This window comes from Streptomyces sp. NPDC054765 (assembly GCF_053612065.1).
The window spans coordinates 1-42441 of record NZ_JBSHBP010000068.1; the positions used below are offsets into that span (position 1 = coordinate 1).

Below are 42441 nucleotides of genomic sequence, written 5' to 3' on the forward strand. Positions count from 1 at the left end.
GGTGTGTGGGACTGCTTCGCTTTACGTCCCACACACCGGCCCCTCCGGCCCGTCACCTCCCGTGGGTGGATAAGTGAACGTGGGTGGGGGCGGGCCACTGACAGGGCCCCTTCCATGTGATCCACGAGGAGCACCGGACCACCCACGCCCGCCCCCAACCAGCCGTAGGCCTCCGCCGGCGCCTGGACAGCCGTGCGTGGCTCGGTCGTTATCGGCCCTCCCGTTCCGGGTGGGGGTGGCGGCGCATCTCGACGTTGCAGTCGATCACCGTCGTCTTGTCGCCGATGGCGTCCGCCGCCGCGCGCTGACCGGCCAAAGCGGTGCACACGTCGCACCCGGCAACCGGCTCGGGCTCCGGTACCGGCAGAGGGTCCATCAGGTGGACGGTGCGGCAGTTGCGAGGCATCAGCCCACCACCTCCACACCGTGAATCCAGCGCGGCCCCGCGTCGTACCCGTGCACCGCGAGCCACAGCGTCCGCCGCCGTCCGCGCTGCAACCGCCGTTCCTGCCGCTCCTCGGGCGTGAGGACGTACGGGCGGATCAGGGCAACATCCTCACCCCGCAGCAGCCCCGGCTGCTGGACAGGGACGCGGAGAAGCGCGAGCGTCGGCGCGTCCTCATGGCCCGCTGCGGGCGGTGCGCCGGTGGACCGGTGACGCCCTCGCGTGGGCAGTAACCAGTGCAACAGAAGTTCGAAGATCCAGGCGCTATGTTTGCGCATGTCGTCAACCTCCAGGGGGTTGGTGGCCATGCCCCCGGGCCGCAGCCACGGTCGCGGGGGTCCTTCATCTCTCGTGCCAGGCCCGGCACTTACGACCGGGCGGCTGATGTGCTCTCGCTTTAGGCAACCGCTCCGCTATAGGCAGCGGTACTGTTGCACCAGCAGCAGGACTTAAGAGCTTTAAGTGCGCTACCTGCCGAGGGAGTTGAAGGCGAGTGAGGACGCCGGAGCCAAATAGGGGCCTAGGGCAGCTGTTTCGCGAGACGGGCTGGACGCTGCGTCAGTTCGCCCGGGAGGTCAACCGCATCGGCACCGAGCGTGGGACTCCGCTGAAGTACCGGGAACCGTCCGTTCATCAATGGCTTAGGGGTCATATCCCGAAGCCCGCGGTGCGCCCCTTGATTGTTGAAGCACTGTCGCGGCAGCTCTTGCGTCCGATCACGCATGCGGAGGCGGGATTCCCGTCGCCCGCCGTTAAGGCCGACGCTGCCCCGGGTGCGGTGGAAGGGCTCATCGACCTTGGCAGGCAAGACATGGACCCGTCACGGCGAAGCGTGATAGGTGCCGGCCTGTTTTCCGTTGCGCTCGCTGTGCCTAATTGGCCGGACGTGGCGGGCAGGATGGAAGGCATTCAGACTGGAGCCACACGGCGCATAGGAATTTCCGAAGTCGATATGGTCATTGCCGTGACCGAGCGAATCTCGGACTTGGACGACCAGTTCGGTGGGCGTCATGCGCGGCCGATGGCTGCGACTTTCCTGGTGAATAGCGTGGCCCCGTATCTTCATGCTGACGCTACGGATCACGTTCGAAAAGCGATGATGTCGGCCGCCTCCGACTTGTGTTATCTCGCCGGCTATATGGCGGTAGATGAGGGTTTGCATGGCTTGGCTCAGCAGTACTACATGAAGGCATTGGAGCTTGCCGGAGCTTCAGAGGACCATTTGACGTACTGTACGACGCTGCGTGGAATGAGTGTTCAGGCGGTCGACCTAGGGCATGGAATGAAGGCCGTGCGGTTGGCTGACGCAGCTGCGGCCGCGTCCCCGCAAGCAGGTCCACGAATGCGTGCATTCCTCGCTGGGCAGCAGGCGCACGCTGCTGCGCAAATTGGCGAGCGGAGTAATGCGCTGATGCACCTTCAGGAAGCCGAGGTTGCCATGGAGAAGGCTGAATCAAGAGGGAAGGCATTCGGCTCCTATGACCCGGCAGCGCTCAATTACCACATCAGCCAAGTGCGTTACGAACTGGGTGACATTCACGGAGCCGTCAAGGCGATGCAGCAGTCGGATAAAGTCCGCTTCAGCGTCTACCGCCGCGCTCGCGTACGGCACAGGGCTACGCTCGCGGAACGGCAACTGGAAGTCGGCCACCTGGAAGCCGCCTGCACTACCTGGCACCAGGCCCTGGACGACTACCCCATGGTGCAGTCCGGCCGCGCCGACGACCGGATCAGGATCATGTTCAGCCGACTTCGTCCGCACCTGAAGAACGTCACCGCGCGGGCTCTGTATGAGCGGGCGCGTGGCGTCGTTCCGCCAAGGCTCCTCACCTGATCAAGCACAGACGGCCCTCCCGGCACGCCGCCCCAGTTCCAAGATGCACGCCCGGTGGCGGCGGACGGCGCCTACGCCCGCCTGTATGCGGCCCAGTTCGCGGAGGCGGTGGCGGAGACGGAGTAGGGCCGGGGGGCCCGGCGGGAAGGCCGCGGGGCGGCCAGGAGCTGCCGGTCTCCCCGGCGGTGCGCTACGCCGGGGAGCGGTCCGTGACCCACTCCCCGATGCGCCCCAGCAGCTCCGGCCCCGCCGCGTTCTCCGCGTGCCCGAAGCCCCGCTCGATCCACAGTTCCGTGGTGGCCGGGTCGGCGGCCGCCATCAGCATCCGCGGATGGTCGAGCGGGAAGTACGGGTCCTGGTCGCCGTGCACCAGCAGGAGCGGGGTGGGGGCGATCAGCGGGACGGCGCCGGTGGGGGAGAGCGGGACCGGGTCCCAGCCCTCGGGGTGGATACGGGTGCGCAGCCCGAGGCGGGAGACGAGGCGGCCGGTGGGGCGGGTGACGACCCAGTGGAGGCGGCGCATCGACGCGGTGCCACGGTAGTACCAGCGGGCGGGCGCGCTGATCGAGACGACCGTGTCGGAGTGCGCACCCGTGCGCTCCCCGTGCTCCCCCCGGCCGTGCAGCGCCGCGTGCCGCAGCACCACCGAGCCGCCCATGGAGAAGCCGACGGTGGCGACCCGGCGGTGGCCCAGGGCGCGGGCCCAGCGGACCGCGGCGGCCAGATCCTCGACCTCGCGGTCGCCGACCGTGGACCGCCCGCCCGAACCGCCATGTCCACGGAAAGAAAACGTGATCACGTCCGCATGCTGGGAAAATACCGCGGCCGCGCGAGAAAATGCGGGGCGGTCCAGCGCGCCGGAGAAGCCGTGCGCGAGGACGATGACGGGAGTGCCGGCCCGGGTGCCGGCAGCGGCTCCAAATGGGGCCCGACGGGGGGTGTGGGCGGCCTCGATCCGGACCCCGTCCGCGGTCAACAGGGACACCCGTCGGCCACTCGAAGTGATCGAAGGAACACAAGAAGCTGCAAAATCGGCCTCGGGTCCGGAAGTCATGTGAGCTATTCTGCTGGGCAAGAAGGATCCGGGCAGCGTTGCCCCCGGGTCCTTTTGTGCTTTCCGCCACGCGGTGCGCGGCGGAAGGGACCGTACGAAGCAGTGCCGCAGACTCCCCCGGCCGCGGCCGGGGGGTGCCCCCGTCGCAGGGACCGAGGAGGAACCAGACGTCATGGGCGAGCGAAGCAGGCAGGACCGCACGCAGCAGCAGAGGATGGAATACCCGGAGATGCGGGTAGGTGGTCGGAAGTGAGTTCTCTTCTGCTGCTGACCAATGCACTCCAGCCGTCGACGGAGGTGCTCCCGGCGCTCGGCCTGCTGCTGCACAGCGTGCGAGTGGCTCCCGCCGAGGGCCCGGCCCTCATCGACACCCCGGGGGCCGACGTCATACTGATCGACGGCCGTCGCGACCTTCCGCACGTACGGTCGCTGTGCCAGCTGCTGCGGTCCACGGGACCCGGCTGCCCGCTGGTCCTGGTGGTGACGGAGGGCGGACTCGCCGCCGTCACCGCGGACTGGGGCATTGACGACGTCCTGCTGGACACCGCGGGCCCCGCCGAGGTCGAGGCGCGGCTGCGGCTGGCGATGGGCCGCCAGCAGATCACGACCGACGACAGCCCGATGGAGATCCGCAACGGCGATCTGTCGGTGGACGAGGCGACCTACAGCGCGAAGCTGAAGGGGCGGGTCCTGGACCTGACCTTCAAGGAGTTCGAGCTGCTGAAGTATCTGGCGCAGCACCCGGGCCGGGTCTTCACCCGCGCCCAGCTCCTGCAGGAGGTGTGGGGCTACGACTACTTCGGCGGTACGCGGACGGTCGACGTCCATGTCCGCCGGCTGCGCGCCAAGCTCGGCCCCGAGCACGAGTCGCTGATCGGCACGGTCCGCAACGTCGGCTACCGCTTCGTGACGCCGGAGAAGGCGGAGCGGGCGGCGGAGGCCAAGGCCAAGGCCAAGGAGGATGCGGCGAAGGCGGCGAAGTCCTCCTCCGGCCCGGAGCCGGCCGAGCGCCGCGCCCCCGGAAGCGGTGACGGCTCCGGGAAGGCGGTCACCGCGGACACGGACACCGACACGGACGCGCACGGCGTACGGGCCGTACGCCGGTAGGGGCAGGTGCGGCAGGCCCGTGAACCCACGGAGAACTGCCGCACACCCCCTTGCACCACCCGCGTAGACTGCCGCGCGTGGCCAAGGTGACGCGGGATGATGTGGCAAGACTGGCGGGTACGTCCACCGCCGTTGTCAGTTACGTCATCAACAACGGACCACGGCCGGTTGCCCCGGCCACGCGCGAGCGGGTGCTCGCCGCCATCAAGGAGCTCGGCTACCGGCCGGACCGCGTCGCGCAGGCGATGGCCTCCCGCCGTACCGACCTCATAGGCCTGATCGTGCCGGACACCCGGCAGCCGTTCTTCGCGGAGATGGCGCACGCCGTCGAACAGGCCGCCGCCGAGCGCGGAAAGATGGTCCTGGTCGGCAACGCCAACTACCTCGACGAGCGCGAGGTGCACTATCTGCGCGCGTTCCTCGGCATGCGGGTCTCCGGGCTGATCCTGATCAGCCAGGGGCCCAGCGAGCACGCCGCCGCCGAGATCGACGCCTGGGACGCCCGGGTGGTGCTGCTGCACCGCCGGCCGGACGCCATCGACGACGTCGCGGTGATGACGGACGACATCTGGGGCGCACAGCTGGCCACGAGGCATCTGCTGGAGCACGGCCATCCGTACGTCGCCTTCCTCGGCGGTACGGAGGAGACCCCGAAGTCCGGCGACCCGGTCACCGACCACGTCGAGGGCTGGCGGCGGGCCATGCTGGAGTCCGGGAAGCCCACCGACGGGCGCTACTTCCAGGCGCCGTACAACCGTTACGACGCCTACCAGGTCGCGTTGAAGCTGCTGGCGGGCCCGGACCGGCCGCCGGCCATCATGTGCGCGACGGACGACCAGGCGATCGGTGTGCTGCGGGCCGCCCGCGAGCTGCGCATCGATGTGCCGGGCGGGTTGGCGGTCGCGGGCTTCGACGATGTGAAGGAAGCCGCGCTGACCGATCCGCCGCTGACCACGGTCGCCTCGGACCGCCAGGCGATGGCGCGGGCGGCGGTGGACCTGGTGCTGGACGACGGGCTGCGGGTGGTCGGCTCCCGGCGGGAGCGGCTGCGGCTGTTCCCGTCGCGGCTGGTGGTGCGGCAGTCCTGTGGCTGCGGCGGCTGAGGGAGCCGGGCCGCGCCCCTGATCCCGGCGCCCTTATTTAGGGCATACCAGGTTCTGTTGGGTCTCTCAGGGCATTCTCAGACCGTTCTCATGGACCGGCGGCAGCATCATCTGCATGACCGAGAGCTACCGCCGAAGCGGCGATGAGATGCCACAGCACGGGCCGTACGGATACGGCGACGACTACGGCCGGCACCACGGCCACGAGGCGGGCCAGGGTGCGCAAGGCGTCCCGGGCGCCGGGGCGCAGGCGTTCCCGCCGCCTCCGTACGCACCCGAGCCACGGCGCCGGGCCCGCCGTCCGGTCGCGCTGATCGCGGCAGTGGCACTCGCCTCCGGTCTCATCGGCGGTGGCAGCGCGGCACTGATCGCCGGTGCCACCTCCCCGTCGCAGCAGAACGGCCCCACCACCCCGCTCGTCAACGCGGGCAAGACCAGCGGCAGCGGCGTCTCGGGGGTCGCCAAGGCGGTCAGCCCGGCGATCGTGGAGATCAAGGCGCGGACCGGCAGCGGTGAGTCCACCGGCTCCGGTGTGGTCGTCACCAGCGGCGGCGAGATCGTGACCAACAATCACGTGGTGGCCGGCGCGAACACGGTGACCGTGACCTTCAGCGACGGCAGCCGGAAGACGGCCAAGGTCACCGGCACCGACCCCGGCAAGGACCTGGCGCTGGTCAAGGTGCGCGGTGCCAAGGGCCTGACCGCGGCCTCGCTCGGCGACTCGGACAAGATCGCGGTCGGCGACCAGGTGGTGGCGATCGGCTCGCCCGAGGGCCTCACCGGCTCCGTGACCAGCGGAATCGTCTCCGCGCTCAACCGGGACGTCACCGTCCCCAAGGAGCAGGGCCAGGGCCAGGGCCAGGGTCAGGGCCAGGATCAGGGTCAGGGGCAGGATCAGGGCCAGGGCGGCCCGGACGGCGGTGGCTGGCCCTTCGAGTTCGGCGGCAACCACTACAACGGCGACACCGGCTCGTCGAAGACCTCGTACAAGGCCATACAGACCGATGCCTCGCTCAACCCGGGCAACTCCGGGGGCGCCCTGATCGATATGCAGGGACGGATCATCGGCATCAACTCCGCGATGTACTCACCGAGTTCGGCATCGAGCAGCTCGGCGGGCAGCGTCGGCCTCGGCTTCGCCATCCCGATCAACACCGTCAAGGCCGACCTCGACTCGCTGCGCGGCGGCGGGAGCGGTGGCAGCAACAGCGGCGTCTGACCGCCCGCACGGCTCCTGCCGTGCAAGGCTGAGGACCGGCCGTTCCGTATCCCACCCGAGGTAGTCACGCATGAGCCCCGCCGAGCACGGTGACCATCCTGCCCGCATCCTGATCGTCGACGACGAGCCCGCGGTCCGTGAGGCCCTGCAACGCTCGCTGGTCTTCGAGGGGTACCGGACCGAGCAGGCGGTCGACGGTCTGGACGCGGTCGAGAAGGTCGCGTCCTACGACCCCGAACTGATCGTGCTGGATGTCCTGATGCCCCGGATGGACGGGCTGACCGCGGCCCGCAGGCTGCGGGCGAGCGGGGTGCGGGTGCCGATCCTGATGCTGACCGCCCGTGACACGGTCGGCGACCGTGTCACGGGGCTGGACGCCGGCGCCGACGACTACCTCGTCAAGCCCTTCGAGCTGGACGAGCTGCTCGCCCGGATCCGCGCGCTGCTGCGCCGCAGCTCCTACCCCGCGGTGGCCGGTGCACAGCCCGAGGAGGGCGAGACGCTGAGCTTCGCCGATCTGCGGATGGACCTGGCGACCCGCGAGGTGACCCGGGGCAGCCGGCAGGTCGAGCTGACCCGTACCGAATTCACCCTGCTGGAGATGTTCCTCGCCCATCCGCGGCAGGTCCTCACCCGCGAGCAGATCCTGAAGGCCGTATGGGGCTTCGACTTCGAACCCACCTCCAACTCCCTGGACGTGTACGTGATGTATCTGCGCCGCAAGACGGAGGCGGGCGGCGAACCGCGGCTGGTGCACACCGTGCGGGGGGTCGGCTACGTCCTGCGGGCGGACGGCGGCGCGGAGTGACCGCGACGGCCCCGGTGCGCACAACGGACGGCGCGGGCGTCGCGCAGAGCCGGCCCGGCACCTGGATCGCGCGGCTGCCGTTGCGCTCGCGGCTGACCCTGCTCACCGCGGCCGCGGTGGCGGTGGCGGTGGCGGTCTCCGCGCTGGCCTGCTGGCTGCTCACCCGGGCCCAGCTGCGCGAGGAGGTGGACAACTCGCTGCAGAACGTCAGCGTCCCCGCGGACTATCTGCAGCTGACCTACGAGAACTGCCGGCCCACCGCACCGACCGAGAGCAAGAACGCCCCGCCCTCGTACTACAACGTCCAGATCGTCCAGGTCGACGGCTCGCGGTGCACCGGGCCCAGCTCCCGGCCCGTGCAGGTGCAGCGCGCGGATGTCGCGGTGGCGCAGGGCCTGGAGCGCGACACCCTGCACGACGCCGTCACCACCGACGGCACGGACGTCCGGGTGCTGACCAAGCACCTCGGCATCCAGGGCGAACAGTTCGCAGTGTCCGTCTCGCGCCCGCTGACCGAGGTCAACAGCGCGCTGAACCGCCTCGCGCTGCTGCTGGCGGCCGTCGCGGGGCTGGGCGTCATCGGCGCGGGCACGACCGGCCTGGTCATCGCGCGCTCCGGCCTCAAGCCGGTGGACCGCCTCACCGACGCCGTCGAACATGTCGCCCGCACCCAGGACCTCACCATCCGCATCCCGGCCGACGGCGAGGACGAGATCGCCCGGCTGTCCCGCTCCTTCAACTCCATGACCGCGGCGCTGGCCGCCTCCCGGGATCTGCAGCAGCAGCTGATCGCGGATGCGGGCCATGAGCTGCGTACGCCGCTGACCTCGCTGCGTACCAACATCGACCTGCTGGTGCGCAGCGAGCGGTCCGGCCGGTCGATCCCGGCCGCCGACAAGGAGGCGCTGCTGACCTCGGTGAAGGCGCAGATGGGGGAGCTGGCGGCGCTGATCGGCGATCTGCAGGAGCTGTCGCGGCCCCCGGCGCCGGGGCAGAGCGCCGTCGAGGTCGTGGCGCTGCACGAGATCGTCGGCTCGGCGCTGGAGCGGGCCCGGCTGCGCGGCCCGTCGCTGACCATCGCGGCGGACCTCGCGCCCTGGTACGTACGGGCCGAGCGGGCCGCGCTGGAGCGGGCGGTGGTGAATCTGCTGGACAACGCGGTGAAGTTCAGCCCGGCCGGCGGCACCGTCGAGGTCCGGCTGACGCGCGGCGAGCTGACCGTACGCGATCACGGCCCGGGTATTCCGCAGGACGAACTGCCGCATGTCTTCGAGCGGTTCTGGCGCTCGCCGTCCGCCCGCAGTCTGCCGGGCAGTGGTCTGGGGCTGTCGATCGTGGCGCGTACGGCGGAGCAGGCGGGCGGTGCCGTACGGCTGCGGTCCGCGGACGTCGGCGGCACGGAGGCGGTGCTGACGCTGCCGGGTGCGGCGACGCCGCCGCCGGGGATGCCGCCGGGGACGCCGGAGCCGCCGAGGCCCCAGGAACCGCCCCTGGGGCCGCAGTAGCGGCGGCGTCCCCACGCCGCCGCCGCCCCGCTGCGGGCCTTGCTTCTCGGTGTCTCGCTTCTCCGCGGCCTACGTCACTTGCCGGTCTGCTTCTTCGCCGCGTCCCCGAACGGCAGGTTCGACCCCGACAGGTCGGCGCGGATGCCGTCCCGCTCGACGGAGATATGGCGCAGCCGTACGTTTCCGGGTGTCTTGGGGAGCTGGAAGGACAGCGACAGCCGGTCGGCGAGCTGCGGCTTGGTGAGCCCGGTCAGCGTGCCGAGGATCTTCGGGTCGATGCCGACCTTCTGCAGCAGCCAGGGGTGGTCCGCCACCACGTCGACGAGATTGACCTTCATCAGCTTCTGGACGAAGCGCGGCGACCCGGTCAGCTGGTGCAGCTTCTCCTCGTTGCGCAGCGCGTCCTGGATGTACGCATGGGGGATGCCGATCCGGTCCGCGATCGCCGGGATGCTCAGCATCGCCTTGACCTTGGCGGCCTGGCGGCTCAGCTCGGCGGCGGTCTTGCGGGTCAGCCGCAGGCCCTCTTCCGTGCCGGTGCCGGGGCGGTAGACGGCGATATCACCGATGTCCAGCCGCATCTGGCTGATGTCGGTGGAGACACCGCGGTCGCCGGCCCGCCGGATGTGTGCCTCGGCCCGTACCCGCAAATCATGGCCGGCGACCGGCAGTTGGCCGACCGCGCGGACCGCGTTGGATCCCATTTCGCTGAATTTCACCTGGGAGGCGCCCAGTTCGCGATTCATGTCGTCGAAGGCGAGCAGCACGCTGCCGTGCATAGTGCGGATCGTGGCGCCCTTGATGGAGCTGGGCAGATCGCCGTCGAGGCGGACGTCGTTGGCGGTGGCCTCGAATTTCGCCAGGGAAACCCGGTTGGCAGCCAGGTCGGGAATCGTGACTTTCACCTGGTCGATGCGCTTGTTCATGACCTGGGTGAGGAACGGGAATCCCTGGATGTCGACTTCCGGGGTGGCGTTCAGATGCAGGGCATCCTTCACCTTTTCCGCGGCCTTGTTCTGTGCGTAGAGCACCGCGAACCGGTCGAAGAGCGTGAGGAAAGCCGTCCCGACGAGGACGGCGACCAGCAGCTTCAGGGTGATCGGTATCGCGGCGAAGCGGCCGATGCCGCGCTTCTTGCGACGGTGGTTCGGCGGCGTCCAGGCCTCGCCGTCCGCTTCGTCGTCCGAGCGCAGCCCCAGGCCCAGCGGGTCGTCGCTGTCGTCGCGTTCGTTGAGGTAGGAGCGGCGGCGGGGCGCCCCGGTGGCGTCGAACGAGCCGGGTTCCGGCTCGGGTTCGGGCTCCGGCTCGGGGTCGGCGAGGGCTGCCAGGTCGGCGTACGGATTGACGGTGTCGAGCTTTCTGGTGTCGCCGGTGGAGTCGTCCGCGGAGCCCGTCACGGCGGTGGCGGAGTGGGGCCGGATGACGGGCGAGGGTGACGGTGTAGATATGCGTGTGGGGATTCGCATTCGTCCATCCCACCACGGGCGGGACCCTCGAACGCAAGTTGTACCGGCAGTAAGTCGGATACGCGAAGGTTGTCCCGCCGGTCTTGAGGAAAAATTGCCGCGCTTGTGGGGAGAGCTGAACTACCGTCACACCTCTTGGTGACCTGAGCGACAGTGCGCGCCTTGTCAGGGCCCGTCTACCGCTGTCCGCCCTGTCCGCCGTATCCGCGCTGTCCGTCTTACCGCACTTACTCGTTCCATTCCCCTCATCCCCCCATTCCCTTTATTCAGCTCATTCAACTCATTCGGCCCGGCATACGGAAAGACGGTGGTCATCCCACCTCGGGCCGCTCAGGTCGGGAAGAAGGGTGGCGAGGGGCTCAGCGGGGTGCGACGTCACTGTAGGTGGCGGGGGCTTGGGCGATCCGGATGTCGTCGTCGTATACCGTGATCGGCCGGGTCGCAGCGGTGTCTTGGTGGTAAGAGCTGGCCTTGAACGACTTCCAGCCGGGGTGGTAGATGCCGATCTTGAAGTATGGGCCCACTTTGTCGTTGTACTCGTCCGGTCCGGTGTAGTTCACCACCTGGTGTCCGTTCTGCCAGAGTTGGACGAGTCCGTCGCTGCTGTGGGACCACTTGGCGTGCATCACGAAGTCGTTCCAGACGCCGGTCTCGATGTGCCCGAGTTTGATGGTCCGGTGGCCGGATCCTGGGCCCTGGGAAGTGTTGCCCTGGGTGTTCCAGTGCATTTTGACCTCCCAGTTACCGTCGTGGACGGACAGTGCGACCGGGGGGCTGCCCTGTCCGTCGCCTTTGGTCTTGTTGGCCTGACCGAGAATCGCGTGCCACTGCGCGAGGATGTTGCCCTGCTTGTCTACCTGCCAGTTGGGCGGCAGGTAGATGCTGAAGCCGTACCAGTATTCCGAGCCCATCGGTACCGTGGGTCGGGCGATCTCGGAGCGGAAGCTGCCCAGCGCGTGCGGCACCGTGGCTTGCAATGCGTGGCTGCCGTCCCGTACCGGCGAGGTCACTTGCCGGAGCGGGCCGTTCGACTGCTGTTCAATCTTGGACAGGGAGTTCTTGCGTTGCGGGTCGGTCGTGTCATTGATGCCGGACCTCCAGCCGTTGTCGCCGACGTGCTCGAACCCGTCGTAAAACACGTTCGACGCCTTGCCCGCGCCTGATGTGCTGCCGCTCGCGGCGGACGAGGGCGCGGAGGCGGACGAACTCGGCGCCGACTGCCCGTGCCGGCTGCCACTTGCTGACCCCCCGCATGCCGAAGCGGTCAGTGCCACGGCTGCGACGATCCCCACCGGCCACGCCTTGCGGCGATTCCACGCCATCAGTCTCATCTCTTCGCCTCCCAATTGACCTACCGGCCGCCAACCCCGTGACGCGACGCGTTGTGATCACAACGGATGTCCGCCAGGTGCCTTTGTTCGTGTGTGACCGTAGAGGGGGACTTTGTGTTTTCTTTGTGAGGCGACAGCGGCCCGGCGCGATGCCTGACAAACGGAGATGCTTCGAGCGATGCGATGACTCACAGGCCCGCTATCCAGTCCAGTTCAGTCCAGTCCAGTCCAATTCCCGTTCCGTTCGGCCGGGAATTCCTCGATCTCCTCGAAGGAGGTCCTGGACGCGACGTGGGAGCAGATGGCATCTCCGCGCCAGCGCCTGTTGTGAAAGTGGAGCTTGGTCATGGTCGCTGGGTTCCCGCCTGGTGACGTGGTGTCAGTGCGGCACGCCGAGGCCGTCGAGGACAATTCCCACGGCCCGGTCGAGAGCCTCACCCTGGTCAGGAGTCGCCACGTGGGCGAGGGCGCGGAGCAGCAGGGACACTTCGTCGACGGTGGTGTCCGGGCGGGCGGCCCCGGCGGTCTGGGCGCGTGCGAGTGCCAGCCCGACGGTGCCATGGAAGTCGTCGACCGCCGCGGTGACCGGCTGGGACAGCCCATGGCCGTCGTGGCTGTGGGGAGGCAGCAGATCCATGAGGGTCATCTTGGTGGCTCCGGTCGACACAAGGGTGCGCACCAACGACGCGAATGCCTTCCCGGGGTCGGTGTCGTCGCTCAGCCGGCGTGCCTCGTCCGCCAGCTTTTCGAGGTAGCGCACGGCGGTGGCTTCGATCAGGTCCTGCTTGGTGGGGAAGTGCCGGAACACGGTGGCGATGCTGACCTGGGCCTGCCGGGCGATCTCCTCGGTGGAGGCGGCCGCTCCCTTCGCGCCGAACACCTGCTCGGCGGCGAGCAGGACGCGCTCTCGGTTTGCGGCACCGTCTCGGCGCATATCGGTTTCCCCTTGCGATCCGTAGTGGCCACTACGTATTATGCGTAGCGTCGACTTCGTTTCAGGGTATCGGGGCGCCCCTGCTGCGCGCACCGGCCGACCGGGTCGGCGGCAACCAAGCCCGAAGCCGTCACCGTGCCACGGAAGTTCGATGCCTTCGAGCGCCGAGCGCCGAGGGCGTGCGCCGGATACCGGATGCCGGATACCGAAAAGTCGTGGCGTTGGCGCGACCATAGAGCACAGCAAGGAGTTCCCCCATGTCCTTAGCGGACGAAAACACCACGGTAGTGATCGTGGGATCGGGAGTTGCCGGACTCACGCTCGGTAATTTCCTGCTGCGCAACGGGATCGATTGCGTCGTCCTGGAGAAGCGCAGTCGTGAGTACGTTGAGCAGCGGCAGCGAGCAGGCGTCATCGACACCCGTGCGGCACGGATGTTCCGGGAGTGGGGACTCGAAGAAAGGGTGCTCGGCGGTGTCCCCTTCGAGCCGGTGGTGAACTTCAGGATCGACGGCGAGACGCGTCCTCTCACGTTCCAGGCGGACGATAACGGTGACGGACGTTTCTGCCCTCAGCAGGTACTTGTCCGAAACCTCATCGACGTTTTCACGAGCGACGGCGGAGACCTTCGTTTCGACGTCGAGGTCTCATTGGAGAACCTCGCCGGCGAGGAACAACCTTTCGTCCGTTACCGCGACAGTGCCGGCACGACGAGGACGATCAGCTGCGCATTCATCGCCGGCTGTGACGGCGACCGCGGTATCAGCAGGGCTGCCATCCCCAGCGGGCACCTCACGCGTTACACCCACGAGTACGGGTACGCGTGGCTGACTGTCCTTGCGGACGTTCCCGCCAACCATCAGTCCATGATGGCGATCCATTCCCGTGGGTTCGCGGGACAGTTCGCGCGTGGTCCGCGGGCGAGCCGCTTCTACCTGCAGTGCCGGCTCGACAGTTCCCTCCCGGAGTGGACGGACGAGCGTATCTGGGATGAGATCGAGGCTCGCTTCCAAGAACCTGTGGCCGTGCGGGGGCAGATATCCAGCAAGCAGCTGGTGCCGCTTCGCAGCGTGGTCTACGACCCGATGAGCTACGGCCGGCTGTACCTGCTCGGAGACGCCGCGCATATCGTCCCCCCGATGAGCGCGAAGGGAATGAACCTGGCTCTGCACGATGCCGACGTGTTCGCGAAGGCTGTCGTTCACCACCAGGCCAAGGACCACGATGCGAGTCTGCTCGACAGCTACTCGTCGGATTGCCTGCGGCACGTGTGGAATTACCAGGCATTCGCGGCATGGTTCACCGACTTGGTGCACAACGCCGGGGACGCTTCGTACCAGGGTGAGTTCCGACGCCACCTCGCCCGAGCGGAGTTTGAGCGCCTGTTCGCGTCCGACTCGGCGAACCTCCTGTTCGGCGAGTTCCTCACCGGACTGAACTAGGAAGTGCAGGGAAGGCACCGGTCACAGCCACTCACCACTCACAGCCACTCACAGCCCCCCGGAGTCGGCAACGGCCCGGAGGGGAGACCCCGCCGGGCCGTTGCCGTCGCTGCCAGGTCACGACCGGCCCGCTCGCACCGTCGGCCGGGCCTACTTCACGACCGTGATCCGGTCTGCCTTCGGCGGGGTGAGCGGGGCGGACGCCGAGGCGCTTGTATGTGGTGGGGGCGTTCGGTCCAGGCGCAATGCCACTGACTTTGCGGACGTACTGAGCCGGACAACGGCGGCATCGTTGCAGGTCGACGGTGTGCGAGCGTCGTTAAGTCAGTGGCATGAGGTCTAGGCGGACAGGGGCCATGTCCAGTCGCCGAGGCTGAGTTCGTGGTGTCCGTCCGGGTGGACGGTGAGGCTGTAGGCATCGGCACTCGGCCGGCCGGTCTCGGCCCATTTACCGAGCAAGGGCGCGCGCTCCGTCCACAGATCACGGGGGCCGTCGGCGTCGAGACGTGCCGTGCCGTCAGTGCCGGGCGTGATGCGCGCCCACGATTCCGACGCGGGGTGTACGAGGCCGTACACCTTCTGTCCCTCGACGACGAGGGAGAGCTCGGCTACGTCGGGCTGTGCCAGAGAGCCAAGGAAACGCGGCATTTCCTCGTCGAGGCCGACCGGCAGCTCGATCTCTTGCGTGGTGCCGGTGGCGGTGGCGAGTTTGCCGGCGTGGGCGCGCGCGGGGGCGGGCGCGTTGTCCGGAGTGGCGCGGGCGGTCATGAATGCGGCGATGGTGGGCAGGAAGCGGCCGGCGGCGAGGCCGCGGTCGCGGAGCGTCAGAGAGATAAGGCCGTTGCCGACGTTGGCGACGATGTTGCCGCCGCGAGCGACCTGAACGCGCCATGCGTTCGGGATGCGCCCGGTTCCGTACGTGGCGATCAGAGCGCCGTACGGGGCGTACTCCGGGCAGCCCTCGGCCCCGTCGCCGACGGTGAGGGTAGGCGTGTAGCCGGCTGCGGTGAGGTGATTGCCGGCGGCGTCCACGAGGGCCGGGTCGACATCGCGGGAGACGACCCGTTGCGAGCCGTACCGGTGGCTGAGAAGGGCGGCGTTGTACCCGGGGCCGGTACCGAGGTCGAGCACGGGCAGGGTGTCGCCGGCGGGCGCGAGGGCCTCGACCATGAGCGCCATCATGGCCGGTTGGCTTGATGAGCTGGTCGCCGTGCCGTGCTCGTCGTACTGCGTGTTCAGTGAGGAATTGGAGTAGACAGCTTCGAGGTATCCGGGGTCGCCCACGCTGTAGGTGACCAGTTCGCCGGCCGCGCGCGTGGTGAAGCTGGGCACGAACAGCTCACGGGGGACGGCGTCGAATGCCGCACGCCACTCAGTGGAGCGCAGGGCGCCATCGTGGGAGAGCTGCTCGACCATGCGGCGGCGCAGCTCGTCGGCCGACGTGGTGACGGTGGTCATGGGCGTTTTCCTCCGAGGAGATCGGCCAGGGCGTGCGTGATGGGGCTGCGGAGTTCGGGGATGAAACCCCATTGCCCGTTCGGGTTGACGTCGACCAGATACCAACGGCCGTCATCCTGGTTAACGAGGAAGTCGCACGCGGCGTATCGCAGTTGCAGAGCGTCGAGCAGAGCGGCCATGCCGGCGGCTACCGGTTCGGGGACGTCGCAGGGGTGATAGGTGTTGCTGTCGTAGTCGGTGCGGAAGTCGATGCGGCCCGCTTCGGACCCTGCGTGGATCTCAGCGGCGAACAGCCGGCCTCCGACGGCGGTCAACCGCACCTCGTACGCCTTCGGCACCCACTGCTGAAATTGGTGAGCGGTGAGGCTGACCGTGTCCTCGATCTCGTCGGCCCGTACCTGTGTGGTCCACAGCGCATGCGCGTTGGCGTCCTGACTGGTGGGCCCGCCGGGGCCGAGCCCCTTGTACGCGGCGACCTTGCCGGGCAGCGAGTCGACGAACTCGCGTGCCTCGGCCGGATCGTTCGTGATGAGCGTCCGGGGCACGTTCAGCCGGCAGCGCGCCGCGGTGGCCAGAGCAACGGGCCTGAGTTCGGCGTGTGCGTTGCGGCTGGGGTGGTTCACCCACAGGCAGTCGAGGGCGGCGAGTAAGCCCCCGAACCCGGCGCGTGCCTCGGATTTGGCCCATCGGGTGTCGTGTTCGGTCATGTCGGGGTGCGGGCGGAAGGGGGAGGGGCGGGCGGTAGTAGACGGCGTGCACGTCGTCGAGCGACAGGCCCCGGTGCCGACCGCGCAGGACGCCGGCCCATGTGCTCACATCGGGGCCGATGTGGGCCCCCATGGTGAGGCAGTCGGAGAAGTCGCCGGGGTCGAGCCGGTGTACGGGCACGCCTCGGTCGGACAGCTCCGATATGACCAGGTCAGACGTCGCGTCGAGGGCGCGAGTCAGCACCAGGACCGTCATGGGTCAATCACTCCTTACTCGGGGTCGGTTCGTCAGTCGGAATCGTTCTCGGTGCTGGTGTCGGGCTGGTGGTCTTCGCGGGTCTCCTGCACGGTGGTAAGTGCAGTGGCCATCGAGGGCTTGTGGATGAACGGGGTGCCGTTCTCGGTGACGCTGATCTGCCGGTCGGGGCAGAGAGTGAGTACAGGCAGCCCCTGCGGGATGTCGGACACGGTGACCGGCACTGCCTTGGTGAGGCCGAACGGCCGAACGGAAATGCTGGCCGGACCGGCAGGGGCCGGGGTGGTGGTGCGCTCAGCGGCAAGCGGCATGGCGACGTATCTCCTTCTGTTGGTTCGCGGGTTGTGCGCCCGACTGGGCTGACGGGTGCCTCCGCCCCGTGTCGGGCGGGAGACTGTGTGGCCGAGGACGGCCCGGAGGGTGCTACTTCTCTGGGGTGCTCGTGGACGTTACGACCCTGCCCCGTAATGGGCGCCTGGGGCCCGCCCGGCCGCGGACCTTTTCTGCGCCTACCACTGGGAGCGGCCGGACGGGCGTTTAAGGGGTGGCTAATTCATTCCTCTTAGGACGGTGGGTTAGTCGTTGTCCTGCCCATACCAGCGACTTTCCCTGCCGCCCTTCGTATGAAGGGGCGAGGACACCTGCGCTTGCCTTTCCTGCGGGCCTTCTGCGCCAGCCGCCTTGGAGTCGCGTTCTTGACGTCCCTTGGCGGCGTCGACGGTGTCTTTGCTTTTGCCCACGTACTGTTCTTCCTTTTGGTATCGGATTTATTGCCCCGCCCGGCGGCACTTGGGCGACCAACCTTGCCGAGTTCCGTCTGTGGCACACCTCCGTGAGAAGGGGGTTACGCGGCGATGCGTGCGGTGCGGTGTTTCCGGGCCGGCACGGGGGCCGGCTGCTGCTCGACCTGCGCTCGTGATCGACGAGGTACTGCCGGATGAGCGAGACGTGGAGCCCGCCCCCTGCCGCAGGAAGCCGGGTCGGCGGGGAGGAGCCCGACGCTTCGACCGGGGCAGGGGGCGGGGGTCATGTGTGCACCTGTTGCAGGTGCCGCCGCAGCAGCACGTTGCCGTCCGTTTCGGCGCTACGGTCGAGCTGTCGGCCGGCCTGCTGGCGCTGCTCGTCGAGTTCGCGGCAGCGCGCGCAGCCTGGGCTCGGAGCGGGCCGCTTCGGCGCCCGGGGCCATGTGGGCGGCGGAATGGAGATCACTTCGTCGTTTCCCCGCGGGTGAGCGCATCTTCTGCGCCCGCCGAGTCCATGACGTGCAGGAAACCGCCCGCCGTCTCAATCTCGCGCGTTACCTGGTCGTACTCCTGGGGTACAGGCGAGATCATCGAGCGCCACGCCGTGAGCACCGCGCCGGCTTCACCGCCCTTGATGCGGTCGACAGCCTGCCTCAGCCCCTCGCGGCCGTCGGGCGGCAGCAACCCCGCGTGGTCCTCGACCACGCCCGCGATCTCCCACCCGAACGCCTTGGCGTACGCGGTGCACTCTCTGCGAGGCACCTCAATGTTCGCGTTGGGTGCGCCGCACAGGTAGACCACACAGCGGAACCGATGGAACTTCGCGGCCTCGGCCGGTGCGTCAACTTCGCCTGCGGGAATGCCCGTTGCAGCATCTGCGAGTGCCTGACGCCGTTTCAGGTAGCCCTCGGTTCGGCGGACCGCAGTCGGCGTTTGCCCGTGTGCGTTCTCGTTGCTGACCATGCATCAATCGTGTGCATTCGATCACGCATAGTGAAGTGACAGGGCGTAGGACCGGGTCATGCCTCCCGCCTCTGACTCGTACGCTCCGTAGGAGCTATGCGATCAGGGGCACGCCGATCAGGTCGCTGATGTTCCGCATGCGCGCCGTGGAAACCTTCGCAAGTCGCTTCCCGATGACGCCGGGCAACGCTTGATGCTTGACCCACTCCGGGGCGTCGAGTCCGACCTCGATCAATGTGTCCCCGGCCTGGTCGTAGAGACCGGCTGCGCACTGCGCGAGGGCTACGTCGAGCTGGTAGCGGTTGCGCGCCACCTTGGACATGCTCTTGGGCAGCTTCTTCATGTCGGGCTGACTGGCGAGCTTGAGCGCCCGTCCGTAGTTCTTCAACGCAACATGGATTCCCACAGTCTCCGTTTTCGCTGCTGTTGGGCCGAAGCTGGTCCCGTACAGTTTCACGTCGCGACCGAGCCTCGCCCCCGCGGCGTGGGCCTGTGAAATGTAGTCATCGGCCGCGCTTTCGTCCTCGCGCCGGGATGCCGCCACAGCGGCAGAGATCATCAGTCGCCCATACGCGACCAGTTCGGGGCGCGACGCCCTGCTGAACGATGGCTCGATCGCCAGTGCTGCACGCTCGGCCACAGCAACAGCCCGAGATGTCTTGGCGCCTCGGAGATAGATCCATGAAAGCGTGGATTCAAGCAGCGCAGTCATCACCGGGTCGTCGGCTTCCTTCGCGAGGAATTTCGCAGAGGTGAGCGCGCTCAATGCGAGGTCCCGCTGTCCGAACCCGTTCGCGCAGGATGCGGCAACCCTGTACGTACTCGCCAGGACCAACGCCAGTTGCTCACGCTCGGCCCCTGCGGCGCTGTCGTAACGAACCTGACCCTCCATGAGGACTTTCGACGCGAAGGCGCTCACCTTCGCCGTATCGCTTCCCCAGTAGGCGGCCCATGCGAGGTCGCGTGCCTCGGTCAGCTCGTCGAGCGTGCTCGGCTCGTCGATGCCCTCCCACTCTCCGAGCGCGCTTTCGTGCACGGCGTCGGACAGTTGACGCAGCGCAGCGCGGTCGCCCCGGCCCATTCCTCGGCGTGGTGCCTGCTGGCCCAGGATTACCGCAACGTCTGTCTTGAGCGCGCCGGCGAGCTTGATCAGTGAGCCGACAGACAGCTCGCCGCGATCCTGCTCGGCTTTCTGCACCAGCGCGAGCGAGACATCCGCAGCCTCTGCGAGGCCCTGCTGAGTCAGATCGGAGCCCCGTAGGTTCTTGATGCGCTTACCGGTCGTAAGGTCGGCCCAGTTGCTCACGATCACCTCGGTGGGTTGCTCCGGCTCAGTGGCTGTACTTCGATGGTATGCCCCGCCACGGACGCGCTCAGGCTCAACAGAACAGTCAGACGGCTCGGCCGCACCTGGCGCAGCCCTCTCAGTGAACGTTCCCACTTCATGGCGAACCAAAGGGACTTCCTCTCGTGGCGACCGACTGAGTGTGGTGACTCAACTGGGTGACAAGAGGAAGCCCCGGTCGGCTACCGCGGCCTACTTCACGACCGTGATCCGGTCCGCCTTCGGCGGGGTGAGCGGGGCGGACGCCGAGGAGTGCGCGGTGAGGTAGCCGGTGAAGGCATCCAGGTCGGAGGGGCCGACGTACTTGTTCTTGGCGTCCTTGAAGGCGGGGAAGCCGTCACCGCCGCCGGCCAGGAATTCGTTCATCGCGACGCGGTAGGTCCCGGCCGGGTCGAGCGGGGCGCCGTCCAGCTTCACCGAGTCCTTGACGATGCGGTCCGCGCCCGACTTCGTCATGTCCAGGGTGTAGGTCAGGCCGTCGGAGACCTGGAGGATCTTGGGGGAGGCCGCGTTGGGGCCGCTGACCTGCTGCTGGAGTGCGGTAAGGAGCTGGGCGCCGGTGAGGTCGACGACGTTCATCATGTTGGTGAAGGGCTGGACGGTGAACGCCTCCCCGTAGGTGACCACCCCGTCTCCCTCCGGGCCGGACGCCTTGAAGGCGAGGTCGGAGCGGATGCCGCCGGGGTTCATCAGGGCGAGCCGGGCGCCGCCCTTGTCGGCGGCCTTGGTGGCCTCCAGCTGGGCGTCGGCGATGACATCGCCGAGCGGTGACTCGGGGGCCCCGGCTCCGCGGCCCGCGATATCGGCGGCGATATGGCCGACCGGACGGGCCGCGACCGGCGCGGCCAGCTTGTTCCAGCGGGCGATCAGCGATGTCATGTCCGCGGCCTTGGGCTGGGTGCGGTCGACGACATGGTTGACCGCGCCGGGCGCCTTGACGCCGGTCCGCACGATGTCCTGGGTGCGGCGGTCGTAGGTCAGCCTGGTGTCGGTGTAGAGCTTGCCGTAGGACGCGGCGGAAGTGACGGTGCGCGGCCGGCCGGAGGGGTCCGGGATGGTGCAGGCGTACGCCTGGTGGGTGTGGCCGGTGACCAGCGCGTCGACCTGCGGCGTGACGTGCTTGGCGATCTCGGTGATCGGTCCGGAGATGCCTCCCCCGGAGCTGGACGCCCGGGGGGACCCCCCTCCGGGGCCGGGGCTGTCGCAGTGATAGTTGTACGAGGTGGAGGCCGGCGTGCCGCCTTCGTGGATCAGCGCGACGATCGCCTTCACGCCCTGCCGGTTGAGGACCTTGGCGTACTTGTTGATCGTCTCGACCTCGTCGTGGAACTTCAGGCCCTTGACGCCGTTGGCGCTGACGATGTCCGGGGTGCCCTCCAGCGTCACCCCGATGAAGCCGATCTTGACACCCTTGTGCTTCCAGACGGTGTACGGCGCGAGCAGCGGCTTGCCGGTCTTCTCGTCCGTGACGTTGGCGGTCAGGTACGGGAAGCCGGCGCCCCGGAACTTCTTGCCCTTCTCGTAGCAGCCGTCCTTCGGGTGGCAGCCACCCTTCTGGAGGCGGGTCAACTCGGTCCGGCCCTCGTCGAATTCATGGTTGCCGACGGAGGTGACGTCGAGGCCCAGCTTGTTCATGGCCTCGATGGTCGGCTCGTCGTGGAACAGCCCGGACAGCAGCGGGCTGGCCCCGACCAGGTCGCCGGCCGCGGCGGTGACCGAGTAGGGGTGCCCCTTACGGGCCGTCCGCAGGGACTGCGCGAGGTATTCGACGCCGCCCGCCGGGAGGGTCTTCTTGCTGCCGTCCGCCTGGAGCTCCTCGACCGTGCCGGAGGAGCCCTGCGGCGGTTCGAGATTGCCGTGGAAGTCGTTGAAGGAGAGCAGCTGCACATCGACGGTGCGGCCGGCGCGGCCGGCGCGGGCGGCGTGGCCGCTGTCGGCGCCGGCCGGCAGGGCGGTGGCGGCGAGCGAGGCGGCGGCCAGTACGGCGGCGCCGATCGTCAATCTTCCTACGGTGCGGCGCCGTTGCGGAGTCGCTGGCATGTGTTCCCCTCCTGGATGGTCCTGAGCGGACGGCAGCTTATTGTCGACGCGCGTAGCGCAACAGGGGTCGCCGGGTGACGAGCTGGTTGCCGGGGAGGGGCGAGGAGCGCGGGTGGTGCCCGTCCGGGAACCCGGCAGGGCCGTACGCTTCACACATGACTGACGCTGCACAGGAGAGGGGCCGGGCCGGCCGCCGGATCCAGGTGGTCGACGAGCTCGCGCCGGAAGAAGCCACGGCCGCCCTTGAGCTGATCGAACGGGCCGCGCGTACGGACGGGCAGCCCGCCGTGTCCGAGCAGGGGCGGCTGCAGCTGCGCGGAGGCGCGCGCGCGGGCGTGCGCCATGTGCTGGTGTACGCGGGCGACGAGGCCGAGGAGCTGGTCGCGTACGGGCAGCTGGAGGACACCGATCCGGTGGAGGCCCCGGCCGCCGAGCTGGTGGTGCACCCGGGGCACCGCGGCCGCGGGCACGGCCGGGCGCTGGGCGGCGAGCTGCTGGAGCAGTCCGGGCGGCGGCTGCGGGTCTGGGCCCACGGGGGGCACCCGGCCGCCCGGCACCTCGCCCAGACCCTGGGGCTGACGATGTTCCGGGAACTGCGGCAGATGCGGCGCTCGCTGACGGACCTGGAGCTGCCGGAGCCGGTGCTCCCCGACGGGGTGTCCGTACGGACCTTCCAGCCGGGCACCGATGACGCGGCATGGCTGGAGGTGAACGCGGAGGCATTCGCCCACCACCCGGAGCAGGGCTCGCTGATCCAGCGCGATCTGGACGACCGCAAGGCCGAGGCGTGGTTCGATCCGAAGGGCTTCTTCCTGGCGGAGAAGGACGGGCGGCTGACCGGCTTCCACTGGACCAAGGTGCACGCCGACGAGGGCCTCGGTGAGGTCTATGTGCTCGGGGTGCGGCCGGGCGCCCAGGGCGGCGGCCTGGGCAAGGCGCTGACCTCGGTCGGGCTGCGGCATCTGGCCGGTCAGGGGCTGCCGACGGCGATGCTGTACGTGGACGCGGACAACACGGCGGCGGTGAGCGTGTACGAGCGGATGGGCTTCGCCACGCACGAGACGGATCTGATGTACCGCTCGGAGACGTGAGACCGGGCAGCGGGGAGCCGGACGGAAGTCCGGAGGCGAAACCGGGCGGGAGGCCGGGCGGGCGTTCAGGGACGAGGCCCGACGCGGGGCCGGGCGGGCGTTCGGGGACGAGACCGGATGCGGGGCCCGACGCGGGGCCCGACGCGAGACCGGACACGGGGCCCGACGCGAGACCGGCCGGACGATGAATGACGCGGGGCGGACCCACGAGGGTCCGCCCCGCCGGTCATGGTTCCCGCGTACGCTCCGCCTGCTGCGCCCGCCACTCGCGCGCCAGCATCGCGTAGACGACCTCGTCGGTCCACTCCCCGTCGAGGAACTCGTTCTCCCGCAGATGGCCCTCCCGGCGCATCCCCAGCCGTTCGAGCAGCCGGGCCGACGCGGTGTTGCGCCCGTCCAACTCGGCCTGGATGCGGTGCAGGTGCAGCTCCTCGAAGCCCAGTTTCAGCAGTGCCCGGCTCGCCTCGGTGGCGTAGCCGTGGCCGGCGTGGTCCGGGTGGAAGACATAGCCGATGCCGCCCTGGCGGTGCTCGCGGCTGGTCCACACGAAGGTGACATCGCCGACCAGGACACCGTCCCCCATTGCCTCACGGGCAGGGGAGGTGCCCCCATCGCGGACGACGACGGCGAGCTGGAGGATGTCGCCGGACTCGCGCAGCGTGGTGCGGGTGGCTTTGGTGGCGACGGAGGCCCGGGACCCGGCCTCGTCCAGGGGGCCCCAGTACAGATAGCGGCAGACCTCGGGGCGGCGCTGGTAGGCGTGTATCGCGGCGAAGTCGTCGTGGGTGACGGGGCGCAGGTCCAGCCGCGCGGTGCGTATCGGGTAGTCGGGGGTGTACGGCAGTGGCGGTGCCGCGGGCGTGGAGGGTGTGGACACGCGGTCAGCGTACTCAGCCGAGGTTGACAGGTGCAGCCCACTTCCCCCACCCTTTCACTACTTAATTAGTGGAATGACTCGGGAGGGGGGCAGGCGATGCGGCCGATGGCCACGGAAGAGGTGACCGGCCGGGCCTCGGGGCGCACCGCCGTCGAGGCGATCGGCCTCGGCCGGCGGTACCGTCGCCGCTGGGTGCTGCGGGACTGCACCTTCCGGCTGCCGGCCGGCCGTATCTGCGCGCTGGTCGGGCCCAACGGGTCGGGAAAGAGCACCCTGCTCTCGCTCGTCTCCGGTCTGACCCGCCCCAGCGAAGGGGCCGTACGGATCGGCGGCGTGCTCCCGGCCACCGCCGCGGGCCGTGCCCGGGTCGCCCATCTGGCCCAGGGCAAGCCGTTTTACTCACGGCTCACGGTCGCCGAGACGCTGCGGCTGGGCCGCGAGCTCAACCCCGGCCGCTGGAACGAGCGGTGCGCCGAGCGGATCCTCCGGGAGGGCGGAGTGCCCCTCGAAGTCCGGGCCGGCGCCCTCTCCGGCGGGCAGCGCACCCGCCTCGGGCTCGCCCTCGCCTTCGCCACGAGCCCCGAACTCCTGCTGCTCGACGAGCCGTTGGCCGATATCGATCCGCTCGTACGGCACCGGATCGCCGCGCTGCTGCTGGCCCAGGCCGCCGAACACGGCACCACCATCGTGCTGTCGTCGGATCTGCTCGCCGAACTGGACGGGGTCTGCGACTACCTGGTGCTGCTGGGCGGCGGCCGGGTGCGGCTCGCGGGCGAGATCGATGACCTCATCGGGGCGCACGCCCTGGTGATGGGGGAGCGCCGGGACGGGGCGCTGCCGCCCGAGATCGCGGCGCACACGGTCATCGACACCCAGACGTCGGGGCGTCACTTCACCAGCGTCGTACGGCGGAAGGGCACGGTCGCCGCCGGGCCCTGGGAGACCGTGGAACCGTCCCTGGAGGAACTCCTGCTGGCCCATCTCCGTGCGTCCGACGCACCTCCACTGATCGCGCCGAGCGCGGAGCCGGTCCCGGCGCGATGGCGCCGCCGGCCCGGCAACAAGCCGGGAATCCCCGGCATACCGCGCAACGGAACGCCCGGCCCGGCAGGGCGGCCCGTCGGGCCCGTCGGGCCCACAGCCCGGGAAAGCCCGCCGGACGGCGCACAGAGCACACGGCACGACCACCACAGCGGCAAGGGAGCGGCGGCATGACCACCACGGCACACCTCGGCACGAACGGCCATGGCACGAACGGCGACGGCACGAACGGCCACGGCACGAACGGCGACGGCACGGCGGGCGATCCGGGCGGGACCAGGGAAGCGGGCGGCCGCCCGCTGCTGGGCGGTCTCGTCTGGCTGGTGTGGCGGCAGCACCGGCTGGTCTTCGGCGTGCTGCTGGCCGCGGCCGTCGCCGGCGCGGTCTGGTGCGTGGTGCTGCGCGGCCAGATGGCCGGGTTCATCGACGCCCACCACATCGCGGGCTGTTCGCAGATCTCCCTTGTCCCCCGCTGCGCGCACACCCAGGAGGCGGTCACCGAGTTCCGCAACACCTACCACTCCTCCATGCAACTCGTGGAGGTGGGGCTGCTGTTGCTGCCGGTGCTGATCGGCCTGTTCCTCGGTGCCCCGCTGATCGCCCGTGAGCTGGAGGCCGGCACCCACCAGCTCGTCCTGACCCAGTCGGTCGGCCCGCTGCGCTGGCTCACGGCGAAGACCGCCCTGCCGGCGTTGGTTGTGTGCACCGCCACCACGGCGTTCTCGCTGGCCTTCGGCTGGCTCTGGCAGGTCGGCGGCGACGAGGTCTCCGGCTCCTACTGGTACTCCATCGCCGGCTACCAGGCGCTGGGCCCGATTCCGGTCGCTTACTCCCTGCTGGCCCTGGCGGTCGGCGTACTGAGCGGGCTGCAGCTGCGCCGCACGGTGCTGTCGATGGGCGTCACCCTGGCCGTCATGGTGACGGTGCAGATTGCGCTCTCCCAGCTCAGGCCGTATCTGCTGCCGACCGTGACGACCGAGTCCGGGAACGGGCACCCGCCGGCTCAGCTGCCGGACAACGCCTGGCTCGTGGGACACGGGAACTACACCGGCTCGGGCGCCCGGGTGCCCGCCTCAGTGTGTAAGCCTTCCCCCGGCTATCACACCTGTCTGCGCGAGCACGGTGTGGCCGGCCAGTACATGGACCACCACCCGGTGTCGCATCACTGGCCGCTGGCCTGGATCGAGTCCGGGATCGTGCTGGCGCTGACGGCGGTACTGACCGTGATCGCCTTCCGGGTGATGCGGCGCCGGCACGGCTGAGGGCGGCGGCACGGACGGCTGAGGGCGCAGGCACGGCTGAGGGCGGTGGCAGGGCTGAAACACGCGGTCCCGGTGGCGGCGGGGGCCGCGGGGGCCGCGCAACAGGCGGAAAGCCGGGAGGCGGGCTCCGGCCGGGAGACGGGCCCGGCCGCGTGGCGGGCTCCGGCCGCGTGGCGGGTCCGCACCCCGGGAGGGACCACACGTGTGACAAAGCCTCCCCCGGGGGAGGCACAGGGGGACACGGCCCGCGAGCGGGGCCCGGCCCCGGGGCGCGGGCCACACCGCCCCAGAAGGCGCCCCGGGCGCGGACACGGCCCCCGGCCCCGGCAACAGCTCCCGCAACAGCCCCCGGCCGGCCCGGAAAACGCCTGGGAGTAGCACCCCGCTTGCCTGTCAGCCATATCCGCGTTACCGGCGATTCAACGTCGCTTGCGAGCATCGGTGAATGCAGCCCGCTGTGCCGAACGCCCCCCACCCGAGGCTCCATCTCGCGCCGCCGCCCTCTCCTGACGCGCCTGGAACCCCCCGGACGCGGAAGAATAAGGTCATGAACCAGCAGCCCAGCGCTCAGGCACAGGTCCCGCCCGAGAGGCCGACCCCGCAGCCCCCGCGGGCCGCGGGCCCCTCGGCACAGCCTTCCGTGGGCTCCATCGCCGCGCACCGCCCGCAGGCGGTCCGGGGCACGGTCCCCGGCCTGGAACCCGACCTGGATGCGGATCCCGACGCCTATGAGGACCAGGGCGTGGTCGGCGCGGACGGCGAGGAGCTGCCCGGCGACCGGTTCCTGGACCGCGAGCGCAGCTGGCTGGCCTTCAACGAACGGGTGCTCGAACTGGCCGAGGACCCGGCCACCCCCCTCCTCGAACGGGCGAACTTCCTGGCGATTTTCGCCAGCAACCTGGACGAGTTCTTCATGGTCCGGGTGGCCGGACTCAAGCGACGGATAGCCACCGGCGTCGCCACCCGCTCCGCGTCCGGATTCCAGCCCCGCGAGGTGCTGGACCTCATCTGGACCCGCTCGCGCGAACTCATGGCCCGGCACGCCGCCTGCTTCCAGCAGGACATCGCCCCCGAGCTGTCCGACCAGGGCATTCACCTGATCCGCTGGCCCGAGCTGACCGAGAAGGAGCAGGCCCGCCTGTTCACCCTCTTCCGTCAGCAGATCTTCCCGGTGCTCACCCCACTGGCCGTGGACCCCGCGCACCCCTTCCCGTACATCTCCGGCCTCTCGCTCAACCTCGCCGTCGTCGTACGCAACCCGGTCAGCGGCCACGACCACTTCGCGCGGGTCAAGGTGCCCCCGTTGCTCTCCCGCTTCCTGGAGGCCTCCCCGCAGCGCTACGTCCCCATCGAGGACGTCATCGCCGCCCACCTGGAGGAGCTGTTCCCGGGCATGGAGGTGCGTGCGCACCACATGTTCCGGGTCACCCGCAACGAAGACCTGGAGGTCGAGGAGGACGACGCGGAGAACCTTCTCCAGGCCCTGGAGAAGGAGCTGATGCGACGGCGCTTCGGACCGCCGGTCCGCCTGGAGGTCGAGGAGTCCATCGACCCGGCCGTGCTCGATCTGCTCGTCCAGGAGCTGAAGATCTCCGACGCCGAGGTCTATCCGCTGCCCGGCCCGCTGGACCTGACCGGCCTCTTCGGCATAGGAGCGCTGGACCGGCCCGAGCTCAAGTACCCCAAGTTCGTCGCCGGCACCCACCGTGACCTCGCCGAGGTGGAGTCGGCCTCCGCGCCGGACATCTTCGCCGCCCTGCGCGCCCGCGACGTCCTCCTCCACCACCCCTACGACTCCTTCTCCACCTCCGTGCAGGCGTTCCTGGAGCAGGCCGCCGCCGACCCGGACGTGCTCGCCATCAAGCAGACGCTCTACCGCACCTCCGGCGACTCCCCGATCGTCGACGCCCTCATAGACGCCGCGGAGTCCGGCAAACAGGTCCTCGTCCTCGTCGAGATCAAGGCCCGCTTCGACGAACAGGCCAACATCAAGTGGGCGCGCAAGCTGGAGGAGGCCGGCTGCCATGTCGTCTACGGCCTGGTCGGCCTCAAGACGCACTGCAAGCTCTCCCTCGTCGTCCGCCAGGAAGGCGAGATGCTGCGCCGCTACTCCCATGTGGGAACCGGCAATTACCACCCCAAGACGGCCCGGCTCTACGAAGACCTCGGGCTGCTGACCGCCGACCCGCAGGTCGGCGCCGACCTCTCCGACCTCTTCAACCGGCTCTCCGGCTACTCCCGCCGCGAGACCTACCGCCGTCTCCTGGTCGCCCCCAAGTCCCTGCGGGACGGCCTGATACAGCGCATCAACAAGGAGATCGCGAACCAGCGGGCGGGCCGGCCGGCCTACGTCCGTATCAAGGTCAACTCGATGGTCGACGAGGCCGTCATCGACGCGCTCTACCGTGCCTCCCAGGCCGGTGTCCCGGTCGACATCTGGGTACGCGGTATCTGCGCGCTGCGCCCAGGAGTCCCCGGCCTGAGCGAAAACGTCCGCGTCCGCAGCATCCTCGGCCGCTTCCTGGAACACTCCCGGGTCTTCGCCTTCGGCAACGGCGGCGAGCCCGAAGTCTGGCTGGGCAGCGCCGATATGATGCACCGGAACCTGGACCGCCGGATCGAGGCACTGGTACGGGTCACCGACCCCGCGCACCGCGCCACCCTCAACCGGCTGCTGGAGACGGGGGTGTCGCACGGCACGTCCTCCTGGCACCTGGGTCCGGACGGCGACTGGACCCGGCATGCGGTGGACGCGGACGGCGTGCCGCTGCGCAACGTACAGGAAATGCTCATTGACGCCCGGAGGCGCCGGCGTGGCCCAGCGACATGACCAGCCGGCCGGAGGGCCGACGGGTCTCATCGGAACCGGATACGAGCCCGGCGGAGCGCCCGGAGCCCGTTCCGCGGTGGTGGACGGCCCGTACGGAAGGGACGACGGCACATCCGGGCGGGACGGCGCCCCCTACGGGCCGGACGGCGCCCCCTACGGGCGGGACGGCGCCTCGTACCGGCCGCCGATGACCCACGGCTCCACCGCCGACGACGCCACCGGCCTCGGCCTCGGCCCCGGCCCCGGCAGCGACATCGGCACCGCCCTCGCCGCCCGCACGGCCGAGGAGGTGCTCGCCGGCTATCTGCACCAGCAGTCGGCGGACTTCCTGCGCAGCCTGCGCCTGCACCGGGAGAGCGGTTCGGACGCGGAAGGCGCCGGCGAGGCCGCCTGGCAACTGCGCCGCGCCGCCCGCCGGATCAGCGCCACCCTGTACACCTTCCGCCCGCTGACCGAGGAGGCCTGGGCCGACCAACTCCGCTCCGAGCTGGGCTGGTTGTCCGGCACACTGGCGCGCGAGCAGGCGCTCGCGGCGCGCCGGGAGCGCCTGATGACGGCACTGCAGCGGCTGACGGGCCGCGGCGAACGCCTCGACCGCGCCGACCGGAGCGACCGCCAGGGCCGGCCGGACCGCGGCAAACGGGGCGACCGTACGTCCAGGGGCTCCGCCACCGGCCCGGCCGCCTCGACCGCCGGTGCGTCCCCCACCGCGTCAGCAGCTCCCTCCGCAACCGCATCATCAATTCCCTCCGCAACTCCCTCCACCGACCCGGATCCCGACGGCGCCCTGTCGGCCGGCGCGGCGCGGGCCGGAGCACTGCTGGACCGCCAGCTCACCCTGGCCCGCACCCGCGCCCACTCCGCCGCACTGCAGGCCCTGGGCTCCTCCCGCTTCCACGCCGTCGCCGACTCCGTGGCGGTACTCGCCTCCGAGGCGCCGTTGGCCCGTACGACCACCGAGCTGCCGGCCGCCGAGGCGCTGCCGCCGCTCGCCGAGCAGGCGCACCGACGGCTCGCGGAGGCGGTCGCCACGCTGCCGCTGTCCCGCGCGGGCTACCCGTACAACGCCGCGGCGCTCGCCGCCGACCAGCGTCAGGACGCCCCCTGGCACCAGGTTCGGATGCTGGTACGCCTGAGCCGCTACGCCCGGGAAGTGATCGCGCCGGAGTACCCCGACCCCCGGCTGGCGGAGGGCGGCCGGGCGCTGGAGTGGCACCGCGACGCCGCGGAGGCCGCCGCCGCAGCCGCCGCCGCGGCCCGCACCCCCCGGATCGCCCCGGCCACGGCGTACGCCCTCGGGGTGCTGCACGCCGACCAGCGACACGAGGTGGAGGCGGCCCGGTTCGCCTTCGGCCGGGTGTGGCTGCCACGGCCACCGGAACGGAAGAGCGGGGTGATGATGTGACCGTGCCTCAGAAGCCCATTCGAGCAGCGGGATGTGTCCTGTGGCGTCGCACGGCGTCCGAGGACGGACTGGAGATCGCGCTCGTCCACCGCCCCAAGTACGACGACTGGTCCCACCCCAAAGGCAAGCTGAAGCGCGGCGAGGACGCGCTGGCCGGCGCCGTGCGCGAGGTGGCGGAGGAGACCGGCATGGAGTGCCGGCCCGGCGCCCCGCTGCCCACCTCCTCCTACCTCGTCAACGGCCAGCCCAAGCAGGTCCGTTACTGGGCGGCAGAAGCAGTCGCCGGCGCCTTCACGCCGAACAGCGAGGTCGACCGCATGGTGTGGCTGTCGCCCGCCGAGGCCCGCAGCCGCCTCACCCAGGAACGTGACCGTCCCCTCGTGGCCGCCCTGCTCGCCGCCCTGCACTTGGCCTGAAGGCGCGGGGCGGGCTGCGGGGCGTGGACGGCCCGTGCCGGGAAGACACGGGCCGCAGAGCGAGTACCGCTCACAGAGGCCAGGCGTTGTCCGGCTCGTCGAGCCAGACGTGCTGGCCGTCGGGGGTCACAGTGAGGCCGAACCGGTCATGTCCCGGGCGGCCGCTGTCGACCCACCAGCGGTACGCAGTCTCCACCTCGTCCCACAGCCGGCGCGGTCCCGACTGCCACACTGTCGCTTCGGCGCCATCCCGGAACATGACGCACGCCCATGACCTGTCGGTGAGGCCGTAGAACCACACCGGCCGCGCGCCCTGCCGCTTGTCGGCGACGGATTGCGCGCACTGCGGGACGCGGAGCCCCAGCGCGAACGGCAGAGCCGAGAAACGGCCCGTGACGAATTCCTCCTCGGTGAGGGGCGTGGTGGACTTGTCGGCTGCTTCGACTCCCCGCTCGGGGACGTACTCGCTGTGATCGATCGGCCGACGGCGCTGCGCCCTGGCTTTCATGAATTCGACCGGATGCCCGAACGTGCCGCTCGCGATGCCGTCGCCGACGCGCAGGCGAACCACGGCACATGATCGCCTGGGCCGTGGACGGCGCTCCGCCCTCAGCGCTACGCCGCCCATCTCCTTCCCGGCGCGGCCCAGTAGCGGCAGCCCCGCTCATGGGGACCCAAGAGCGGAGCGTCTTTTTCGCGAATCTGCGGAACGTGGTCGAAGCCGCTGCCGGAGCAGGTGGCGGCCGCGCTCTCCTCCGCCGGCAGGCGCTGTATCTCACCAGCTACGACCGCAGCCCAGAGGCCAACTCCTGGACTGCGCACGCCCTCCATGCCCGCCGGGGGTTCGTCGCTGTACGGGGAGGGTCGCCGCGTTGGGCGGAGGCCCGTTCCGCCGCTACCGCCCTTGCACGCCGCGGCGACCCCGTGCCTCTGCTGGACTTCATCGATGGGTCGATTGTGGACGACGATGCCGCAGAGGCTGCGAACCTGAACTATTGGGCCTACTGGATGGGTGTCCTCAGGGAGCCCCAGGCCGACGACGCTTTCATGTCTGACCGTGATCTGACCGGCTGGGACCCGGCAACCCTCCTTCGAGGGCTGGCTCAGGGCTTCCAGGAGTCGCCGGGCTATGCCGACCTGTACGCCCATTCCCTGTGGGCACTGCTGACGGCTCACCCGTGGCTGCCGCATGCCTCGCCCGCACTCGCCCGTACGCTCGCCGACCGCGTCGCCAGGATGCTCGACGACGGCTTGATCTCCCCACGATCCCGGCACGAGCTGAGCTTCGTGCATTACGTTCTACGCGATCACCAGCACTGACACCGGAGGTCACCATGGCGGACGAGACGATCAACGCACGGGGCACAGCGGGATACCTCCTTGAGATGGGGATGCTCAAGCGGGCCAAGCGGTCCGGCTGGTGGATCGCCGGCGTCAAAGACCCCGAAAGCATCGCCGAGCACTCGTTCCGGGTGGGCATCATTGGCGCGGTGCTGGCAATGATGGAAGGCGCCGACCCGGCGAAGGTTGCCCTGATGTGCCTGTTCCACGACACTCAGGAAACCCGTGTCGGCGATATCCCGCACATCGGTCGGCGCTACCTGACAGCAGCTTCGAACGAGAAGGTCACCGCCGACCAGGTATCTGCCGCTCACCCCGCTGTGACCTCCGGAGTTCAGCGCGTCGTCGACGAGTACGAGAACGGCGACTCCACCGAGGTTGTCGTGGCCCACGATGCCGACAAACTCGAATGTCTCGTACAGGCCGTCGAGTACCGCGAGCAGGGGTGCAGCATCGTTCAGAATTGGATTGACACCAGCTTGGCGAGCCTCAAGACGGCATCGGCGCAGGCCCTTGCGGAGGCCGCGCTGAACATGCCGTCGATCGAGTGGCAGCAGACCTACCTGCGATGACCGGTCCTCGTGCCTTACGTCGGCCGGTCCGCGTGCCGGTGCGGTGCGCACGCCACGGTGCGGCGGGCACCCACCGTGTGGGCCGCACCTGTCCCCGGCCGGCATCTCCCCTGCCGGATTCCGGGTCAGGGGCAAATGGGTCATGTCCCCCTCAAGTCTCTCAATATTCTGCGCAACTCCCTGAAGCGCCACCAGCTGCAACGAGGGCCGGCTCGGAGGATTTTCCCCGTCAACCAGGTCGTCGCACCAGCAGGCCGGGGAAAGGGTCGGTGACCCTATTTCATGGGCTTACACTGCCTGCATGGCACAGAAAGTAATCACCATCTTCACGGACGACCTCACGGGCGAAGAGTCCACCGAGGCCGCCACGCACACTCTTTCTCTTGACGGTGTGACTTACGAGATCGATTTGAGCCCGGACAGCTACGACCAGCTGCTGGAAGCCGTTGGGCCGTTCTTGAAGGCCGGCCGCAAGACCGGGAAGGCCCGTAAGCCGCGTAAGGCGGCGGCAGGCGGCAATGAGGACACTGCCGCGATCCGGGCCTGGGCCAAGTCGAGCGGCTACAACGTCAGCGACCGCGGGCGGGTGCCCGCTGAGATTCGTGAGGCGTACCAAAAAACCAAGTGAATTTTTTGGATATACCGGAAGCCCCTCACCGTGCGTGAGGGGCTTCTTTGTGCCCGATTCCGGCAAGGCTGCCTGCCCGTAGCGGGCGGCGGTAGCCAGGCGCTGCGGGGAATGGAAAGGAACAATCAAGAAGCGATTCTTTTCCGGGGCAATCCGAACGTCGTCGCCGCTGCGGTGCATTGCGGGACAGAAGGAGAGAGACCGGCAGGTCGAACTTCTGGCTCTCCAGGCCGGCCCGCGAACTGGCGGAGAGACCGCGGCCGGAGAGCCGGCCGGCGCTGAGCGGCCCCCAGGTCAGCACGCTTATGCCGGAGCGCTGTGCGCCCGCGCCCGCCATCTCCGACTCCATCGGATGCCGGCGGCCGGGACGAGGTCGTCGCACCGCACTGTCCCTACGGACGAGTGCTTCCCCCTGCACCGCCACCCCTGGGGGCAAGCGCCTCCCACCGCACCGTGACCTCCCCCTGGCGGCGGCGCCGCGGATCGCCGGTCAGCGGCCAGTCCGCGGCGAGGGCCTGTACGGCGGCGCGCCACCGCTGGCGGGCGCCGAGGGTGCCGAGCGGGGCGGCGGTGGCCCAGGCGCGGTCGAAGTCCCGGAGGAAGGCATGCACCGGCTCGCCCGGCACATTGCGGTGGATCAGTGCTTTCGGGAGGCGTTCCGCCAGGTCAGAAGGTGTGTGAAGGGAGCCGAGACGGGCGGCGAAAGTGACCGTGCGCGGCCCCTCGGGGCCCAGCGCCACCCAGACGTGCCGCCGCCCGATCTCGTCGCAGGTGCCCTCGACCAGCAGTCCGCCTGGCGCCAGCCGCGCGCACAGCCGCCGCCACACGGCGGCCACCTCGTCCTCGTCGTACTGCCGCAGCACATTCGCGGCCCGGATGAGGACCGGTGCCCGTTTGCCCCGGCCTTCCGGCAGCGGCACCTCGAAGCCGCCGTGGAGGAAGTCCAGCCCCGGCCGCTCGTACGGCCGGGCGGCCTCGACCCGCGCCGGATCTATCTCTATGCCGACGACCCGGGCGTCCGGGCGGACCGTACGCAGCCGGCCCAGCAGCTCCACCGCGGTCCAGGGAGCGGCGCCGTAGCCGAGGTCGACGGCCACGGGGTCGGCGGTGCGGCGCAGCTCGGCGCCGTGTTCGGCCGCTATCCAGCGGTCCATCCGGCGCAGCCGGTTGGGGTTGGTGGTCCCACGGGTGGCGTTTCCGACGGGCCGGGACGGCGGGGGTATCAGCGTGGCGGCGGAGACGGCAGGGCGGCGGACCATGCCATCGAGGGTATGGGGTGACCGCGGGACAGCCGCCCGCCGAGGCCGCGGGACAGCCGCCGCCCGCCGAGGGAACAGGCCGCCCGCCGAGGAAGCAGGCCGCCCCGCCGCGTCGGCCATGGCCCCTACATGGTCACGCTTTGGCAAAGTGCGGCCAGAGCCTGCCGGACGGAAATGGATGGCCGGCGTCTGTTGTTGGAGGGGGTCGGAGGCGCGCCGCCCGCCCCGCCTAGGAGGTAGCTCGACGTGAGCCCACACGTGTCCCGGCTCCGCAGTCGGCCCCATGGCCAGTTCCCGGGCCAGGCCCGGCTGCGACGGCCCGGCAGCGTGCGCCGTCCGCGCCGGGTGGCCATGCTCAGCGTCCACACCTCCCCGCTGCACCAGCCCGGTACGGGCGACGCGGGCGGCATGAACGTCTACATCGTCGAGCTGGCCAAGAAGCTCGCCTCGATCAACATCGAGGTGGAGATCTTCACCCGTGCCACCACCGGCACCCTCCCGCCCGCCGTCGAGCTCGCCCCGGGCGTCCTCGTCCGTCATGTGGACGCCGGTCCGTACGAGGGCCTGGCCAAGGAGGAGCTGCCCGCCCAGCTGTGCGCCTTTACCCATGGCGTGATGCAGGCCTGGGCCGGCCACCGCCCCGGCTATTACGACCTGGTGCACTCCCACTACTGGCTCTCCGGCCATGTCGGCTGGCTGGCCGCCGAGCGCTGGGGTGTGCCGCTGGTGCACGCCATGCACACCATGGCCAAGGTCAAGAACGCCGCGCTGGCCGTGGGCGACACCCCCGAACCGGCCGCCCGGGTGATCGGTGAAACGCAGATCGTCCGTGCCGCGGACCGCCTGATAGCCAACACGGCCGAGGAGGCGGACGAGCTCGTCCGTCATTACGAGGCCGAGCCCGGCAAGGTCGCGGTGGTGCACCCGGGCGTCAACCTCGACCGCTTCCGGCCCGCCGGCGGTGAGGTCGCCGACAGCCGGGCCGCCGCTCGTGCCCGCCTCGGCCTGCCGCAGGACGCGATCATTCCGCTCTTCGCCGGCCGTATACAGCCGCTGAAGGCCCCCGACATCCTGCTGCGCGCCACCGCCGCCCTGGTGACCGAGGACCCCTCGCTGCGTTCCCGCCTGGTCGTGCCCGTGGTCGGCGGGCCCAGCGGCAGCGGCCTGGCCAAGCCCGAGGGACTGCAGAAGCTGGCCGCCCGGCTCGGCATCGCCGACCTGGTGCAGTTCCGCCCGCCGGTCGGCCAGGAACAGCTCGCCGACTGGTACCGCGCCGCATCCGTGCTGGTCATGCCCTCGTACAGCGAATCCTTCGGCTTGGTCGCCATCGAGGCCCAGGCCTGCGGCACCCCGGTCGTCGCGGCCGCGGTCGGCGGTCTGCCGGTGGCCGTACGCGACGGCGTCAGCGGCTTCCTCGTCGCCGGCCACGACCCGGCCGATTACGCCCGCGCCCTCGGCCGCTTCGTCGCGGACCCGGCCCTGCCGACCCGTATGGGCACCGACGCCGCCCGCCACGCCCAGTCCTTCGGCTGGGACACCGCCGCCGCGGCGACGGGCGACGTCTACGCCGCCGCCATGCAGGAGCACCGCCGTCACCTACGATCCCTCCATGGGTGACGAGCGAGCGATGAGCGGTGCCGGGAACACCACGGCCGAGGCGGTTCCGACGGCGCAGGCCGTGATCGAGCGGACCCTGGCCGACGCCGAGCTGGAATGGGAATCGCCCTCCGACGGCAGCTACGTGATCAAGCTGCCCGGCACCCGCAAGCTCTCCACGACCTGCTCACTCATCGTCGGCAGGCACTCCCTGTCCATCAACGCCTTCGTCGTCCGCCACCCCGACGAGAACCACGAGGCCGTGCACCGCTGGCTCCTCGAACGCAACACCCGTCTCTACGGCGTCAGTTACGCGATCGACAAGCTCGGCGACATCTACCTCGTCGGCAAGCTCCCGCTGGCCGCCGTCACCCCCGACGAGCTCGACCGCATCCTCGGCACGGTCCTGGAGAACGCCGACGGCAGCTTCAACACCCTGCTGGAAATGGGCTTCGCCACCGCCATCCGCAAGGAGTACGCCTGGCGGGTATCCCGCGGCGAATCCACCCGCAACCTGGACGCCTTCACCCATCTGACGCAGGGTCCGTCCGCGTAGCCGTGCCCACGGCGTGTGCCTTACGCCACTGGCTTGCCCGCCCTCGTCTGCTCGGCCGCACCTGCCGGTGCCCCGATCTGCGCTCCGGGCACCGGAGCTGACGCCGTATCCGCCACCCGGGCCGCCCCCTTCCCTTCCCCGGACACGGTTCCCACCCCCATCCCCATCCCCATCCCCCTCCCCGGCCCCGTCCGCCCCGGCAGGCTCCGCAGCAGCAGCCCGTAGCCCAGAGCGGCCACCGTGCCGACGACCGCGCAGCCGGCCCACAGCGCGTCGGCGCCGTAGTGGTCGATCGCCAGGCCGCCGACAGAGGGGCGGTCAGGGAGGCGACGGACCAGGACAGGGAGTACATGCCCTGGTAGCGGCCACGGCCGTGGAGGGGGGAGAGGCGTACCACCAGGCCCATCTGGGTGGGGGAGTTGATGATCTCGCCCAGGGTCCAGACGGCGACGGCGACCGCGTACATGGCGACCGAGCCCGCCAGCGCGGTCAGCCCGAAGCCGTAGCCGGCGAGCAGGGCCGAACCGATGAGGAGCATGGCGGAGCCGGCGGCGCGGCGGGCCGGGCGCCGCTGAGGTGTGAGCGGTGGGCGCGGAGTAGGAGCACGGGCGCAGCTGAGGCGTGAGCAGTGAGCGCGGAGCGCCGGGCGGGTAAGTGGCGACAGCCGCGATTGCCACCTACATACCGGTCGGTCCCCGCCGCCACTCATTTGGCAGGAAGCGTCAAACGGCGACGGAAAGCCCAGGTCCTGGACCCGCGCAAGGCGCCGTGCGGACTTGGATTACGCTCGACGCCATGGCCGACGCACCGTACAAGCTGATCCTCCTTCGCCATGGCGAGAGCGAGTGGAACGCGAAGAACCTGTTCACCGGCTGGGTGGACGTCAATCTCAACGAGAAGGGCGAGAAGGAGGCAGTCCGCGGCGGAGAGCTGCTCGAGGACGCCGGCCTGCTCCCCGATGTGGTGCACACCTCCCTCCAGAAGCGCGCCATCCGCACGGCGCAGCTGGCCCTGGAGGCCGCCGACCGGCACTGGATCCCGGTCCACCGCAGCTGGCGGCTGAACGAGCGCCACTACGGTGCGCTGCAGGGCAAGGACAAGGCGCAGACACTGGCCGAGTTCGGCGAGGAGCAGTTCATGCTCTGGCGCCGCTCGTACGACACCCCGCCGCCCGCGCTCGACCGCGACGCCGAGTACTCCCAGTTCTCCGACCCGCGCTACGCCGGCCTCCCGCCGGAGCTGCGCCCGCAGACGGAGTGCCTCAAGGACGTCGTCGTCCGTATGCTCCCGTACTGGTTCGACGGCATCGTCCCGGACCTCCGCGCCGGAAAGACGGTCCTGGTCGCCGCCCACGGCAACTCGCTGCGTGCCCTGGTCAAGCACCTCGACGGCATCTCCGACGAGGACATCGCCGGCCTCAACATCCCCACCGGCATCCCGCTCGCCTACGAGCTGGACGCCGACTTCCGCCCCGTCAACCCCGGCGGCACCTACCTCGACCCGGAGGCCGCCAAGGCCGCCATCGAGGCAGTGAAGAACCAGGGCAAGAAGAAGTAGCACCCAGCTCCGTACGGAGCGGTGTAGAGCCCCCTGTCGGCGGATTCCCGCCGGCGGGGGGCTTTGCATTGGGTGCGTCGTGGGCTGCGGCCCGGGTCTGTGGATGCGGCCTGGGGCGGTGGATGCAGCATGGAAGAGGGGCCGTATTCATCTGCAACCGGAAGGATGAGCGTGATGCCCAAGTTCATGGATATCCATCACGGTATGAAGGGGCTTACGCCCGACCAGCTCAACGCGGCGCACCAGGCCGATCTCGCCATTCAGAGCGAGGAAGGTGTCACCTTCGAAGCTGCCTGGGCCGACACCGACTCCGGCGAGGTCTTCTGTTTGTCGGAAGCGCCCTCGGCGGGAGCCGTGCAGCGTATCCACGAGCGCACCGGCCATAAGGCGGACGAGATCCATCCGCTGTCGGTCAGCATGTGACCCGGCTCCGCGGCAGGGCCGGGGCCGATGAGCAGGCAGCGCCGACCCGTGAGCAGGACGGTCCGGGCAGTGACCGGAACATGATCGCCGACAAGGGCATCAAGTGGCAGCGGCCCCGGCCGGAAGAACAACCGGTCGGGGCCGCTGTGGCGCTGTGCCGTAGTGGCGTCGTGCCGAGTGGCGTCGTGCCGTGACGGTCGCTAGCAGCTGCCGCCGCACTGGCACGGCCCGCCCGACTGACAGCCGCAGCTGCAGCCGGAGCCGCAGCCGCAGGCGCCGAGCAGAGGGAGCAGGGGACGCTCGACGGTCGTCGGGGCGTCCTGCGCGGGGCTGGGGGAGTCCGCCATGGGTGCCATGAATTGCCTCCTAGGGGTCACCTGGTGCCCCATTGCATGCCCGGGTGACGAGGCGCGTCAACGGCGCGCGGAGGCACACGTCAACGGCGCACGGCGGCTCAGGGAGCGGACTCGCGCCCTCCGCCCGTCGCCGTGGCTACGCGCCGTCCACCGCCGCCGGCGGGGCGATCTCGTCGGCGTGCTCACCGGTCACGAGGTAGACGACCCGCTTGGCGACGGAGACCGCGTGGTCCGCGAAGCGCTCGTAGTAGCGGCCCAGCAGGGTCACGTCCACGGCAGTCTCGATGCCGTGCTTCCAGCGGTCGTCCATCAGGTGCTGGAAGAGGGTGCGGTGCAGCATGTCCATCGCGTCGTCGTCCTGCTCCAGCTGCAGCGCGAGATCGACGTCCTTGGTGATGATGACCTCGGCGGCCTTCGCCATCAGGCGCTGCGCCAGCTGCCCCATCTCCAGGATGGTGGCGTGCAGATCCTGCGGAACGGCCGTCTCCGGGAAGCGCAGCCGGGCCAGCTTGGCCACGTGCTGGGCCAGGTCGCCGGAGCGCTCCAGGTCGGCGCTCATCCGCAGCGAGGTGACGACGATCCGCAGGTCGGTGGCGACCGGCTGCTGCCGCGCCAGCAGGGCGATCGCGCGGGCCTCCAGATCGCGCTGGAGGTCGTCGACCTTCTCGTCGGCGGCGATGACGTTCTCGGCCAGCTTGAGGTCCGCGTCGAGAATCGCCGTGGTGGCGCGCCCGATCGCGGAGCCGACGAGCCGGGCCATCTCGACCAGGCCCTCGCCGATCGAATCCAGCTCCTCGTGGTACGCGTCCCGCATCTGTGACCTTCTCTCGCATCGATGTGGTGGTGTGGCGTGTGCGTGTGTGGGGGTGGGGGTGACGGGAGGGGGAACGGGGTGCAGGTGACCTGCGCCCACGCTCTCACGGCCGGTGCCCGCGCGGTCCGTACCCGTGAGGGGCGGTGCCCCACGGAGCCGGTACTCCGTGGTGCCGGTGCTCCGAAGGGGCCGGCGCCCCGCGGTCGCTCAGCGTGTCCGGCCGCGCGTCGGTGCGGAACCGGTTCGGTGCCCGCACCGTCACCCTGCGGGCACCGCGCGACCTGCGGTGCCACCGGGGGTGAACCACTGCCGACGTGAAGGTGAACTCTGGGCGACGCATCCACGGCCCCGGGGGCTGCCCTGCGGTTCACCTGGCCGGGGGCCGCGGTGGCAGGGCGCTCGCGGAGGTTTCCCTAGGGACATCCGGCGGGCAGCCGCAGGATGCGTACCGGCCTGCGGAGTGAACCGGTACCGACGCCTCGGTGAACTCTGGGCGACGGGTGTTCGAGCAGAGCCTCTGACGGCTGGGGAAGTGTCCGACCCGGCGCATAACCTGGAGTCATGAACGTGGACGCGGCCGTCGCCGCAGTGGCTGCGATCGCCGGGCTCTGTACCGGTGTCTTCGCCATGCTGGCGTTCCGCTGGAGCGAACGCGACCAGGCCAAACCCACCCGCACCTCGCTGCACACGGACGCCGTGCTGCCGCCCGGGGTCGACACCGTGCTGTCGGTGCTCCGCTCCTCCGCAGTGGTCCTCGACGAGGCCGACGCCGTCGTCAAGGCCAGCTCCGCCGCCTACGCCCTCGGGCTGGTCCGCGGCGGCAAGCTCGCCGTCGAGCCGATGATGCAGATGGCCCGTGACACCCGCAGGGACGGCGAGATACGCCAGGTCGAGCTGGATCTGCCGCGCCGCGGCACCGGTCGCGGCGAGGCCCTCGCGGTCTCGGCCAGAGTCGCCCCGCTCGGCTCCCGGCTCGTCCTGCTGCTGGTCGAGGACCTCACGGAGGCCCGCCGGATAGAGGCGGTCCGCCGTGACTTCGTGGCCAACGTCAGCCATGAGCTCAAGACGCCCGTCGGCGCCCTGTCACTGCTCTCCGAGGCAGTGATGGACGCCAGTGACGACCCCGAGGCCGTCGAGCGCTTCGCCGGCCGGATGCAGAACGAGGCCACCCGCCTGACCAACCTGGTCCAGGAGCTCATCGACCTCTCCCGGGTGCAGAACGACAACCCGCTGGAGGACGCCGAGCCCGTCCGGGTCGACGAGCTGGTTGCCGAGGCGATGGACCGCTGCCGCCAGCAGGCCGGCGCGAAGCAGATCACCATGGCCAGTTCCATCGGCGGGCCCGACGGGTCCGCCACCCGGGGCGTTGCCGGGCGACACGAGGGCGGCACCGCTGACCTGCACGTATGGGGAAACCGCGGCCAGCTCGCGGCCGCCCTGGGCAACCTCGTCGAGAACGCCGTCAACTACTCCCCGGCACGCACCCGCGTCGGGATCGCCGGGCGCCATGTCTCCGCGCCCGGTGGCGACCTGATCGAGATCGCGGTGACCGACCAGGGCATCGGGATATCCGAAAAGGACCGGGACCGCGTCTTCGAGCGGTTCTACCGTGTGGACCCGGCGCGCTCGCGCGCCACCGGCGGGACCGGCCTCGGCCTCGCCATCGTCAAGCATGTGGCCGCCTCGCACGGCGGGGAGGTCACGGTGTGGAGCGCTGAGGGACAGGGCTCCACCTTCACCCTGCGTCTCCCGGAAGCCGGAGCCGTACGCGACCGCGAACGGCCCGCCGACCTCTCCGCGGAGGGCCTCGACGACGAGGACCGCCCGTACGAGACCTTCAACGATCCGCTCCCTGCTCACCCAGCCCCGGAGGTCCTTCCGTGACCCGAGTGCTTGTCGTCGAGGACGAGGAATCGTTCAGCGACGCACTGTCGTACATGCTCCGCAAGGAGGGTTTCGAGGTCGCCATCGCGGCTACGGGCCCTGACGGACTGGACGAGTTCGAGCGCAACGGCGCCGACCTCGTTCTGCTGGACCTGATGCTGCCGGGCCTGCCCGGCACCGAGGTCTGCCGCCAGCTGCGTGGCCGCTCCAATGTCCCGGTCATCATGGTGACCGCCAAGGACAGTGAGATCGACAAGGTCGTCGGCCTGGAGATAGGGGCCGACGACTACGTCACCAAGCCCTTCTCCTCCCGCGAACTGGTCGCCCGCATCCGCGCGGTGCTGCGCCGCCGCGGCGAGCCGGAGGAGGTCACTCCGCAGGCCCTGGAGGCCGGCCCGGTCCGGATGGACGTGGACCGCCATGTCGTCACGGTCGCCGGCGGCAAGGTCGATCTGCCCCTGAAGGAGTTCGACCTCCTGGAGATGCTGCTGCGCAACGCGGGCCGCGTGCTGACCCGTATGCAGCTCATCGACCGGGTCTGGGGCGCCGACTACGTGGGCGACACCAAGACCCTTGATGTGCACGTCAAGCGGCTGCGCGCCAAGATCGAGCCCGACCCGGGCGCACCGCGCTACCTCGTCACGGTCCGCGGTCTGGGGTACAAGTTCGAGCCGTAAAGTTCGAGCCGTAAAGGCAGCGTGAGCAGGACAGCAGCGGCCCGCCCGTCCCGTGGCGGGCCGCAGCTACGCGTCAGGGGCGCCCCTCCGATCCCC

At 69.9% G+C, this 42441-nt stretch carries 39 protein-coding genes and 1 pseudogene; 23 read left to right on the forward strand and 17 right to left on the reverse strand.

Going from position 1 to position 42441, the window contains the following annotated elements; all coding sequences use genetic code 11:
- Window positions 1–208 precede the first annotated feature (208 nt).
- The gene (locus ACWGJY_RS30900; RefSeq protein WP_453264165.1) at window positions 209–406 is read right to left on the reverse strand and encodes a hypothetical protein; all 198 of its coding nucleotides are present in this window, start codon (window positions 404–406) and stop codon (window positions 209–211) included.
- Window positions 406–753, reverse strand: coding sequence for a hypothetical protein (locus ACWGJY_RS30905; protein ID WP_453264166.1), 348 nt, complete (start codon window positions 751–753; stop codon window positions 406–408). Before ACWGJY_RS30905 ends, ACWGJY_RS30900 begins: the two co-directional genes overlap by 1 nt.
- 185 nt (window positions 754–938) lie before the next feature.
- On the opposite strand from ACWGJY_RS30905, the gene ACWGJY_RS30910 reads away from it, so the two are divergent.
- Window positions 939–2279, forward strand: a complete 1341-nt coding sequence (locus ACWGJY_RS30910) for a tetratricopeptide repeat protein (RefSeq protein ID WP_453264167.1) — start codon at window positions 939–941, stop codon at window positions 2277–2279.
- Between the two features lie 190 nt (window positions 2280–2469).
- On the opposite strand, the gene ACWGJY_RS30915 is transcribed toward ACWGJY_RS30910, so the two are convergent.
- Entirely contained in the window at window positions 2470–3333 is an 864-nt protein-coding gene (locus tag ACWGJY_RS30915) for an alpha/beta hydrolase family protein (protein WP_453264168.1), read from the reverse strand.
- A 249-nt stretch (window positions 3334–3582) separates the two neighbouring features.
- Between ACWGJY_RS30915 and ACWGJY_RS30920 the strand changes: the two genes are divergently transcribed.
- From ACWGJY_RS30920 to ACWGJY_RS30940, 5 genes are all read left to right on the forward strand, one after another.
- Window positions 3583–4440 carry a response regulator transcription factor gene (locus ACWGJY_RS30920; RefSeq protein ID WP_453264169.1) on the forward strand — a complete coding sequence of 286 codons (858 nt, stop codon included), beginning with the start codon at window positions 3583–3585 and terminating at the stop codon, window positions 4438–4440.
- A 77-nt stretch (window positions 4441–4517) separates the two neighbouring features.
- Window positions 4518–5543 (forward strand): LacI family DNA-binding transcriptional regulator, encoded by a 1026-nt coding sequence (locus tag ACWGJY_RS30925; protein ID WP_453264170.1) that lies wholly within the window; start codon window positions 4518–4520, stop codon window positions 5541–5543.
- A gap of 115 nt (window positions 5544–5658) precedes the next feature.
- The gene (locus ACWGJY_RS30930) at window positions 5659–6762 is read left to right on the forward strand and encodes a S1C family serine protease (RefSeq protein WP_453264171.1); all 1104 of its coding nucleotides are present in this window, start codon (window positions 5659–5661) and stop codon (window positions 6760–6762) included.
- Window positions 6763–6832: 70 nt separating this feature from the next.
- On the forward strand, window positions 6833–7570 hold the full coding sequence (locus tag ACWGJY_RS30935) for a response regulator transcription factor (RefSeq protein ID WP_453264172.1): 738 nt from the start codon (window positions 6833–6835) through the stop codon (window positions 7568–7570).
- Complete coding sequence (locus ACWGJY_RS30940) at window positions 7567–9075, forward strand: ATP-binding protein (RefSeq protein ID WP_453264173.1); 1509 nt, start codon at window positions 7567–7569, stop codon at window positions 9073–9075. Before ACWGJY_RS30935 ends, ACWGJY_RS30940 begins: the two co-directional genes overlap by 4 nt.
- A gap of 74 nt (window positions 9076–9149) precedes the next feature.
- Here the strand turns inward: ACWGJY_RS30940 and ACWGJY_RS30945 are convergent, their stop codons facing one another.
- From ACWGJY_RS30945 to ACWGJY_RS30955, 3 genes are all read right to left on the reverse strand, one after another.
- Window positions 9150–10541, reverse strand: a complete 1392-nt coding sequence (locus tag ACWGJY_RS30945) for an LmeA family phospholipid-binding protein (RefSeq protein WP_453264174.1) — start codon at window positions 10539–10541, stop codon at window positions 9150–9152.
- 359 nt (window positions 10542–10900) lie between these two features.
- Complete coding sequence (locus ACWGJY_RS30950; RefSeq protein WP_453264175.1) at window positions 10901–11872, reverse strand: polysaccharide lyase; 972 nt, start codon at window positions 11870–11872, stop codon at window positions 10901–10903.
- 379 nt (window positions 11873–12251) lie between these two features.
- The gene (locus tag ACWGJY_RS30955; RefSeq protein ID WP_453264176.1) at window positions 12252–12806 is read right to left on the reverse strand and encodes a TetR/AcrR family transcriptional regulator; all 555 of its coding nucleotides are present in this window, start codon (window positions 12804–12806) and stop codon (window positions 12252–12254) included.
- A gap of 257 nt (window positions 12807–13063) precedes the next feature.
- Here ACWGJY_RS30955 and ACWGJY_RS30960 point away from each other — a divergent pair, with 257 nt between their 5' ends.
- Window positions 13064–14248 (forward strand): 4-hydroxybenzoate 3-monooxygenase, encoded by a 1185-nt coding sequence (locus ACWGJY_RS30960; RefSeq protein WP_453264177.1) that lies wholly within the window; start codon window positions 13064–13066, stop codon window positions 14246–14248.
- Window positions 14249–14587: 339 nt separating this feature from the next.
- Here the strand turns inward: ACWGJY_RS30960 and ACWGJY_RS30965 are convergent, their stop codons facing one another.
- The 6 genes from ACWGJY_RS30965 to ACWGJY_RS30990 form a co-directional block, all read right to left on the reverse strand.
- Window positions 14588–15706, reverse strand: a complete 1119-nt coding sequence (locus tag ACWGJY_RS30965) for a methyltransferase domain-containing protein (RefSeq protein ID WP_453264178.1) — start codon at window positions 15704–15706, stop codon at window positions 14588–14590.
- Window positions 15703–16413 (reverse strand): ATP-grasp ribosomal peptide maturase, encoded by a 711-nt coding sequence (locus ACWGJY_RS30970; protein WP_453264179.1) that lies wholly within the window; start codon window positions 16411–16413, stop codon window positions 15703–15705. The genes ACWGJY_RS30965 and ACWGJY_RS30970 overlap by 4 nt, the downstream gene beginning before the upstream one ends.
- A gap of 288 nt (window positions 16414–16701) precedes the next feature.
- Window positions 16702–16980, reverse strand: a complete 279-nt coding sequence (tgmA, locus tag ACWGJY_RS30975; RefSeq protein ID WP_453264180.1) for a putative ATP-grasp-modified RiPP — start codon at window positions 16978–16980, stop codon at window positions 16702–16704.
- An 894-nt stretch (window positions 16981–17874) separates the two neighbouring features.
- Complete coding sequence (locus tag ACWGJY_RS30980) at window positions 17875–18375, reverse strand: hypothetical protein (RefSeq protein WP_453264181.1); 501 nt, start codon at window positions 18373–18375, stop codon at window positions 17875–17877.
- Between the two features lie 94 nt (window positions 18376–18469).
- A complete protein-coding gene (locus ACWGJY_RS30985) occupies window positions 18470–19681 on the reverse strand; it encodes a helix-turn-helix domain-containing protein (RefSeq protein ID WP_453264202.1) in 1212 nt (403 codons plus the stop codon).
- 231 nt (window positions 19682–19912) lie between these two features.
- Entirely contained in the window at window positions 19913–21760 is a 1848-nt protein-coding gene (locus ACWGJY_RS30990; protein WP_453264182.1) for a bifunctional metallophosphatase/5'-nucleotidase, read from the reverse strand.
- A 155-nt stretch (window positions 21761–21915) separates the two neighbouring features.
- Between ACWGJY_RS30990 and mshD the strand changes: the two genes are divergently transcribed.
- The gene (gene mshD / locus ACWGJY_RS30995; protein ID WP_453264183.1) at window positions 21916–22851 is read left to right on the forward strand and encodes a mycothiol synthase; all 936 of its coding nucleotides are present in this window, start codon (window positions 21916–21918) and stop codon (window positions 22849–22851) included.
- A gap of 226 nt (window positions 22852–23077) precedes the next feature.
- Here the strand turns inward: mshD and ACWGJY_RS31000 are convergent, their stop codons facing one another.
- The gene (locus tag ACWGJY_RS31000; RefSeq protein ID WP_453264184.1) at window positions 23078–23728 is read right to left on the reverse strand and encodes a GNAT family N-acetyltransferase; all 651 of its coding nucleotides are present in this window, start codon (window positions 23726–23728) and stop codon (window positions 23078–23080) included.
- A 105-nt stretch (window positions 23729–23833) separates the two neighbouring features.
- Between ACWGJY_RS31000 and ACWGJY_RS31005 the strand changes: the two genes are divergently transcribed.
- The 5 genes from ACWGJY_RS31005 (at window position 23834) to ACWGJY_RS31025 (ending at window position 30682) form a co-directional block, all read left to right on the forward strand.
- Window positions 23834–24943, forward strand: coding sequence for an ATP-binding cassette domain-containing protein (locus ACWGJY_RS31005; protein ID WP_453264185.1), 1110 nt, complete (start codon window positions 23834–23836; stop codon window positions 24941–24943).
- Complete coding sequence (locus ACWGJY_RS31010; RefSeq protein WP_453264186.1) at window positions 24940–26031, forward strand: ABC transporter permease; 1092 nt, start codon at window positions 24940–24942, stop codon at window positions 26029–26031. Before ACWGJY_RS31005 ends, ACWGJY_RS31010 begins: the two co-directional genes overlap by 4 nt.
- Before the next feature lie 547 nt (window positions 26032–26578).
- The gene (locus ACWGJY_RS31015) at window positions 26579–28861 is read left to right on the forward strand and encodes an RNA degradosome polyphosphate kinase (RefSeq protein ID WP_453264187.1); all 2283 of its coding nucleotides are present in this window, start codon (window positions 26579–26581) and stop codon (window positions 28859–28861) included.
- On the forward strand, window positions 28824–30266 hold the full coding sequence (locus ACWGJY_RS31020) for a CHAD domain-containing protein (RefSeq protein ID WP_453264188.1): 1443 nt from the start codon (window positions 28824–28826) through the stop codon (window positions 30264–30266). Before ACWGJY_RS31015 ends, ACWGJY_RS31020 begins: the two co-directional genes overlap by 38 nt.
- Window positions 30263–30682 (forward strand): NUDIX hydrolase, encoded by a 420-nt coding sequence (locus tag ACWGJY_RS31025; protein WP_453264189.1) that lies wholly within the window; start codon window positions 30263–30265, stop codon window positions 30680–30682. The genes ACWGJY_RS31020 and ACWGJY_RS31025 overlap by 4 nt, the downstream gene beginning before the upstream one ends.
- Before the next feature lie 70 nt (window positions 30683–30752).
- Here the strand turns inward: ACWGJY_RS31025 and ACWGJY_RS31030 are convergent, their stop codons facing one another.
- Entirely contained in the window at window positions 30753–31253 is a 501-nt protein-coding gene (locus tag ACWGJY_RS31030; protein ID WP_453264190.1) for a hypothetical protein, read from the reverse strand.
- A gap of 476 nt (window positions 31254–31729) precedes the next feature.
- Between ACWGJY_RS31030 and ACWGJY_RS31035 the strand changes: the two genes are divergently transcribed.
- From ACWGJY_RS31035 to ACWGJY_RS31045, 3 genes are all read left to right on the forward strand, one after another.
- Window positions 31730–32002 carry a hypothetical protein gene (locus tag ACWGJY_RS31035; RefSeq protein WP_453264191.1) on the forward strand — a complete coding sequence of 91 codons (273 nt, stop codon included), beginning with the start codon at window positions 31730–31732 and terminating at the stop codon, window positions 32000–32002.
- Window positions 32003–32016: 14 nt separating this feature from the next.
- Entirely contained in the window at window positions 32017–32595 is a 579-nt protein-coding gene (locus ACWGJY_RS31040; protein ID WP_453264192.1) for an HD domain-containing protein, read from the forward strand.
- 301 nt (window positions 32596–32896) lie between these two features.
- Entirely contained in the window at window positions 32897–33223 is a 327-nt protein-coding gene (locus ACWGJY_RS31045) for a histone-like nucleoid-structuring protein Lsr2 (RefSeq protein WP_453264193.1), read from the forward strand.
- A 392-nt stretch (window positions 33224–33615) separates the two neighbouring features.
- On the opposite strand, the gene ACWGJY_RS31050 is transcribed toward ACWGJY_RS31045, so the two are convergent.
- Window positions 33616–34482 carry a class I SAM-dependent methyltransferase gene (locus ACWGJY_RS31050; RefSeq protein WP_453264194.1) on the reverse strand — a complete coding sequence of 289 codons (867 nt, stop codon included), beginning with the start codon at window positions 34480–34482 and terminating at the stop codon, window positions 33616–33618.
- Between the two features lie 246 nt (window positions 34483–34728).
- On the opposite strand from ACWGJY_RS31050, the gene mshA reads away from it, so the two are divergent.
- Window positions 34729–36099 (forward strand): D-inositol-3-phosphate glycosyltransferase, encoded by a 1371-nt coding sequence (gene mshA, locus ACWGJY_RS31055; protein WP_453264195.1) that lies wholly within the window; start codon window positions 34729–34731, stop codon window positions 36097–36099.
- Window positions 36092–36634, forward strand: a complete 543-nt coding sequence (locus ACWGJY_RS31060) for a YbjN domain-containing protein (protein ID WP_453264196.1) — start codon at window positions 36092–36094, stop codon at window positions 36632–36634. The genes mshA and ACWGJY_RS31060 overlap by 8 nt, the downstream gene beginning before the upstream one ends.
- 20 nt (window positions 36635–36654) lie before the next feature.
- Here ACWGJY_RS31060 and ACWGJY_RS31065 read toward each other — a convergent pair.
- Window positions 36655–37175, reverse strand: a pseudogene (locus tag ACWGJY_RS31065) (MFS transporter); the annotation flags it as partial.
- A 254-nt stretch (window positions 37176–37429) separates the two neighbouring features.
- Here ACWGJY_RS31065 and ACWGJY_RS31070 point away from each other — a divergent pair.
- The 3 genes from ACWGJY_RS31070 to ACWGJY_RS31080 all read left to right on the forward strand — a co-directional run bounded on the left by ACWGJY_RS31070 (window position 37430) and on the right by ACWGJY_RS31080 (window position 38808).
- Window positions 37430–38191 (forward strand): phosphoglyceromutase, encoded by a 762-nt coding sequence (locus ACWGJY_RS31070; RefSeq protein WP_453264197.1) that lies wholly within the window; start codon window positions 37430–37432, stop codon window positions 38189–38191.
- 174 nt (window positions 38192–38365) lie between these two features.
- Window positions 38366–38614 carry an SCO4226 family nickel-binding protein gene (locus tag ACWGJY_RS31075; protein WP_453264198.1) on the forward strand — a complete coding sequence of 83 codons (249 nt, stop codon included), beginning with the start codon at window positions 38366–38368 and terminating at the stop codon, window positions 38612–38614.
- Complete coding sequence (locus tag ACWGJY_RS31080) at window positions 38611–38808, forward strand: hypothetical protein (RefSeq protein WP_453264199.1); 198 nt, start codon at window positions 38611–38613, stop codon at window positions 38806–38808. The genes ACWGJY_RS31075 and ACWGJY_RS31080 overlap by 4 nt, the downstream gene beginning before the upstream one ends.
- Before the next feature lie 298 nt (window positions 38809–39106).
- Here ACWGJY_RS31080 and phoU read toward each other — a convergent pair whose 3' ends face one another.
- Window positions 39107–39784 (reverse strand): phosphate signaling complex protein PhoU, encoded by a 678-nt coding sequence (gene phoU, locus ACWGJY_RS31085; RefSeq protein ID WP_453264200.1) that lies wholly within the window; start codon window positions 39782–39784, stop codon window positions 39107–39109.
- A 561-nt stretch (window positions 39785–40345) separates the two neighbouring features.
- Between phoU and ACWGJY_RS31090 the strand changes: the two genes are divergently transcribed.
- Window positions 40346–41668, forward strand: coding sequence for a sensor histidine kinase (locus ACWGJY_RS31090; RefSeq protein ID WP_453264201.1), 1323 nt, complete (start codon window positions 40346–40348; stop codon window positions 41666–41668).
- Window positions 41665–42345: a response regulator transcription factor gene (locus tag ACWGJY_RS31095; RefSeq protein ID WP_033266349.1), complete on the forward strand. Its 681-nt coding sequence runs from the start codon at window positions 41665–41667 to the stop codon at window positions 42343–42345. Before ACWGJY_RS31090 ends, ACWGJY_RS31095 begins: the two co-directional genes overlap by 4 nt.
- Window positions 42346–42441: the final 96 nt, after the last annotated feature.

What these genes read in the sequence shown, in the direction of transcription:
- ACWGJY_RS31050 (WP_453264194.1), bottom strand. Translation starts at nt 34,482, where the DNA reads ATGGTCCGCCGCCCTGCCGTCTCCGCCGCCACGCTGATACCCCCGCCG.
- ACWGJY_RS30945 (WP_453264174.1), bottom strand. Translation starts at nt 10,541, where the DNA reads ATGCGAATCCCCACACGCATATCTACACCGTCACCCTCGCCCGTCATC.
- ACWGJY_RS30900 (WP_453264165.1), bottom strand. Translation starts at nt 406, where the DNA reads ATGCCTCGCAACTGCCGCACCGTCCACCTGATGGACCCTCTGCCGGTA.
- ACWGJY_RS31060 (WP_453264196.1), top strand. Translation starts at nt 36,092, where the DNA reads ATGGGTGACGAGCGAGCGATGAGCGGTGCCGGGAACACCACGGCCGAG.
- ACWGJY_RS31010 (WP_453264186.1), top strand. Translation starts at nt 24,940, where the DNA reads ATGACCACCACGGCACACCTCGGCACGAACGGCCATGGCACGAACGGC.
- ACWGJY_RS31015 (WP_453264187.1), top strand. Translation starts at nt 26,579, where the DNA reads ATGAACCAGCAGCCCAGCGCTCAGGCACAGGTCCCGCCCGAGAGGCCG.
- ACWGJY_RS30965 (WP_453264178.1), bottom strand. Translation starts at nt 15,706, where the DNA reads ATGACCACCGTCACCACGTCGGCCGACGAGCTGCGCCGCCGCATGGTC.
- ACWGJY_RS30955 (WP_453264176.1), bottom strand. Translation starts at nt 12,806, where the DNA reads ATGCGCCGAGACGGTGCCGCAAACCGAGAGCGCGTCCTGCTCGCCGCC.
- ACWGJY_RS30980 (WP_453264181.1), bottom strand. Translation starts at nt 18,375, where the DNA reads ATGGTCAGCAACGAGAACGCACACGGGCAAACGCCGACTGCGGTCCGC.
- tgmA (WP_453264180.1), bottom strand. Translation starts at nt 16,980, where the DNA reads ATGCCGCTTGCCGCTGAGCGCACCACCACCCCGGCCCCTGCCGGTCCG.
- ACWGJY_RS30990 (WP_453264182.1), bottom strand. Translation starts at nt 21,760, where the DNA reads ATGCCAGCGACTCCGCAACGGCGCCGCACCGTAGGAAGATTGACGATC.
- ACWGJY_RS30935 (WP_453264172.1), top strand. Translation starts at nt 6,833, where the DNA reads ATGAGCCCCGCCGAGCACGGTGACCATCCTGCCCGCATCCTGATCGTC.
- ACWGJY_RS30950 (WP_453264175.1), bottom strand. Translation starts at nt 11,872, where the DNA reads ATGAGACTGATGGCGTGGAATCGCCGCAAGGCGTGGCCGGTGGGGATC.
- ACWGJY_RS30930 (WP_453264171.1), top strand. Translation starts at nt 5,659, where the DNA reads ATGACCGAGAGCTACCGCCGAAGCGGCGATGAGATGCCACAGCACGGG.
- ACWGJY_RS31035 (WP_453264191.1), top strand. Translation starts at nt 31,730, where the DNA reads ATGTCTGACCGTGATCTGACCGGCTGGGACCCGGCAACCCTCCTTCGA.
- ACWGJY_RS31090 (WP_453264201.1), top strand. Translation starts at nt 40,346, where the DNA reads ATGAACGTGGACGCGGCCGTCGCCGCAGTGGCTGCGATCGCCGGGCTC.
- ACWGJY_RS31075 (WP_453264198.1), top strand. Translation starts at nt 38,366, where the DNA reads ATGCCCAAGTTCATGGATATCCATCACGGTATGAAGGGGCTTACGCCC.
- ACWGJY_RS30915 (WP_453264168.1), bottom strand. Translation starts at nt 3,333, where the DNA reads ATGACTTCCGGACCCGAGGCCGATTTTGCAGCTTCTTGTGTTCCTTCG.
- mshD (WP_453264183.1), top strand. Translation starts at nt 21,916, where the DNA reads ATGACTGACGCTGCACAGGAGAGGGGCCGGGCCGGCCGCCGGATCCAG.
- ACWGJY_RS31005 (WP_453264185.1), top strand. Translation starts at nt 23,834, where the DNA reads ATGGCCACGGAAGAGGTGACCGGCCGGGCCTCGGGGCGCACCGCCGTC.
- ACWGJY_RS30970 (WP_453264179.1), bottom strand. Translation starts at nt 16,413, where the DNA reads ATGACCGAACACGACACCCGATGGGCCAAATCCGAGGCACGCGCCGGG.
- ACWGJY_RS31040 (WP_453264192.1), top strand. Translation starts at nt 32,017, where the DNA reads ATGGCGGACGAGACGATCAACGCACGGGGCACAGCGGGATACCTCCTT.
- ACWGJY_RS30960 (WP_453264177.1), top strand. Translation starts at nt 13,064, where the DNA reads ATGTCCTTAGCGGACGAAAACACCACGGTAGTGATCGTGGGATCGGGA.
- ACWGJY_RS30905 (WP_453264166.1), bottom strand. Translation starts at nt 753, where the DNA reads ATGGCCACCAACCCCCTGGAGGTTGACGACATGCGCAAACATAGCGCC.
- ACWGJY_RS31045 (WP_453264193.1), top strand. Translation starts at nt 32,897, where the DNA reads ATGGCACAGAAAGTAATCACCATCTTCACGGACGACCTCACGGGCGAA.
- phoU (WP_453264200.1), bottom strand. Translation starts at nt 39,784, where the DNA reads ATGCGGGACGCGTACCACGAGGAGCTGGATTCGATCGGCGAGGGCCTG.
- ACWGJY_RS31070 (WP_453264197.1), top strand. Translation starts at nt 37,430, where the DNA reads ATGGCCGACGCACCGTACAAGCTGATCCTCCTTCGCCATGGCGAGAGC.